The following is a 57671-nucleotide window of genomic DNA, read 5'->3' as shown; positions in this document are numbered from 1 at the left end:
CCGCGGCCGCCGCGAAGTCGAATGCCTGGAACCTGAGGTCGGCGATGTCGCGGTCGAGCACGGAGGTGTCCTCGACGTGCCGCTTCGCGTTGTGGCAGTAGGCGATCGCGGCGGAGGCGGTCATCGTGCGCAGCACGCGTTGCGCCTCACCCAGTGCCGTGGCCTTGTCCGCGCCGTCCGCCAGCCCCCGGTAGAACTCGTGCATGAGGATGCTCGTCGAGATCTCGTCGACGGGCCACAGGCTGACGAGGACCGCACGGGCGCCGGCGTGGATCAGTGCGCGGGTGAGTCCGATCAGCTCGTCTCCCGGCGCACGTTCGGCGACTCCGGTCTCGCAGGCGCTGAAGGTGACCAGGTCGCAGTCGAGCCGCAGTGCCATCAGGTCGGCGACGGTGCACCGCCCCTCCGCGAGCAGGATCCCGGAGCGTCGGGGGTCGCCCTGGTCGAACTCCCCGTGGCAGGCGACGTGCCACGTCCCGGCGGCGACCGACCGGACGGCGTCGAGGGTGACCTCCTCCCCCGTCAGCACCCGCACGGGCGGCGCTGCGAGCCGGGCGATCTCGCTGACCTGCACGCGGGCGTGGACCAGCGGGCCGTCGGCGCGGGAGTCGGCCATCAGCACCGTGCCGGGCACGGCCGGTCCGGTGCCGGCGGTGTAGCGCAGCAGACCGGCGGCGGGCACGTACGAGACCGGGTTGCGTTCGGCCAGCGGGCGTCCGTCGACCACCACCGCGTGCAGTGGTACGAGATGCAACGCGTCGTGCGGCACCAGGCACAACCGTTGCCCCTCCGCGCATCGGGTCAGCAGCGGCGCCACCAGCGGGTGGAACGCCTCCGTGCCGGCCCGTCGTGGATCCGTGCGCACCGCCGCCGCGGCCGTACGGATGTCCGCACGGGACATGTCGATCACCACGACCTCGGGCTCGTCGCAGTCGGCCCGCACCACGAAGAGAACCGTGTAGTCCTCGGACACGAAGTACTCGGCGAGCACGACGTCGTCGCGCAGGTGCTCACGGATCTCGTCGACCGAGGCGGGTACGCCACGACGCAGCCGCGCGTACCGCTCACCCGCCGGGCCGGACGCCGCGAGCTCGCCCCACACCTCGTCGAGTCGTGCCCGTGCCGTCCGCACCGCTTCCAGCACCGCGGGTCGTTCGACCTCCGACGCCCCGGCCTGCGCGTGCACCGCGGTCCTGAAGTCCTGCGCCGCCTCGTCCTCCGCCCGTGCGAGAGAGGCCAGCTCCGGCGGCACCGCCTGCGCGGCCGACTCGCCGAGCAGCTCCAGGAACACCCGCGACCGGGCCCGCTCGGCCAGGTCGAACGCCTCCGCGTTCGGGCGGTCCGGCCAGCCCTCCTCGTCCGACCGGCCGCCCGCGACGAGGGTCATCAGGGCGAGCTCGTAGACGTTGTGGGCCGCGACGGCACCGGCGCCGATGCGGAGGTCGGCGTCGAGCACCCGGCCCCTCATCTCCTCGACCGCGTCGATGGCCGCGCGGAGGTGGCGGTAGGACTCCTCAAGTCCGTCCGCCAGGCCCGCCAGCTGGATCTCGGCGTTGTGCACCCAGGTCAGGTGGCCGTCCCTGGCCGCGAGGCGCACCGACGCCTCCAGCAGCTCCCGGGCCCGCGCCAGGTCGCCCTTCCGTTCCACCGCCAGCGCGCGGCTGACCAGGATCATCGCGGGCGGCTGCAGGTCGGACGGCTCGCCGGTGACCTCGCCGCCGTCGAGGGCGGCCGTGATCATCATGTCCATGTACTCCAGCTCGCGGGAGAACCGGCCACGCGCGCCACCAAGTCCAGGAATGGTGGAACCGCGTTCCTCCGCGGTGGCCGCCCGCCAGTCCGATCGCTTCATCGGCAACGCCCGCGCCTGCGCCAGAAGCGTCCGGGCGGCGTCCTGCTCGTCCATCGCCACCTGCGAGACAGCGGCGGCCATCAGCAGCACCCGGCGTACTGGTGACGCAATCCTCTTGTCCTTCAAGGAGGACTCGATCTCCTGCAGTGCGTCGTGCGGCCGGGCCAGACGAGTCGCCAGCAGCATCGCGGCTGAACCGCGTGCCGCACCCGCGATGTTCGGCGCACCTGCCGCCTCCGCGTGGGCCGCCGCCGCCCGCCACGCGGTCAGCGCGTGATCGCGCCAGTTCAGGTACTGGTAGAGGGTCGCGCGCGCCACCTGGCAGTCCCACCGGGCTCGGTGCTGTTCCCTGCGCAGGTGCGCGCTGTGCCGTGGGGGAAACCGGGGAACGACCTCCGACTCGACCAGGTCGACCGCCTCCTCGGCGATCTCGATCCAGCGCAGCGCACCGGTTCCGGTGCGCGCCTCCGCCGACGACGAGAAGAGCGCCCCGAGCGGTGTCCTGCGCCCGTGACTCGACCGGAACGCGAGCCAGGTCAGGTTGACGACCAACCTGTAGTCCGGACGGCGAGGCCGCGCGAGGAACGAGTCGTACAGCCACCAGCCGAGCACCTGCCGGCGGCCATCGTCGTCGTAACCAATCAGCTGGGCCGCGTCGGTCATCAGCAACACGCGCATCTCGGCGCTGGTGGATCCCGCCAGGCACAGCACCAGTTCCAGCCCCACGAGCAGCACCACGCCGGCGAACACGTCTGCGGCAGGGTGGAACAGGCCGACGGCCGCGAACACCAGCAAACCCCGGCGCAGCACCAGGTCCCGCAGCAGGCCTGCCAGCGCGGGCACCTTGCGCGGCGCCATGTCACCGGTGTCCTGCACCCGCGTCGCCCGCGCCATCAGCCGCCACACAACGACGTTCACCACGACGAGCAGCGCACCTCCCACCAGGCCGTCGGCCCCCGGCAGCGCCCGCCACCCGGCCACGACCAAGCCGCCCACCGGCGTGGCGGCGACTCCCAGCGTCACTCCGAGGGTCAGCACCGAACCGATTCGCGAGCCACGCCCGAGGTACCGCGTCAGACTCCCCTGCAGGCGGTCGAACCACCACACCTGCACGGCGATCGCCAGGCCGGCGGCCACCCGCAGCCACCACTCCCCGGTGCTCGCGCCGGGGAACGGCAGCAGCACCGCGAGCAACGCCGGCACCAGCCCCGCCGCCACGTGCAGCACCCGCCACACCACGTCGAGGACCTCCGGCGGCCGCACGACCCCGCCGTAACTGATCAACCGGTCCAGCGCACCCTCGACCGACCGCGGCCCTTCCGGCCACGGCACCGTGCGGAACAGCACCCTGAGCAGAGCGGCACCGATGATCGGCGTGGCCCACCACAACAACAACGTCTCGTCGTGCTGCCACAACGAGTATGTGATCGCCGCGCCCGCCCCGATTTCCGGCATGCCGACCGCGCCCAGCACCACCCCGACGACCACGAGAAGAACCTGGCCGCCCCACCCCCACCCCGCCACCCAGCCGAGCGGCCACCACAACACCCAGGCGAGCAGCGTCCACAGCACGAGGCTGCCGATCATGGCGCCGACCATGAACCGAGGCGAGTTGGCGCTGCGCCTCCCCGCGAACTGGGCGGCGAGATCACGCAGCCGGAGGAAGACGACCCCGAACCCGGCCACGACGAGGGCGATCTCCGGCCAAGCGACCTCAGTCATGAGGAGCCACTCCTCTCGCGCACCGATCTACTCGGCTGTCGACACCGAAACGCACTTCGTTACGTGCCGAACGACAGGAGTGCAGACGTCTGTGGCGAGTGCCGGGCCAGGACCTGGTCGTACTGACGCCGCGCGGTCAGCGTGACGAGGAATTCTTGGTAGCCAGGCGCAGGACGACCTGCGGCTCGGCTCGGTTGCGCGCCGGCCAACCGCGTGCCGGATATGACTGCCGCCGTGCTCGCCGAGGCGTTCGCGATGGACTACCGCGAACGCCTCGGCACGGCCGGCGAACCACTACCGAACGGGCTGCTCGCCCAGGGAGGTCAGTCCTCGGTCGCGAGCAGGTCCTGCAGTTCGGTGATGGCTTCACCCAGGTAGGCCGCGAACTTGTGCATCTCGTCGGCCACCGGGCGGGGCGTGCTCAGGTACAGGTTGAAGCGGTCCGGCAGCAGCACGTACGCGACGCCGATGCACTTGGCGCTGGTCGAGCCGAAGCCGAAGTACTGGATGTGCTCCGACGGCGCCGAGCTGGTGCTCAGGTAGTCGTCTCGCATGATCGTCCAGCCTGGCGTGTCGTACAGCGGCAGCGGTTCTGTGCCGCCTCGCCGCTTGTGGATCAGCTGGAGTTCCCACAGGTGCTGCTCGGGGGCCGAGCCTACTTGGCACTCCTTTGCGCGGCGGACGTGTGCGTCCGCCGCTGCTCGGAACGCCGTGCGGCGGTCTGAGCGCGAGGACGACGGGTCCTCCACTGTGGACACGAACTTGACTGCTTCTGGGGTTACCACGCGCATGGCCTCGGTGCGGCCGTTTTGGAACTGGCGGGTGCCGATCGACTCGTAAGTGGCGCCCTGCAGGCCCTTTGACCGCTGGTGTGCCAGCTGGTACGCCATTTGCACGAAGGCGTCTGGCGAGATCTTGAGCTCTTTCGCGCGCTGCTTGCCGAAGTCCTCGAACGACAGGGTGACGGTCGCCGTGTCCGCGCCGTACTGGGCGAACGACGCCGCGGCCGCCTCCGTGTCCTCGCGCAGTTCGTCGCTCAACACGAACTCCACTGGTTCGACGCTCGGCACGCCCTGCGACGCGGCGCCGGACGCTCGGAGGTGTTCGTCGGTCGGCACGCTCAGCATCGCGTCGGTGAACGCGAGGATGGTGGTGCCGTCCAGTTCGCAGTGTTCGACGTTGATGCCCGCGCGGCCGTCCGCGAAGACGATGAACGTGACGGCCTTGTCGAACCAGCGGTTCGTGCTGTCGCCGTGCAGCAGTTGGTCGCACGCGGCCAGGGTGTCGGCGGGGGCGAAGTCCTCTAGCGCCACGCAGAACAACGCGGTCTCGATCGTCTCCAGGGCCCGGGCGTTGTCCACCAGCAGCGCCTCGCGGCTGTGCGCCCACGCTGCCCGGGCCTTGGTGGTCAGCGGGCCGGCCGAGTGCTCCGCCCGGTCCGCCTTCATGATCGCCTGCAGGCCGCCGGTCAGGTCGCCGAGGTCGTGCGGTACGCCGTCCGGGCCGAACACGTCCATCTTGAAGGCGTTGCCGCGGAAGAAGACCACTACGTGCCGTGCGTCCGACGGGAACGTCGTGCGGGCGGTGTCCTGCTGCTCGTGCGGGATGCGGGTGGCGGAGAACAGGAACTTGTTCTGCACCATGGACTGCGGTTCGCCGCGCAGCACGACCGGCGGGATCGCCTCGGCGTCGAGCTTCACCTTGTAGGCGACGGCGGCGGAGATCAGCGCCGCAGCCCGCTGCTCCTGGGTTTCGTCCACGTCGCGGAAGAGGAAGAAGAAGTTGGCGTTCAACGCGATCCGGTCGCGGCGGCCGAGGTAGCGGGTCGGCCAGAAGAGGTCGAGCCAGCTGCGGACGCCCTCGGTGCCGTCGAACTCCTCCAGCGCGGCGTGCAGCGAGCGGGCCGTGCTGTCCGGTGCGAGGAACTGCTCGACGGCGGCCTCGGTGGTCGCCAGTTCGGCGTCGGTCAGCAGCGGGGCGCACCACTCGAGGAACCGCGCGCAGGTCTCCTCCAGCGTCGGCAGGGGGACCCTCGGCAGCTGGTCCTCGTAGCTGAACGTCTTGCCGTCGCTCACAATCACCTCAGGTGCGCTCGATGGGTCGTTTGGACAGGTAGAGCTGAGCGTAGAACCAGCCGCCGTCCTCCAGGCCGGTCGGGTCCACGCCCACGCCGGACAGCGTGTCGAGCACCCGCGACTGCTCCTCCGCCGAGATGAACCGCCGCTGCCGGAACACCCCGTCGTGCCGCACGGTCTCGTAGCCGAGCTGAGCGAGACTCGCCTCGATCTCGTCGAACGGGAACATCCGCAGCACGAAGTGCGCCATCCAGGCAGCCCCGCTCGCCTCGACCACGCGGGACAACGTGGGCGCGCCGACGTACCCGAGGCTGCCGGTCGAGATCACCAGGTCGACGCCTGCGAGCGTGCGCGCCTGCTCCGGGGTGGGCTCGTCGCGTTCGAGATCGGCGAGCACGCCGTCGTCGAGGAACCCCGCCGCGGTCGCGTAGGTCAGCGCCTGCGAGGAGATGTCCAGGCCGACGAACCGCGCCGGAATCGCCTTTCCCCGCTCGCGCACCAGTTCCTGGTCGGCTTCCAGCACCTCGGCGGACGACCGCGCGTCCATCGCGTAGCGGTCGTACAGGTCGTCCATCGTCAGGTCGCAACGCAGCAGCGCCGCGTTGATGCCGTACGAGCTGCCGACGTCGAGCACCGTCGGCGTGTCGATCCCCGTCGTGGCCCGGTACTCCTCGACCAGCGCCGTGAAGTGCGGCTTGGCCAGCTGCGGGATCTGGTACTCGAGCCCCCGCAACGACGAGAAGTAGGAACGCGGGTCTGGCTGCGTGTAGATGTGGTCGAGCTCGACTTTGCCGGTCGCGTCGAATCGCACGTGTCTCCCTCAGGCCAGTCGCTGGTCGACCCGCACGCCGGCCTGTTCCGCCGCCACGTGCTCGGGCAGCACCCTGCCGAACAGCTGCCGCGTCCGCGCCACCGTGCCGACGACGCCGGGCCGCAGGCTGTAGGCGAAGATCGCCGTGTGCCGCTGCCGGTCGCCCTGGACCGTGCTGACCTGGTGCAGCGAGTAGCGGCCCTTGAACAGCTGGAGGTCGCCGACGCGCAACGTCAGGCGCCGGACGAGCCGGTCGTCGCCCGCGAGCACCGCGCGGACGTCGCCGAAGTTCTCCTCGTCCGCCGACCGGATGTTCGGGCAGTACTGGAACTCACCGCCGCCCTCGGGTGCCTGGGTCAGCATGCTCACGGTGAACTCGTTGGTGTCGAAGTGCCACGGGTGCGCGCGGCCGGGCGGGATCACGTTCAGCACCAGGCCGGACAGCGGGTCGGCCAGCTCGTGCAGCTCCGGCAGCTCGAAGCACGCGGCGACGAACCGCTGGAACACCTCGCTGGTGTAGAGCTGGTGGATGATCGCGCCGCGCGGGACGACGTCGCGGGCGACGAACGCGTTGCCGCGCTCCATCGTCGTGCGGCCGGGGTGGTCCGGCGGCAGCGGGGTGTCGACGTCGATGTTGTAGGCGTTGACGGTCTCGACGTCGTAGTAGGCGTGCGGGGCGATCTCGGCGCCCTCCCGCCGCAGGTCTTCGTGCAGCGCGGGCCTGATGAAGTCGGGCAGGACGCTGCACCCGACGGTGTGCAGGTCGCGGTGGGTGCGTTCGACGACGTCCCGCCACGCCGCGCCGTCCGGTTCGGCCAGCGGATAGTCCGCGGTGTTCACGACCTGTTCGAGCAGTCCCGCTTCCATCCGGTCAGTGTCACGGTGGCGATCACGGTCGCCAAGACCCTTGTGAGATTGTCCGTGCCAGGCATTCGGCGGTACCGGATCACCACCGCGGCGGCCGAACGGCGCCCTGTCGGCGGGCCCGGCCGCTAGTAGCGTCCCGGGTATGAGACGACTGGTCACCACCGCGTTGTCGTTCTTCCCCACCTGCTAGGGGATTCCCCGAGTTCCGCGTGGCACGAACCCGTGCCCGCCTGGGCGATGACAACGTTGTCTCGCCCGTGTCCGAGAGAGGAAGGTCCATGTTCGGCTCCCTGCACCGACGTGCCAGACGCTCACTCCCCCTGATGGTCGCCGGCCTGCTCACCGCGGGCGTCTTCACCGCCACCCCTGCCGTCGCCGCCCCGATCCCGCTGACCCAGCACGTCAACCCGTTCATCGGCACCGACAACTCCAATTCGCCCAACCCCGTCCCCGGCGGCGCGGGCGGCAGCACCTACCCCGGCGCCGTCGTGCCGTTCGGCATGACGCAGTTCAGCCCGGACACCCCGACGGCCTCGCCGTCCGGCTACCGCTACAGCGACACCAAGATCGAGGAGTTCAGCCTCACCCACTTCAACGGCGCGGGCTGCGCCAACAACGAGGACCTCGGCATCCTCCCGATCACGACGGGCTTCCCCACCTCTCCCGGCACGAACTGGACCTCCTACGCCGGCAACTACACGAAGGCGAACGAGTCGGCCGCGCCCGGCTACTACAAGAACCGCCTCGACAACTACGGCACCGGCGTCGAGCTGACCGCCACCAAGCGCACCGGGTTCATGAAGCTCACCTACCCGGCGACCACCACCGCGCGGGTGCTGGTCAACAGCAGCCGCAGCGCGACCGGCAACCGCGCGGGGTCGATCGCGATCAACGGCAGCCAGCTCACCGGCACGTTCACCGGCGGCGGCTTCTGCGGCTCGTCCAAGACCTACCAGCTCTTCTACGCCATCCAGTTCGACCGCGCGCCAACGGGTTTCGGCACGTGGCTGGGCGGCACGGTGAGCGCCGGGTCCGCGAGCACCAGCGGCGTGAACTCCGGCGGCTACGTCACGTTCGACACGTCCTCGAACCCCGTGGTGCAGCTGAAGATCGGCGTCTCGTTCGTCAGCGTGGCGGGCGCGCAGGCCAACCTGGCGGCCGAGAACTCCGGGTTCGACTTCGCCGGCGTCCGGACCGCGGCCGACAGCGCGTGGAACGACGTGCTGAACAAGGCGCAGGTGTCGGGAGGGTCGGCGGCGGACCTCCAGAAGTTCTACACGGCGCTGTACCACGTGTTCCAGAACCCGAACGTCGCCAGCGACGTCAACGGCCAGTACCGCGGCTTCGACCAGACCGTCCGCACGGCGTCGCACACCGTCTACCAGAACTACTCGGGCTGGGACATCTACCGCTCGTGGGCGTCGCTGATCGGGTTGCTCGCCCCCGCGGAAGCCAGTGACATCGCCAAGTCGATGGTGCTGGACGGGCAGCAGGGCGGGTTGCTGCCGAAGTGGTCGCACAACAGCAACGAGCACTTCGTGATGACCGGCGACCCCGGCCCGATCGTCGTGTCGAGCCTGTACGCGTTCGGCGTGCGCGGCTTCGACACCGCCGCCGCGCTGGCGTTGATGGACAAGAGCTCCAACGGCGGCACCACCCAGGGCCAGCCGACGCGCGGCCGTCAGGCGGGCTACCTCAGCCGGCACTACGTCACCGAGGACCCGTCGGACTCGCTGGAGTACTCGGCGTCCGACTTCGCCATCGCCCAGTTCGCGCGGGCCGTCGGCGACACGGCGAAGTACAACACCTACATGACGCGCGCCCAGTGGTGGCAGAACGTCTACAACCCCGAGTCGGGCTACGTGCAGAAGCGCAACGCCGACGGCTCGTGGGCCTGGCCGGTCACGCCGGCGAACCCGTCCGGCTACACCGAGGGCAACGCGTCGCAGTACACGTGGATGGTGCCCTACAACTTCGGCAGCCTGATCAACCTGATGGGCGGCCCGCGCACCGCGATCCAGCGGCTCGACCACCACTTCACCCAGCTCAACGGCGGCCTGAGCCTGCCGTACTTCTACATCGGCAACGAACCCGAGCACGGCGTGCCGTGGGCGTACCACTACGCGGCCTACCCGCAGGGCACGAGCGCGGCGGTGCGGCGCGTGATGACCGAGTCGTTCACGACGGCGGCCGGTGGCCTGCCCGGCAACGACGACCTGGGCGCCACCTCCGCGTGGTACGTCTGGGCGGCGCTCGGCATGTACCCGCCCACCCCGGGTTCGGACGTGCTCGCGCTGCACGGCCCGCTGTTCCCGTCCGTGACGATCACCAGGCCTTCCGGGGTGCTGCAGGTCAACGCCTCCGGGGCCGGCGCGCAGTACGTGCAGTCGTTCAACCGCAACGGGGTCGCGTCCACCCGGTCGTGGCTGCGCTACGGCGACATCGCGGGCAACGCGACGCTGAACTACGCGATGGGCTCGTCGCCCAGCTCGTGGGGCACCTCCGCCACGGACGTGCCGCCCTCGTACAACGACGGCTTCACTCCCCCGCCGGCGGCTCCCGCCCTCGGCGCCAACCTGGCCCTGGGCAAGCCCGCCACGGCGTCCGCGGCCTGCAACTCGGCGGAGGAGGCGGCGAAGGCGTTCGACGGCAGCCTGTCCGGCAAGTGGTGCTCGCTGGCGTCCGGCACGAAGTTCCTGCAGGTCGACCTGGGCTCGACGCAGAACGTCGGGTCGTTCGTGCTGAAGCACGCGGGGCTCGGCGGCGAGACCACCGGGTTCAACACGGGTGCGTACACGATCCAGACGTCCGTCGACGGGACCAGCTGGACGAACGCCGTGACCGTGTCGTCGGTGCGGGCGAGCCGGTCGTACCACCCGATCGCGCAACGGCAGGCGCGGTACGTGAAGCTCAACGTGACCACGCCGGCGAACAACGGCAACACGGCCGCGCGGATCTACGAGTTCGAGGTCTACGCCAGCTCGTAGCAGATCTCGGTCCACGGCTCGGGCTCGTGGGGACCGTAGATCTCCCAACGGGTTCCCGTGGTCACGAGGCCTCGGGCGGCGCACCAGGACAGCACGTCCCGGTGCGCCGCGCCGAGCTCGCCGTACGGTCCGATGTGGACCGTCGTGGCGATGCGCGCGGCGGGCAGCCCGGACGCGACGACCCGTCCGGTCAGCGGGCACGGCACGGTGAGTTCCACGCCCACCTCCACGTTCGGGACGTCGTCGCGGCGACGACCGCGGTGGGCCGGGCCGCGACTTCGGTGACGCGGATGGAGCGGGACACGGAGCGCAGCCTACGACCGCGACGCCGTGTGAACCGAGGAACGACCTCACGATGGCGAGAACCAGGCTGTCCCGGCGTGCGAGTCGGTCATGATGCACGTCGTGATCGATGAGTCGATGTCCCCCGGCGAAGTGCTGGCCCGCCTGTCCTCCTTGCGGCAGCACACTCGGGGAGGGAAGCGGTCACCGCACAAGCCGCTGCTGGTGTTGCTCGCGTTGGGGCGGTTGACGGCCACCGGCTCGAGCACGCTGTCCTGGGCGGCGGACTCCGGGAAGCTGGCGGACCTGATCCGGGACTTCGGCCCGGCTTCGGCCACGCAACCGGCGCAGTCCGCCGCGTACCCGTTCACCCGCCTGCGCTCGGACGGCATCTGGACCCTGGACCGAGACGTGCCCATGGACCGCGTGCAACCGCTCACCACCGAGGAGGTCCTCGGCCGGCTGGACCCGAGACTCGAGCGAGCTCTGCGCGATCCGGAACTCGCCGCCGCGGCGGCCCGGCGCCTGGTCGAGTCCGAGTTCCGGCAGTGCGCGTTCTGCGGCTTCGACGGACAACTCGGTGCCACCACCGTCGGAGTCGAGGCCGCGCACATCCGCTGGTTCGCCTTCGACGGCCCGGACACCGCTGACAACGGTCTGGCGCTGTGCTCCCTGCACCACAAGCTGTTCGACCACGGCGTCCTCGGTCTGAGCCACGACCTGCGCATCACCGTGTCCGCCAAGTTCACCAGCCGCACCACCACCGGCCGGGCCGTCTACCAGCTGCACGAACGTCCGCTCGACCCCAGACCCGGCACCACCCCACCCGCGCCGGCCCACATCACCTGGCACACCGGCCAGGTCTTCAAAAGTCCCGCATTGACCGCCTGACCAGGGCCAGACGGGCACCCACGCCGGGCGCCCGCTCGTCGCACCGGTCACCGGAACGACGAGCCGGACGCACGCGACGTCTCCTGCTCGGCTGGTCTAGCGCACCGGGATCGGCTGTCCGGTCACGGTCTCGGCGATCGCGAACAGCGGGATGACCATCCACTCAGGACGGAACCGGTGCTCGTGCCGCACCTCCAGCACGGCCCGGTCCAGCTCGACCGCGGTCAGCAGCGCGCCGCCGGGCGTGCGGTCCGGCGACACCTCCGCGTAGCCGGCGCGGAAGGCGGCCCGGTTGTGCGCCAGCCACCTCGCCGCCCTCGGGCCCAGCTCGGCGTCGTCCGCGCCCACCAGCAGTTGTGCCGCCGCGTAGTGCAACGACCTCAGGGCGGTGGCCACGTCGTGCTCGGCGGGGCGTGGGCGGGCTCGGTCGGCGGCGTCGCGGTCCGGCTCGCCCTCGAAGTCGACCAGTACCCACGTCAGCGGCGAGCGCAGCACCTGGCCCAGGTGCAGGTCGCCGTGGACCCGTTGCAGGCGGAGCGGTTCGCCGGTCGCGAGGACGGCGTCGTAGCGGGCTCGGACGCCCGTCTCGAACTCGGCGAGCGCGGGGACCTCGGCCAGTGCGGCGTCCAGGCGGCTGTGCAGGGCCGCGACGAACTCCTTCTCGTCGGCGGGACCGGCGATCTGCTCGCCCAGCGTTTCGCGCAGGTCCGCGTGCACGCGGGCCACGGCTCGGCCGAGCCGATGGGCCTCGGCGGCGAAGTCGCCGCCCGCGCTCTGCGGGTCGTCGCCGGGGCTCGCGAGGAAGTCCCGCACGCTGGCCGTCGCCATCGGCCAGCCCAGGGCGCCGAGCGGCACGAACTCGTGCAGCACGGCCAGCGTCGTGCGCTCACCGTCCAATTCGGACTCCAGCGCCCCCTGCGGCGGCGCGATGTGCGGGTCGCCTGCCGAGTGCAGTGCGTTGTGCAGCACCAGTTCCGGGTTGTCGCCCGGCGTGAGCTCGCGGAAGAACTTCAGCACGTGCTTGCGGCCGTAGACGATCGAGGAGTTGCGCTGCGGGCCGGGGAACGGGCGGCCGACCGGCGCGGCGGTGTACCGAGGCGGCAGCGCGCCCTGGAACCTCAGGCCCTCGACCTCGGCGGAGTCCTCGAAGTGGCCGAGCAGCACGGCGGTGAGCTCCGGGTCGTACACCGCCTCGTACGCCACGCGCTCTCCCGCGACGCCGATCCTCGCGTGCGCCAGGCGTTCCGGGAGCTCGTCCCGCACGCCCAGGAGCAGCTGGTACCGGCGGCCGTCGCACGCCAGCACCAGGTGGACCAGCGACGGGTCGCCGTGGTGCAGGACGGTAGCGCGCTCGCACGTCACCGGCCCGCGGCCGCGGAACCACGGCTGCGCCTCCAGCCAGCGGTCGAACTGCTCGGGCAGGACCTGGGCGGTCTCGCTCGTCGTCACTTCTTGTCGCCGCCTTCCACGTCGGAGTTCAGCTGGAACCAGTAGAAGCCGTGACCGGGCAGGGTCAGCTGGTACGGCAGCTCGCCGATCGCGGGGAACCGCACCCCTCCGGTGAGCTCCATCGGCACGGAGCCGGCGTGCTCGGCCAGGTCGAGCTCGACCGGCTGCGGGAAGCGGGACAGGTTGTTGACGCACAGCACGACGTCGGTGCCGAGCGTGCGCAGGTAGGCGAGCACGGTCGGGTTCGAGCCGCCGAGCTCGGTGTAGTCGCCGTGCCCGAACGCGCGGTGCTGCTTGCGCACCTCGATCATGTGCCGCGTCCAGTTGAGCAGCGACGACTGGCTGCGGACCTGTGCCTCGACGTTGAGACCCTGGTAGCCGTAGACCGGGTCCATGATCACCGGCAGGTAGATCCGGCCCGGGTCGCACGACGAGAACCCGGCGTTGCGGTCCGGGGTCCACTGCATCGGCGTGCGCACGGCGTCGCGGTCCTGCAGCCAGATGTTGTCGCCCATGCCGATCTCGTCGCCGTAGTACAGAACGGGCGAGCCGGGCAGCGACAGCAGCATCGCGGTGAACAGTTCGTGCTGGTTGCGGTCGTTCTCCAGCAGCGGGGCGAGCCGTCGGCGGATGCCGATGTTCGCCTTCATCCGCGGGTCTTTCGCGTACTCGGAGTACATGTAGTCACGTTCTTCGTCCGTGACCATTTCCAGCGTCAGCTCGTCGTGGTTGCGCAGGAAGATGCCCCACTGCGCGTTCTCCGGGATCGCCGGCGTCTGCGCCAGGATCTCCGAGATCGGGAACCGCGACTCCCGCCGCACCGCCATGAAGATGCGCGGCATCAACGGGAAGTGGAACGCCATGTGGCACTCGTCGCCACCCACCGCCGGATCACCGAAGTACTCGACCACGTCCGACGGCCACTGGTTCGCCTCCGCGAGCAGCACCCGCCCCGGGTACTCGTCGTCGACGACCTTGCGGCACTTGCGCAGGAAGTCGTGCGTCTCCGGCAGGTTCTCGCAGTTCGTGCCCTCGCGCTCGAACAGGTACGGCACGGCGTCGAGCCGGAAGCCGTCGATCCCGACGTCGAGCCAGAACCGCAGGGTGTCGAGCATCGCGTCCTGGACGGCGGGGTTGTCGTAGTTGAGGTCGGGCTGGTGGCTGAAGAAGCGGTGCCAGTAGAACTGCCCGCGCACCGGGTCGTAGGTCCAGTTCGACGTCTCCGTGTCGACGAAGATGATCCGCGCGTCGCTGTACGCCGAATCGTCGTCGCTCCACACGTAGAAGTCGCCGTACGGGCCCTCGGGGTCCTCTCGTGACTGCTGGAACCACGGGTGCGCGTCGCTCGTGTGGTTGAGCACCAGGTCGGTGATCACCCGGATGCCACGCCGGTGTGCCTCGTCCAGCAGGTGCTGGAAGTCCTCGACGGTGCCGAACTCCGGCAGCACCGCGCGGAAGTCGCTGATGTCGTACCCGCCGTCGCGCAACGGCGAGGCGTAGAACGGCGGCAGCCAGAGGCAGTCGACGCCCAGCCACTCGAGATAGTCCAGTTTGGACGCCAGACCGCGCAGATCGCCTGTGCCGTCACCGTTCGAGTCGCAGAAGGCGCGGACCAGCACCTCGTAGAAGACCGCGCCCTTGAACCAGTTCGCCTCGTGCTCCATGGCACCTCTCGCTCGCACCTCGTCGGTTTGCGGCAGAGTGGGGCACGGCGGGCGCCAAGATCAAATCGTTCACCGGATCAGGTGAGGCGCGCTCTCCCGCGGCGGAAGTCGTCAGCGGTCGCCGTCGGGCAACTGCGTCGCGAGGTCCCAGAGCTCCAGCTCCCGCAGGGCGGCGGGCAGGTCCGGCACGACCACCATCGCGTCGAGAAGTCCCAGCGCCGCCAGCGGTCGCAGCAGCACGCGCTTGTCGGTGACCAGCACGAACCGCGTCCCCTTCTTCACCGCACGGGTGTGAGCCGTGTAGAAGGCACCGAGGATCGTCGAACTGCCGAACCTCACCGCGCCGCAGTCGACGACCACCGGCAGACCGCGGTCGACCGCCGCGGTGAGCAGACCCGACACCCGGTCGGCGACCACCGGGTCCAGCTCGCCGGCCAGCTCGACGACGGTCACCTCGGGCAGTTCCCGGAGCGTGAAGGGCGACGGCTCCGCGCTGAACAGCGCGCGTGCTTCAGAGGTATCCACCGAGATCCACTCCAAAAGGAAGCAGGTGGTGCGGCACAGGACGCGCCGTGCTACCTCTTGAACACGATCGCCACCACCGATCCTACTCGCACACAGGTGCGAAACAGCTCACGTGCGCCCGGTGAAGTGCCGGCGGCTCAGCGCGAGGAGCTTCCGCTGAACGCCTGGGTCGTGGGACACCGGCGGGGTGGCCGACGCGGTGTCGCGGTGGAAGTACCGGCCGGTCACCCCGGCGAGGCCGGGATCGGTGGCCAGCCGGAGCGCGGTTCGAGCGCCCTCCTCCGGGGTGAGCAGGCCGCGGCGGATCAGCGTGCCGACGGGTCGCAGCAGCGCTGGCACCAGGTCGTCGATGATGCCGGTGGCGACGATGCCGGGGTGCAGCGCGTTGACGGTCACTCCGTCGTCGGCGAGGCCTCCGGCCAGGGCGTAGCCGGCGGTGACGGTCATGAGCTTGGCGCGGGCGTAGGCCTCGAACGGCACGAAACCGCCGGCGGGGTTCAGTTCCGCGAAGCTCTCGACACCGGCGAGGTCCAGGGTGGCAGGACGTGGTCTGCCGGCCAGCTTGACCTGGCGGGTGTCGTTGAGCGTGTCGCTGGCGACGTTCACCACGCGCGCCCGGCCGCGGCGCAGCGACGCGTCCAGCAGCGTGGTGAGGCCGTAGGCGGCCAGGTAGTCGAGGGCGATGTGCATCTCGACGCCGTCCGCCGTGACGCGGTGCTCCGGGAAGTGCGCGCCGGCGTTGTTGACCAGGACGTGGATCTCGTCGTAGCGGTCCCGGATGGTCCTCGCCGCGGACAGGACGTCCGCACGGCGGGACAGGTCTCCGGTGATGACGTCGAGCCGGGTCGTGCCGACGCGTGCGCGCAAGGCGTCGGCACGGGCGGGGTCGCGGGCGATGGTGACGACGTGCGCACCCGCACGGGCGAGTCCGGCGGCGATGACCTGGCCCATGCCACCGGTCGCTCCGGTGACGACGGCGACCTTGCCGGTCAGGTCCTGCGCGGCGGTCACCGGGTGATCCGCGGGCGGGCGTGGACGTAGCGGGGGTTCTCCGCCTCGTCGACGAGGAACGCGGCGAGGTCGGCGCGTCCGATCGAGCTCCACAGCCGGATCCGCAGGTCGGTGCCCGTCCGGTACTCGCCGCTCTGGTCGTGGTCCGACAGCTTCGGCGGCCGCACGATCGTCCACTCCAGACCGGAGCCCGTGATGAGCGGCTCCATCGTCTCCTTGTCGCGCATCCTCGCGGCCACGTTCGCCCAGACCGCCACCGAGTACAGCGACCTGTCGCGCGTCTCCAGCACTCCATGCGCGCTGACGGCGATCAGACGGCGCACGCCGGTCTCCTCCATGGCCGCGACCGCCGACCGGACGCCGTCGGTGCAGACCGTCGTCGGCCCCTTGTCCGCGCCACCCAGGGCACTGATCACGACGTCGACACCGGTGAGGGCGCCGGTGAGCGCCGGGACGTCCGCGACCTCGGGCCACACCACCTCGTGCAGGTCTGCGACCGGCGCGAACGACCCGGTCCGGCGGACCAGTGCGACCACGCGGTGCCCGCGCCGCAGCGAGGCCGCCACCACCTGCCGGCCGGTGGCTCCTGTCGCACCGAGCACCGCGACCTTTTGTGATACATCCTGTCTCATAGTTCGGATCATGCCCGGCCGCACTGCTACGAGTCAACTTGTCTCATAAGATCGGTGCGTGACCAGTGAGACGGACCCCAGGTTCCTGCGCAGCCGGGAAGCGATCCTCAACGCCGCCCGCGAGCTGCTGCTGGAGAGCGGCCCGACCGCCGTGACCCACGTGCAGGTCGCCGAACGCGCGGGCGTGGGGCGCGCGACGGTCTACCGCCACTGGCCACAGCCCGTACCGCTGCTGGTCGAGGCCATGGCGACCGTCCCCATGCCGTTCCTCGACCAGCCCACGACCCCCACCCGCGACTGGCTCCGCCGGGAACTCACCGCGATCGCGCGGCAACTCGAGCTCGACGACGTGCGCGCCGTGGCCACGACCCTCGCGAACACGGCGCTGTGGGACGACACCATGGACAGCCGCCGCGCCCAGTTCGCCGGCATCCTCACCGCACGACTGGCTGCCGCCCTCGACGACGCCCAGGCACGCGGCGAGCTCACCCCCTCCCTGCCCAGTGGCGACGCGGCCGCGCTGGCCATCGGCCCGCTGCACTACCGCGCCACCATCGAACGCGCCCCGATCGGCCCCGCCCTCATCGACGCCGCCATCGACGCCCTGGGCACCTGGTCGACCGGCTAGCGACTCGTGCCCGTGCTCGAAAGTTGTTGCCGTGCAACGGAATCCGGCCAATCTCCCCAACCTCGGGACGGTCTGCCTACGATGAGGACGTGAGCAGTCCGACGTCCTGGTGATCGGCGCCGGGACGCACGAGGTGGGCAGGAAGGATCTCCATGGGGATCTCACTCGACGCCGCCGACGTCCTTCCCCTGGACGCGGCGGAGGCCACACTCGTCGCGCGGGTCTTCGACCCGGCCGCGGGTGGACCGTCCGTCGTGGCGATCCGCGGCGAGGAGGTCGTCGACCTGTCGCCGCTGACGGCGACGGTGTCGTCGCTGCTCGAACGTCCGGACGCGGTGGACGTCGTCAGGAACCGGCCGGGCGGCGCGTCGTGGCCGCTCGCGGAGGTGCTGGCCGCCACGGCCGGCGCGGCGGGTCCGGTGCCGCGCTTCCTCGCGCCGGTGGACCTGCAGGTGCTCAAGGCCGCCGGGGTGACCTTCGTCCGCAGCATGATCGAGCGGGTCATCGAGGAGCGCGCCGGCGGGGATCCGGCGCGGGCCGAGGAGGTGCGGCGGAAGGTGGGCGCGGTCGTCCAGGGGCACCTCTCCGACCTGGTGCCGGGGTCCGCTCAGGCCGCCGAGGTGAAGAGGCTCCTGCAGGCAGAGGGCTTGTGGTCGCAGTACCTCGAGGTCGGCATCGGCCCTGACCCCGAGATCTTCACCAAGGCCCCGGTGCTCTCGGCGGTGGGGCTGGGAGCCGACGTCGGCGTGCTCGCCCGATCGGCCTGGAACAACCCCGAGCCCGAACTCGTCCTCGTGGTGGACTCGCGCGGAAACCCGATCGGCGCCACGCTCGGCAACGACGTCAACCTGCGCGACTTCGAGGGACGCAGCGCTCTGCTGCTCACGGAGGCCAAGGACAACAACGCCTCGTGCGCCATCGGCCCGTTCCTGCGGCTGTTCGACGCCGGGTTCACCCTGGCCGACGCCAAGGCCACCGAGATCGCCCTGGACGTCACCGGCCTGGACGGCTTCGAGCTGCACGGCGTGAACCCGGTCTCCGAGATCAGCAGGGACCTCGGGAACCTGGTCTCCCACGCGTTCGGCGCCCACCACCGCTATCCGGACGGCTTCGCGCTGTTCACCGGCACGATGTTCGCCCCGACCGAGGACCGCGACCAGCCCGGCGAGGGGTTCACCCACCACGTCGGGGACGTCGTGCGCATCTCCTCGCCCCGGCTGGGCGCGTTGACGAACGTCGTGAACACGGCCGAGGACGCACCCGACTGGACGTTCGGCATCACCGCGCTGATGGAGAACCTCGCCGCCCGCGGCCTGCTGGGCCGGGTCAGCCCGTAGGCGCCGGGATCGGGATCACCCTGGAGCGCAACAACTCCAGCGTCGCGCGGGTGATGTCGCCGACCGGGACGGTGCCGCCGCTCGCGGTCCAGGTCTGGACGACGACCTCGATGACGTTCATGGTGCTCGCGGCGGTCAGCGTCGCGAACAGCGAGTCGGTCTCGCCGCCGGACCTGCGCATGATCTCCTGCGCCAGCCGCCTGCGCCACGACCAGTCGAGGTCGGCCAGGCCGGAGCGCAGGCTCGTGGTGCGGTCGAAGATCTCGTACAGGGCGAGCAGGCGGGCCGGGTTGGTCGTGATCGTGTGCTCCACGCTCGCCACGACCGCGTGCAGCGCCTCGGACAGCGGCGTGCCCTCCGGCTGGGCCTCGAACGCCGCCATCGCCGCGTCCAGGCCGTTCTCCACGAAGCTGACGACGAGCGCTTCTTTGGTCGCGTAGTAGCGGTAGAGCGTGCGAGGGCCGACCTCGGCGGCGGCGGCGATCTGCTCGATCGTGGTGGCGTCGTACCCCTGGGCCACGAACAGGTCGAACGCCGTCTCGGCGATGAACTGCCGGGTGCGTTCCATCTTCGTCTCGCGCAAGCCCACGGCGCCCACCCCTCCCTCTGGCTTGGCCAGAGATCGTAGCACTGCCATGTGGCAGTGACTGCCACGTGACACTCAGTTGCGGCACGCGTTGCCGTCTGGCAGCCTGGGTCAAGTGACAGTGACTGCCATATTTTCTTCCGAAGGGCGGACCGGATCATGAGCGAGACCACCGTCGGCACCCGGTCCGAGCACGCCGGCTTCCCCACCACGCGCGACCCCCGCTGCCCGTTCGACCCGCCCGCCGAGTACGCCGAGCTGCGCGAACAGCAGGGCACGGCCGCTGTGTCCTGTCCGGTCGGCGTCGACGCACGCGTCGTCAGCCGGTACGCGGACGTGCGGGAGATGCTCGCCCACCCCCAGCTCAGCTCGCACGCGGCGCCGTCCACGCACGTGGTGGCGGACGGGCAGCTCGACCGGCCGGTGGCGCCCGGCAGCCTGCTGAACATGGACGGCCCCGGCCACGCGCGGTTGCGGCGCCTGCTGACGCCGGAGTTCACCGTCAAGCGGATCCAGGCCATGCGGCCCTACGTCCAGCGCCTGGTGGACGAGCACCTCGACGCGCTGCTCGCCAGGTCCGGCCCGGTGGACCTCGTGGCGGACTTCGCGCTGCCGATCCCGTCGCTGGTGATCTGCGAGCTGCTCGGCGTCGACTACGCCGACCGCGACCACTTCCAGGAGCAGACCGCCGTCCTCGTCGGCACGAACAGCGACCCGGAGGCGCTGCTCCAGGCGAACCAGCAGGTCGTGGGGTTCATGACGCAGCTGGTGCTCGCCAAGGTGCAGGCACCGACCGACGACCTGCTGGGCCGGTTGATCGTCCGGGCGAGGGAGAGCGGCCAGGAGCTGTCGGTCGAGGAGCTCGTGACGCTGGGCATCACGCTGCTGATCGCCGGGCACGAGACGACGGCCAACATGATCGGCCTCAGCACGCTCGCCCTGCTGCGCCAGCCCGACCAGCTGGCAGCGCTGCGGGCCGACCCAGGGCTCGCGGGCACCGCCGTCGACGAGATGCTGCGGTACCTGTCGATCGTGCAGTTCGGCGTGCTGCGGCAGGCCACCGGCGACCTGACCATCGGCGAGGAGACGATCAAGGCCGGCGAGTGGCTCGTCGCCGCGCTGTCCGCGGGCAACCGCGACGAGTCGGTGTTCCCCGACGCCGGCCGCATCGACCTGCGGCGGGAGGCGACGGCGCACCTGGCGTTCGGCTACGGCGCGCACCAGTGCCTCGGCCAGCAGCTGGCGCGGGTCGAGCTGCAGGAGGTGTTCGCCCGGCTGCACCAGCGGATTCCGACGTTGCGGCTCGCGGTTCCGTTCGAGGACGTCGAGTTCAAGAACGACGCGCTGGTCTACGGCGTCCGCGAGCTGCCGGTCACCTGGGACCGGGAGGACGCGCGATGAAGGTGCGGATCGACGTCGACGCCTGCGTGGGCGCGGGCCAGTGCGTGCTCGCCGCGCCGGACGTCTTCGACCAGCGCGACGAGGACGGCATGGTGGTCCTGCTGCTCGAGAACCCGCCGGAGCACCTGGAGGCGGCGACCGACCACGCGGCCCTGCTGTGCCCGGCGCTGGCGATCGTGGTGGACAGGTAGTGGCAGGCCTCGACAGGGTGGTGGTCGTCGGCGCTTCCGCCGCCGGCGTCACCACCGTCGAGACGCTGCGCCGGGAGGGCTACACCGGCGCGCTGACCCTGGTCGGCGACGAGAACGCGCTCCCCTACGACCGCCCGCCACTGTCCAAACAGGTTCTCGCGGGCACCTGGGAACCCGCGAGGACCTTGCTGCGCCCCGGTTCCGCGTACGCCGAGCAGGACATCACGCTCAAGCTCGGCCACGCCGCGACCGGACTGGACCTGGCCGGTCGCCGCGTCACGCTGTCGAACGGTGAGGAGATCGGGTACGACGGCCTGGTGATCGCCACCGGCACCAGGCCGCGCAGGCTCCCGTTCGGCCACCACCTCGCCGGTGTGCACGTGTTGCGCACCGTCGGCGACGCACTGGCGTTGCGGGACGGCCTGCTCCGCGCGACCTCGGTCGTGGTGGTGGGCGCGGGTTTCCTCGGCACCGAGGCGGCGGCCGCGGCCAGGACGCTCGGCCTGGACGTCACGCTCGTGGACCCGCTGCCGTTGCCGCTGGCCCACGTCTTCGGCGACGAGGTGGCGAAGACCATCGCGGACCTGCACACCGAACGGGGCGTGCGCCTGCTCACCGGCACCGGCGTCACCGGCCTGCACGGCGACGGCGCGGTGACCGCGGTCGAACTGACCGACGGCACCCTGCTCGCGGCCGACGTGGTGCTGGTGGCGATCGGCGCCGAACCTGTGACGGACTGGCTCGCCGGCTCCGGCCTGCCGCTCGACGACGGCGTGCTCTGCGACGCCACCTGCCAGGCCGCCGAGGGCGTGTACGCGGCGGGCGACGTGGCCCGCTGGTTCAACCCGCGCTTCGGCGCCCTGATGCGGGTGGAACACCGCATGAACGCCACCGAGCAGGGCATGGCCGCGGCCCGCACCCTGCTCGGCGCCCGCACACCGTTCGCGCCGGTGCCGTACTTCTGGACCGACCAGTTCGACGCGAAGATCCAGGCGTACGGCGTGTTCCCGGCCGGTGCCGACGTCGTGGTGGCCCACGGGTCGCCGGCCGACCGGAGGTTCGTCGCGCACTGCTCGGTGCGCGGCCGGGTCGTCGGGGTGCTGGGCTGGAACGCGGCGAAGCAGGTGCGGCAGGACCGGCTGCTGATCACCCCGGTCTGACGCCGCGTCAGAAGACGGCCAGCGGGTTCACCGGTAGCCCGGTGGTGCCGAGGATGCGCGGAACGGCGGCCACGAAGAGGAACGTGTGGCGGCCCTGCTCCGCGCACGCCGCGGCGAGCTCCTCGCACTGGGCGCCGTCGACGAGCACGAGGCCGAGCCGCAGGAGCCCCAGCCGGTGCAGCGCGCCAGGAACGTCGTCGCGCACCGGCGGGGACGCGTCCCCGATGTCGCCCGCGTAGAGCGAGATCTCCCGGTCGTGCATCCACCGGACGGCGCCCGAGGTCATGCCCGGCAACGGCCGGCCGTGGTCGGCGACCCGGTCCCAGCCGGCCCGCACCACGAGTGCGTCACCGGACTCCACCACGACGCCCGCGCGCGCCGCCGCGGCCTCCAGGTCGTCCGCCGTGACCGGGTACCCGCCGGGCAGCCTGCCGCCGGGTGCCAGGTCGAGCAGCACTCCCCTGGTCACGATCCCGCCGGCGAACACGTCGGCGGCGCCGTGGGTCACTCCCCCTGGTCCGGAGCTCTCCGCCTGCGCGATTCCCGGGTAGACCTGCCCGTCGACCACCATGTGCGCCAACGCGTCGAGGTGGGTGACCTCGGGGTGGTGCGTCGTGACGAGCATCAGCTCGGCCATCGCGAGTGGCGGCGCGCCGGTGAACGACATGATGGTCTGAACACCGGTGGTGTCCGCGCGCAGGGCCGCCATCGGACCGCCCATCAGCGGTGCGGTCGGCGTCCTGCGGGCGAGTGAGACCGACTGCCCCGTGCGCACCTGCGCGGCACCGCGGGCGCGCGCCTCGGCCGTGACCAGGTTGACCGTGCCCAGCTGGTCCGCGCCGCCCCAGCGTCCCCAGTTGCTGGGGAACTCGGCAGGACTCGTGTCCATCGTGGACTTCCTTCTTCCTCTGGTGAGAACCGGACTCGCGGCGCGAACGCCCCGCGCCGAGATCGTCTCCACCCCGCTGCCCCGGCACCAGCCCACCCACTGCCCGATCGGTGCCCAGGATCTTGGCTACTGTCGGGTGCGTGCCCTCATTCGGAGACACCTTGCGGGAGCTGCGGCGGCGGTCCTTCACCGGTCGTGCCGACGAGGTCGCCGTGTTCGGCGACGCGCTGGGCGGCCCCGGCGTGGTCTTCGTGCACGGGCCCGGTGGGGTCGGCAAGAGCGCGTTGCTCGACGCGTTCGCCGACGTGGCCGGGGAGAAGGGCTTCGACCTGATCCGGGCCGACGCCCGCCACCTGGCGCTCGGCCGGGGCGCGCTGCCCGTGCCCGCCGAGGGCGAGATCCTCTTCGTGGACACCTACGAGCTGCTGGAACCGATCGACGACTGGGTCCGCGAGCAGTACCTGCCGTCGCTCCCGGCGTCGTGCCTCGTGGTGATCGCGGGACGGCGGGGCCCTGGACCGGGCTGGCGCGCGGACCCGGCCTGGCGAGCGGTGACGAGGGTCGTCGCGCTCGGGAACCTGTCGGCGCGCGAAGGCCGGGCGTACCTGTGCGCCCAGGACGTTCCCGAGGAGTCGCACGAGCAACTGCTGAAGATCAGCAGCGGCCATCCGCTCACCCTGTCGATGCTGGTGGACGCCGTACGCCGGGGTGCCTCGCCGCGCACCCTGGCGGACCTGCCCGGCGGGGCGGGCGCGTTGCTGGCGCAGCTGGTCGGCGAGGTGCCGAGCACCCGCCACCGCACGGCGCTGGAGGTGTGCGCGCTGGTGGTGGTCACGACCGAGGACCTGCTGCGCACGATGGCCGGTGACGACACCGGTGAGCTGTTCGCGTGGCTGCGGGCGCAGGTGTTCGTCGACGAGTCGCCGTACGGGCTGTACCCGCACGACGTGGTGCGCGACGCCGTCGTGGCGGACCTGCGCTGGCGCGACCCCGGCCGGTACGCCGACCTCTACCGCCGGAAGCTGGCCGTGTTCCACCGCCAGGTCCGGGCGACGGCGAGCGAGCGGGAGCGGCTGGACCTGATGGTGATGACCGTCGTGCTCAACGGCGCGCGGTCCCGCTTCGCCGCGCTGGCCTCGCTGCCGCCGACGTTGCGGACTCACGCCGACGTGCTGCGCGACGGTGACCGGCCGGAGATCGTCGCCATGACGGCGCGGTGGCAGGGACCCGAGCAGGCCGAGCTGGTGGCGCACTGGCTGAAGCGCCGGCCGGAGGCGTTCCGCATCTTCCGCACCGAGACCGGCGAACCGCGCGGCTACGGCGCGTGCCTGGACCTGGCGGAGGCCGATCTCGGCGCGGACCCCGGCGCCGACGCGATGTGGCGCCACGCGGCGAAGTACGGGCCGCCGCGCGCGCGCGAACGGGTCCGCGCCTGGCGGTTCTTCCTCGACCGCGAGCACGGCCAGCGCCCGTCCCCGTCGCTCACGCTGTTCGTCGCGTGGCAGATGCTGGAGATCATCCAGATCGACGACGACACGGCGTGGAGCCTCGTCGGCGCGTTCGGCGACGGCGAGCTGTGGGCACCCGCGCTGGAGTCGCTCGGGTTCCGCGCCGAAACGGGTTTCACCGTCGGTGCCTCGACCTACCCGGTGTTCGCCCACGACTGGCGGCGTACCGACGTCGAGCAGTACACGGATCGCTTGCACGCCAACCAGTTGGGCCGGTCAGCGCCGCCCGCCGCGGTGCTGTCCCGCCCGGAGTTCACCGACGCCGTCCGCTCCGCGCTGCGCGACCTGCACGCGCCGGACCTGATCCTGGCCAACCCGCTGCTGCGGTCCAGGATGGTCCGGCGGCACGGACGCCCCGGGCAGACGCCGGCAGAGTCCCTGCGGGACCTGCTCGACGACGCCGTCGCCGTGCTGAAGCCCGACTTCGGCACGTTGCTCGACCGGACGTTCCTGCGGCCGGTCGGCGTGCAGGAACGCGTCGCGGAGTCGTTGCACCTGTCGTTCAACACCTACCGGAGGCACCGGGACAAGGCCGTCGCACAGCTGACCGAGCTGCTGTGGGACCGCGAGGTCACCACCTCAGGGCGCTGAGCCTGCTCGTCAGCACCGGCGAGAACGTGCCGTCCGCCGTGGTCATCGCGTGCCCGACGCCGGGCAGGACCACGCGGTGGCCCACCACGGACGCGAGCTGGTCGGTGGCCCGGCAGGGCACCTGCGGGTCCAGCTCGCCACAGGTCAGCAGCACCGGCATCGGCCGCAGCCCGCGTGCGACGTCGGGCGGGAACACGGCGTCCACGGACGTGACGAACCGGCGGCTCGGTCCTGCCAGGGACCCGAACAGCGCGGCGAGCGCCGGCGGCATGCCGGTGGTGTCGACCGGGCGCCCGGCACGCAGGTCGGCGACGGCGACGTCGATCGCCCCGTCCGCGGCGCGTCCGTCCTCTTCGGACATGGCATCCGCTTCGACCGCCTGCCTGATCTGGTCGTGCAGCTGGGTGGCCAGCACGTCCAGGAACCGCAACGCCAGCGGCTGCAACAGGATCAGCGCCGCGGCCCGCCGGTCGCGAGGGGCGTCCGCGGCGAGCACCAGCGCGGTCAACGCCCCCTCGCTGTGCCCGGCGAGCGCCACCCGGCGCGACGCCACCTCGGCCCGGTCGCGCAGGAGGTCGCGGGCCGCCGCGGCCTGCCGGACGAACGCCGGGTGGTCGATGTCCTGCGGGCGCCCCGTGAACGCCCCCAGCCCGGTGCGGCCGGTGCCGTACTTGTCGAACCGGAAGGTCACCACCCGGTCGCGGTCCAGCGCGAGAGCGAGATCGCGGATGGTGTTCGGCGTGAACGCGGGCGGCTGGTTGCCGTCGCGGTCGGTGGGTCCGCTGCCGGGCAGCAGCAGGGCCGCGGGCAGCCGTTCGCCGCGCCGCCGTGCGGGCACGTGCACTGTTCCGTAGGTGGTCGTGCCGTCGACGACGAAGGACACCTCCTCATCGCGTGCCGGCAACCAGAACCCCTTGTCGTGGGCCGATTCGGCGACCGCCGCGAGTGGTGAGACCATCGTCGTGACCGTCGCCAGGACCAGCGCCGTCCTGACGATCACCGGCGCGTCGCCTTCTCGACCATCTCCACCACGGCGCGCGGGTCGTCGACCTCGACCACCAGCCGCGTGTAGGTCTCGTCGGCGAGTTCGACGACCACGGCCTTCTGCGCGTCGCGCACCGCCCAGAAGACCTTCTCGCCGTCGTGGTGGAACGTGCCGGCGGTGATCACCTTGGGCACGTGCGTGCCCGGTGCCTTGATCCCCTTCGGTTCGTCCACGATCCCGGGATCGACCGTGGCTCCGCGGACGTTCGCCAGCGGGATCGTCAACCTGCTCTTCAGGGCCCAGAGCTTGTCCAGCCCCTCCATCTCCACCACCAGGTCCTGGCCCTGCACGCTGACCACTGCCATGTCAGATCCCCTCCCCTGCCGCCGTTCCCGGCGTGTCGTGTCCATTCAGGACGGCGCGGTCGCGCAGCCAGCGGCCCAGCAGCACGTCGGTGGCCGCCGGGTCGCCCGTCGTCTCGTCGAGCTCGGCGAGGACCGACGACACCAGCTCGGCCACCTCCGGGTCGTCCGGCGCCCGGTCCACCGCGGCGAGCAGCACCAGGTCCCAGGTCAGGACCTCCTCCGCCCGTGCCGCGTGAGCCAGACGCGGACGCACCTCCTGCTCGACGTGCCGGCGCAACGCCGCGAGGTACAACCCGCGCTTGCTGCCGAACACGCCGTACAGGCTGTTGCGGTGCACGCCGACCGCCTTCACCAGGTCGTCGATCGAGACGCCCTCGTAGCTGCGGCGGGCGAACAGCTCCGCCGCCGCCTGCACGACCTCGTCCTCGTCGAAGGACCTCCGTCGTCCCATGTGACGACCGTAGCGTTTTCAGGAACGGTCAGTCAAGAACGAACGTTCCTGAATTCTTCGGCTCCGGGTTTCGAAACTCTTCTTGGCCCTGCACAAGGGGTTTCCTGCACTAGGCTCGATCCGACGTCCCGACGAAGGAGTTGCCGACGTGGTCGAGACGCACGACATCGTTCGCCCGCCCGCGGAACTCAGCGCCGCCCTCGCGGCTCTCGGCAGCGCGACGGCCAGCGCCGAACTGAGCCGCATGGGCATCCGCAGCGCGTTCATCAGCGGCCCGGTCACGGCGACGCCGGGCGTTCGGGTGGCAGGACCCGCGCTGACCTTGCAGTTCCTGCCGAAGCGGGAGGACCTCTACCCCGACGAGGAGTACGCCGAGCCGGAGAAGCAGCTGCACCGGCACGTCATGTACCACGCGCAGGCCGGCGACATGATCGTCGTGGACGCGCGCGGTGACATGAACAGCGGTGTGTTCGGCGAGATGATGCTGACCTACTTCAAGGGCCGCGGTGGCGCCGGAGTCGTGATCGACGGCTGCCTGCGCGACGTCGGTGAGGCCAGGAAGCTCGGTCTCGGGCTGTGGATCCGTGGCGCCACGCCGAACTACCACGCCCAGACCGGCATCGTGCCCACCGCCGTGAACGTGCCGGTGGCGTGCGGCGGCACGCTCGTCGAGCCCGGCGACATCGTCGTGGCGGACGACGACGGCGCGGTCGTGGTGCCGGTCAAGCTCGCGCCCGCGCTGGTCGCCGTCGCTCAGGAGCACGCGGAGTGGGAGGAGTTCTCCCGGATCAAGCTCGCCGAGGGCGGCGACCTGCGGCGGTACTACCCGCTGTCGGAGGACGCCCGGCCCGAGTACGAGCGGTGGCGCGCCGAGCAGGGGCACTAGCTCCACAGGCGGTCGTGGCTCGACTCGCCGTCCCAGTGCGTCGTCTCGGCGAAGAAGACCGGATCACGCGGGTCGAGGTGGTGCCGCACCAGGTCCTCGTCGAGATCGCCGAACCCCAGGCCCGGCGTGTCCGGCACGGTGATGTGGCCGTCCTGGATCAGCGGACGGGGCAGCCCGGTGACGAGGTCGTCCCAGAACTCCACGTCGGCCGCGTGGTGTTCGAGCGCGAGGAAGTTCTCCGTGGCGGCGGCCAGGTGCACGCTCGCCATCGTGGCGATCGGCGACGCCGCGAGGTGCAGCGCCATCGGGATCCCGCGTTCCTGCGCGTGGTCGCCGATCCGCCTGGTCTCCGCGATCCCGCCCGCCGTCGCCGGATCGGGGTGCACGACCCGGATGGCACCGGTGTCGAGCAACGGCCGGAACCCGTCGAGCAGGTAGATGTCCTCCCCCGTGCACGTCGGAACGGCGACCGCCTCGGTCAGCCGGCGCCACTGCTCGGTCAGCTGCCACGGGATGAGGTCCTCGATCCACGCCAGGGTGAACGGCTCCAGCGCGCGGCCGATCCGGATGCACGAGTCGAGCGCGATGTGGCCGAAGTGGTCGGCGGCGAGCGCGACGTCGTACCCGACGACGGACCGCACCGTGTCCACATAGGACGCCAGGTGCTCGACTCCTCGGGCGGTGACCTGGATTCCGGTGAACGGGTGCATCGTCGTGACGTCGTCGCGGGCACCGGGCGGGGCGATCAGCGCCCCCGGGACGTCCCACAGGAGATCGATGCCGACGTCCATCTTCAGCATCGTGAACCCGCGCCGCCTGCGTTCCAGCAACCGGGCGCCCATGGCGTGCGGGTCCGGCAGCGACGGAGTGTCGGCGTAGCACCGGATCCGGTCTCGGAACCGGCCGCCGAGCAACGCGTGGGCGGGCACCCCGTACGCCTTGCCCGCGAGGTCCGTCAGCGCCATCTCGACACCGGAGACCCCGCCGCCCTGCCGTCCGTGGTGCCCGAACTGCCTGATCCCGCGGAAGATCTTGGCGACGTTGCACGGGTTCTCGCCGACGAGCCTGCTCTTGAGCATGAGCGCGTAGGTGGCGCTGGCCTGGTCGCGCACCTCGCCGTAGCCCACCAGGCCCTGGTTCGTGTCGATCCGGACGATCGTCGAGCGGAACGGCACGCCGGTCAGGGTCGCCACCCGCAGGTCGGTGATGCGCAGGTCGCTCGGGCGCGACCCGGTGGCGACGTGCTCCTCGGTGATCACCCCTTCACCGCGCCGGCGGTGAGGCCCTCGGTCAGGAACCGCTGGCCGAACGCGTACATCGTGACGACCGGGATGCTGATCAGCAGCGAGGCCGCGGCCAGCTGCCCCTGCGGCACGACGTCACCGAAGATCATCGACTGCATGCCGACGGGCAGTGTCTTGTAGTCGTCCTTGGTGATGAACACGAACGCGAACAGGAACTCGTTCCACGCGTTGGTGAGCGTGAAGAGGGCGACGGCGAGCAGACCCGGTTTCGCCAGCGGCAGCACGATCCGCACGAACGCGCCGAACCGCGTGCAGCCGTCGACCAGCGCGGCCTCCTCCAGGTCGGCCGGGATGGACCTGAAGTACCCGACGAGCAGCCACGTCGCGAACGGCAGCGTGAACGTCGGGTAGGCGAGCACGAGCGACCACAGCGAGTCGTTGAGCCCGACGCCGCTCATCAGCTGGTACAGCGGGATGAACAGCAGCGCGCCCGGCATCACGTAGGTGAGCAGGATCGTCACCGTGAAGCTCTCCGAGCCCCGGAACCTCAACCGCGCCAATGCGTAGCCCGCCAGCGCCGCGCAGATCAACGCGATCACGGTGGACGCCACCGACACCAGGACAGTGTTGAGGTACCAGGTGCCGAACGCCCTGTCCGCGAACAGGTTCGTGAACTGCTCGGTGGTCCACGGGGTCGGCCAGAGGTCGTCGGTGCGCGCCACGATCTGGTCGTCGGACTTGAAGGCGGTGACCGTCATCCAGTACAGCGGGGCGAGCACGAAGCCCAGCAGGCCCGCGAGCGCGATGCCCGAACCGGTGCCGCCGACCAGTCGTGCGGCCGTCCGGTTGCCCCGTGCGGCGAGCGTGGAGACGACCCGTCCGACCGCGGCCGCGAGCAGCACGAACACGCCGAGCACCAGCGCGGCCTTCCACACGATGTTCGGCGAGGCCCACGCCAGCACGAGAACCGACGCCGCGATGACGGCCCACGGCAACGCCCTGCGCTGCGCGGGGGTCAGCCGCCGACGGCCGAGGTCGGTCGCGCTCGGCAGGTCGTTGCGGCGCATCAGGCGGACGAGGACCACCACGAGCACGGCGACGATCGGCAGCACCACCAGCGTGACCGCGGCGCCCGCGCCCAGTTGCAGCTGCTGGATCGCCTTCGAGTAGGCGACCATCACGTACGGCGCGGTGGCGTCGCCCGGCCCGCCCTGGGTCATCAGCCAGATCAGGTCGAAGTTGTTGAACGTCCAGATCGACGACAGCAGCACCGTCACGACCATGACGTGCCGCAGCCCCGGCAGCGTGATGTGCCGGAAGCGCTGCCACGGCGAGGCCCCGTCCACCATCGCCGCCTCGTACAGGTGGCTGTCGATCGCCTTGAGCCCCGCCAGGAACGTCACCGCGAAGAACGGGATGCCCTTCCAGACGTTGACCAGGATGACCGACGGCAGCGCGAGCGCGGGATCGGACAGCCACTCCGCGGGCCACCGGTCGACCAGTCCGACCGCGGCGAGGCCCGGCCCGATGCCGGAGTCGGTGAGCAGGGTGTTGACGCTGCCGAAGATCGGGTCGAACAGCGACCGCCAGGTGAAGGCCGTGACGACGGTCGGCACGACCCACGGCAGCAGGATCACGCCGGCGACGATCGCCCGCCCGCGCCTCATGTGGTGCAGCATCAACGCCGCGATGAGACCGAGGGTCACCTTGAAGATCTCGGCGTACGCGGTGAAGACGAACGAGTTCAGGACTCCCTTGTGGAACAGGGAGTCGTCGACGAGAGCGGTGTAGTTGTCCAGGCCGACGAAGACCGTCTCGGCGCCGTGCCGTTCCGTGGTGCTGGTGACGACCGAGTCGGCGATCGGGACCAGGATGAGGCCGGCGACCAGCACCAGCGTCGGCCCGACGAACACCGCGGCGAGGCGCCAGTCGCGGCCGAGCAGCCGCTGCGACGGACTGAGCGACGACGACGTGCGCGGTGCCGCTGTGTTGGCCGGACGGGTGCGCAGGTCGGTCACTGCCGGTAGCCCTGCTGCTCGAAGACCTGGACGATCCGGGCGTGCGTCGCGGCGACGGCGTCGGCCGGCCTCGTGCCCTGGATGACCGACTGCATCATGTCGGTGAGCAGGTAGGCGGCGGTGGCGGCCTGCTCCCCCGGGCTCGGTGCCTGGGGGAACTTGAAGCCGGTCTTCGTGGTCACCGGGAGCGGTGTGCGGGTCTGCTCCCGCAGCGCGGCGAAGGCCGGGTCACCGCTGGTGTAGTACGGGTCGGAGTCCCACACCTTGTCCCACGAGGGGTTCACCAGGCAGGGCGCTCCCTTAGCGACACCCAGCAGTGCGGTGCCGCTGACCATGTACTTCGCCACGAGCTTGGCGAGGTCGGGGTTCTTCGCACCCTTGAACACGACGAACGAGTTCGACTCACCGAACGCCAGCGGCTTGTCGAGGGCCGGTCCGGTGGCGCCGTTGAACGGGTGGGTGTTGCCGTACACCGGGTTGTTCTTGGTCTTCGAGTCGGCGTAGACGCTGAACTGGTTGAGCGTGAGACCCAGGATCTGGGCGAGCCAGTTCTCGTTGTTGCTCGAGTCAGTCCAGCTGCCGATCCCCGGCGGCAGCATGGGCGTGTACTTCGGGTTGGTGTAGATGTCGCCGATGAACGTGACCGCGGCGACGGTCTCCGGCGAGTTGAACACCACCTTCGTGCCGGTGTTGTCCGCGATCGCCCCGCCGTAGGTGTTGACGACGTTCGCGATGAAGCCGTTGGCGTCGCCGGAGCGGTTCACCGTGAGGCCCCAGCCGAAGCGCCTCTTCGCCGGGTCGGAGACCTCCAAAGCGTTGTCCCGCAGCTCTTCCCACGTGTAGTACGGCTTGAGCGGGAGGCCCTTCTCCTGGTACCAGTCCTTGCGCAGGTACATCGCCGTAGCGATGAAGTGGTACGGGATCGCGAACCAGCGGCCGCCGAACACGCAGTAGTTGGTCGCCTCCGTCGCGGGCTCGCCGTAGAGCTCGCGCATCTCCTCGACGACGTCGGTCACGTCGGTGAGAGCGCCGAGGTTGTGGAGCTGGCCGACGAACCGCCGGTCGCTCACGAACGCGAAGTCGCGGCTGGTGCCCGCCTTCACCTCGGCGTCCATCTTCGCGACCATGTCCCCGGCGTCGCCGGACACCAGGTCGTTGCGGACCGTGGTGCCGGTGGCCTGAGCGAAGACCTGCAACGAGTTGTCCAGCGCCTTGTTGGCCGCCTCCGAGTACAGCTTCTGCGAGAGCATGCCGACCGACCCGCCGCGCAGCTTCGCGGCCTCGTCGAGCAGGGCCTGGGGAACCTGGACGTCCACCTGCGGTGCGGCCGGACCGCCACCCCCGCAGCCGGCGAGCCCGAGCACGCCCAGCGCGCTCGCCCCGAGGAAAGTCCGCCTGGACAAGTCCGTTTTCTCTTCCATGACAACAACTCCTCCCGCGTCCGGACGAGCGGACGCGTGCCGACGGGGCTTCGTTGCAACCGGCGGGACAGCGGGACGTGCGCCCGCTGCCGGGTCGTTCATGTGGTGAAGTGGACGAACTGCGCGCACGGCGCTAGCGCCGCTTGGACTGCTTCTTCCGCTCCGCGAGAAGAGTGGAGTTGTTGGCGAGGTGCTTGCGCATCGCCGCACGGGCCCGGTCCGGGTCACGCGCCACGAGCGCTTCGTAGATCTCCGTGTGGTCGGCGGTGGCCTTGCACAACGCGGCCGGCGCCTCGTTGGTGATGCGCCTGCTGGCCGTGCCGAGCCAGCGGGCCGAGTACATGATCCGGTCCAGGATGCGGTTGTCCGCCGCCCGGCAGATCTCCATGTGGAACTCGTGGTCGACCTCGAGGTAGGCGTTGGGATCGCCTTCGAGCGCCGCCATGCGGCCGATCTCGCCCCGCATCCGTTCCAGCGCCTCGTCGGTGACGATGGCCGCGGCCATCGCGGCGAGCTCGGGTTCGAGCAGCATGCGCATCTGGTCGAGCTCCTGCAGCAGCTCGCCGACGACCTCGGCGGGCAGCCACTCGACCAGCAACGGGCTCAGGTAGTCCCACTCCGCAGGGGGACGCACGGTGACCCGGCGACCCTGCGCCACGTCGACGATGTCCAGTGACGCCAACACCTTGAGCGTCTCGCGCGCCACCACGCGCGACACCCCGAACTCCCGCGAGATGTCGAGCTCCGACGGCCCCCGGCCGTCCTGCATCTCACCGCTGACGATGCGCCGGGTGAGGTGTGCGGCCACCTGCACCGGCAGAGTGCGGACCTTGACAACGTCCGGAGACTCTTGTCCCCTTTGCATGTCATCAGCTTATAGGACAAGTTGGTGCCAGCGACAGACCGTTCCCCTGCACCACCCGGAGACGGGAGAGCAATGCGGATCGTGAACGTCACCACGGCGGTGGTCGCCTACCACGGCGAGGCCACGCTCATCCGGATCGACACCGACGAAGGCCTCAGCGGGTTCGGCGAGGCCAATCCCGACGCCGGCGCGGGCGGCGTCGTCGGGATGATCAGGTTCCTGACTCCCCTGCTGATCGGCGAGGACCCGCGCAACGTCGAGCGGTGCTGGGAGAAACTGAGGCGCGGCAAGGTCTTCGCGGGACCGCAGGGCGGGGTGTTCGTGATCGCGCTGTCCGGGATCGAGCTCGCGCTGTGGGACCTCGCGGGCAAGGCCGCGGGCCAGCCGGTGCACCGGCTGCTCGGCGGCAAGTTCCGCGACCGGATCCGCCTCTACGCCGACTGCGGCGACGGCGACGACCCGGCGGGCTCGGTCGCGGGCTGCGTCGACCGGGCCCAGCGGATGGTCGCCGAGGGCTTCACCGCCATCAAGTTCGACATCGACGACCTGCGCCACCCGGCGAAGTTCGACGACTTCAACCACACGATCAACAACGCCGAGCTGCGGTCGATGGTCGCGCGCGTGGCCGCCGTCCGCGAGGCGATCGGGCCGGACGTCGACCTGGCCATCGACCTGCACGCGCGCTACGACGTGCCGAGCGCGTGCCGGATCGCCTGGGAGCTCGAACCGTTCGGCCTGATGTGGCTGGAGGAACCGCTGCCGGCGGAGAACGTCGACGCGCTCGTCCGGGTGCGGGAGCAGACCCGCACGCCGATCTGCGCGGGCGAGAACCTCTACCTGCGGTGGGGTTTCCGCGAACTGCTCGAACGCGGAGCCGTGGACGTGATCGAGCCGGACGTGCCGAAGTGCGGCGGCCTGGCGGAGGCCAAGAAGATCGCCAACCTCGCCGAGATGCACTACATCCCGTTCGCGCCCCACCTGGTGTCGACGCCGCTGGGCACGATGGCCACGTCGCACCAGTGCGGGGCGATCCCCAACTTCTACGTCCAGGAGTGGCACGCCCTGGAGGAGCGGGAGGTGTGGGACAGCTACGTCCACGCCCCGGACGGCAGCGGCTCGATCGTGAAGGACGGCTACATCACGCTGCCGGACACCCCCGGCATCGGCGTGGAGCTCGACATGGACGGCGTGCGCGCCCACGCGGTCGAGGGCTACGGGGTGTTCGAGTAGGCGGTGGAGGCCAGTCATCCGCGCACCGCGCGACCGTCGTGATCACGGTCATCCGACGGGCGCTGCCGGCGGCCTCCTCCCCCGACGATGGTCCCCATCACCTCCGAGGCCACGGGAGCCGGACATGTCCAACAAGGAACTCCTCCGCACCGCCATGCGCGAACTGTTCGAGGAGAAGGACGTCACCGCACTCGACCGCTACTGGGCGGAGCCCTACGTGCAGCACAGCCCCAACCTGCCCAACGGTCTCGACGGCCTGCGCGCGGCGGTGCCGTCGCTCACCGGCTTCAGCTGGAACCCGGAGCGGATCTTCGAGGACGGCGACTTCGTGATCGCGCACAGCAGGGTCAGCGGCTGGCTGCCGGAGGGCGACGCGGCGATCGTCGACATCTTCCGGTTCGAGAACGGCCGCATCGTCGAGCACTGGGACGTCGTGCAGCCCTACGTCCCCGCCGAGCGGACCGTCAGCGGCAACCCGATGGTCTGACCGGGGGCCGGCTCCCTCCGCCGCGGGAGCCGGCCTGTTCCGGGTGGTCAGCGTTGCAGGGTCAGCAGGCCCGGCCGGTACGGCAACAGGCCGTAGTCGCCGCCCGAGCTCGGGTTGCGGCCCTGGTAGAGCAGCTGCAGGTTGCACGGGTCGACGGTCTTGGTCTGGTCGGGGTTGGCGCGGACCAGGTCGCCGTGGCTGATGTCGTTGGTCCAGGTGGCGCCGCTGTTCGCCTTGCCGGCGAAGGGATTTCCCTCGGTGGCGGCCTGCGGTGTCCAGGAACCGCCGAGGCTGCTGGAGGTGAACGAGCGGAAGTAGCGGCCGTTGCTCCCCATCGCCTCGACGATCATGAGGTACTGGTTCTGGCCCTGCACCTTGTAGACCTCGACGGCCTCGAACAGGTTCGCCGTGGTGTCGCTCATGATCTGCGTCCACGACGAGCCGAAGCTGCCCGGGAAGTTCCCGATCGGCATGGTGGCCCGGTAGATCTTCCCGTTGTCACCGGCGAAGAACAGGTACATGGTCGTGTCGTCGCCGATGAGCGTCTGGTCGATCGGGCCCGTGCCGGAGTCGGGGATGCGCCCGGTGAAGAGGGTCTGCGGCTGGGACCAGCCGTTGGCGTTCGCCGGGTCGTTCGACGTGCGGTAGCTGAAGGTCGTGGGACCCCACTGGTAGGTCAGCACCCAGATGTTCTTGGGTGCGAAGTAGAACAGCGTGGGGGCGACCGCGCCGGTGGACATGGCGTTCTGGCTCGCCGAGCCCATGTCGGACCAGTTCGCGAACGTCCCGAAGTTCATCGAGCCCCACGTCGTCCCGGTGTCGTGCGTCGTCGCGTAGACGAGGTGCCTGCCGTTGTGCATGACGTGCGTGAAGTCCTTGAGCGACACCCATCCCTGCCTCGGCTGGGCCAGCGGGCCGGTCGACGACCAGCGGTAGCTGGACGGGAGCCGGCACGTGCCACCGCCACCGCTGCCGACGCGGACGAGCTGCCACTGCTGGTTGGCGCCGCCCCAGTCGCCGTACTGCACGACGTTGCCGCCGTCCGCGGTCGAGGCGCCCTGGACCTCGACGGCCTTGCCGCTGTTGCGGTTGAGCAGGCGCACGTACCCGCTGTCGGAGTCGGCGAGGCGGAACTGCTGGTTCGTGCCGTTGAGATCGCTCCACTGCACGACGGCGCCGCCGTCCGCGGTGGAGAAGTTGTGGACGTCGAGGACCTTGCCCGACAGCCGTGACCTCAGCCGGTAGTAGCCGCCGCCCGAGTCGACGAACTGCCACTGCTGCTGGTCGCCGTCGTTGCGCGCCCACTGGGTGATGCGCGCGCCGTCGTTCGTGGCGAGGTTGTAGACGTCCAGCGCCTTGCCGCTGTTGCGGTTGAGCAACACGTACCAGGCGCTCGTGTCGACGGTCGCCGCCGCCGCGGGTGTCGGGGTGGACGCCGCCACCACACCGCCGAGCAGGGCTGTCACGGCCACGATGACTCCGATCGCGCGCCGGCCTGTTCCAGGCATGAACATGCTCCTCTTCGTCGAGGCAGGAAGCCGCCGCGCGCACAGCGGTCACGTCGTGGAGAGGTCGAATGTGGCCGAGAATTCCCGTCCGGTCAAGGCGCGTCGAATGCGTTCGACGGGTGGACCGGGGGGAAGTTTCCAAACATATTTCCAAACTTTCCCGAACGGAGTACCGGCCCACTTCGCTTCCGATTTCCACAAAAGCGTCTCTCACCTCGGCGTTCGACAGTTGTTCGACATCTACCGAGATCAGGCACGGCTTGTTGGGCCCGTGCGGGTCGGCTAATACTGGCGCGGCGGACCCGGCGCAGTCCGCACGAGTTGATCGTCACCGATGTCGACCGATCCGTTTCCACCCGTGGTCACGCGGGTGCTTCTCAGAAAGCGCCGGACAATGAAGCTGACAGCGAAGTCAGCCGCACGGGTCTCCCTCGTGCCGGCTCTCGTCCTCGCCTCCGCGGCGGCCGCGGTCCTCTCCGCCGGCACGGCCAGCGGCGCCGCGTCCACCCTCGGTGCCGCCGCCCAGCAGAGCGGCCGGTACTTCGGCACGGCGGTGGCCGCGAACAAGCTCGGCGACTCGACCTACACCGGGATCCTCAACCGCGAGTTCGACATGGTCACGGCCGAGAACGAGATGAAGATGGACGCGACCGAGCCGAACCAGAACCAGTTCAGCTACGGCAACGCCGACCGGATCGTGAACCAGGCGCGGAATCAGGGCAAACGAGTCCGCGGGCACGCCCTGGCGTGGCACTCGCAGCAGCCCGGCTGGATGCAGAACATGTCCGGTTCCTCGCTGCGCAACGCGATGCTCAACCACATCACCCAGGTCGCCACCTACTACCGGGGCAAGATCTACGCCTGGGACGTCGTCAACGAGGCGTTCGCCGACGGCAGCGGCGGCGGGCGTCGCGACTCCAACCTCCAGCGCACCGGCAACGACTGGATCGAGGCGGCGTTCCGCGCGGCCCGTTCCGCCGACCCGAGCGCCAAGCTCTGCTACAACGACTACAACACCGACAACTGGTCGCACGCCAAGACCCAGGGCGTCTACCGGATGGTGCAGGACTTCAAGTCCCGCGGCGTCCCGATCGACTGCGTCGGCTTCCAGGCGCACTTCAACAGCGGCAACCCCGTGCCGTCCAACTACCACACCACCCTGCAGAACTTCGCCGCGCTCGGCGTCGACGTCCAGATCACCGAGCTCGACATCGAGGGCTCCGGCAGCTCCCAGGCCCAGCAGTACCAGGGAGTCACCCAGGCCTGCCTCGCCGTCTCCCGCTGCACCGGCATCACCGTCTGGGGCATCCGCGACAGCGACTCGTGGCGCGCCTCCGGCACCCCGCTGCTCTTCGACGGCAGCGGCAACAAGAAGGCCGCTTACACCTCGGTCCTCAACGTCCTGAACAACGGCACCGGCACCACCACGCCGACCACCACGACCACGTCCGGCAACCCCGGCGGCGGGGGCTGCACCGCGACGTACTCCGAGGGCGAGAAGTGGAGTGACCGCTTCAACGGCAACGTCACGGTGACCGGCACCGACAACTGGGTCGTCACCGTCACCGTCAGCTCGCCGCAGCGGATCATCGCCACCTGGAACACCAGCGCGACGTGGGGCTCGGCCGACGTGATGACCGCACGCCCCAACGGAAACGGCAACACGTTCGGCTTCACGATCATGCACGGCGGCAACTGGAACTGGCCCAGCCTCTCCTGCCGGGTCGGCTGACCGGCGCCGCGGACGCCGGCACCGGTCGGTGATCCGCCGCCGCGGGCGCCTGGTTGAATGCCGGCGTGCGCTACGACGAGGTCGAACAGTCCGTCCGCGATCTGGTCGCGGCCGCCGACGAGGAGCAACGGCACCGGTTCGGCGCGTCCACGGTGGTCAGGCTGACCGCGGACGGTGACCTCGCGGACGCGGCGGAATCCGAGTTCGACGACGACGCGCGGCGGGCGTTCGAGCAGGCTCGGACGGATCCGGCGGGCAGCACGCCGGAACGGTTGCGGGCGTGGCTGGGCGAGATCGACGCGGGAACGCTGTCGGACGGGGACATGGACCCCCAGCTGTTGTGGGCGCTGGAGGCGTTGGAGCACTGGGCGAGCTTCCTCGCCGGCCGCGACGCGGAGTCCGTGGTGCAGCTGGCGATCCGGTCGCTGGAGGCGGTGGACTACGAGGTGTCGGCGGCTCTGGACGACTTCCTCGCGTCGCCGGAGATGGCGGCCGAGTTCGACCGGATCCGCGGGCACCTGAGCGGGCCCTCGAACTGACCTGCCGGACGTGGCGGCTGCCACGTCCGGCACCCGCGTCACCTGGCGTTGACGAAGTCCTTGAACGCCTTGCCGGCGGAGAACTTGACGGCCTTCGACGCCGCGATCTCGATCGGCTCCCCGGTCTGCGGGTTGCGCCCGGTCCTCGCCGCGCGCTCGCCCATCGTGAAGGACCCGAATCCCGTCAGGTTCACCGTGTCGCCCTCGGCCACGGTGTTCTTGATCGTGTGCAGCATCGTGTCCAGCACCTTGGCCACGTCCGCCCTGCTCGCGTCCGCGTTCTCGGACACGAGGTCGATCAGCTCCTGCTTGTTCACGGTGACGGCCCTTCGCTCATGATCAGAACACGGAGCATTTACACATGGTGACCGCTTGAGCGCAAACGGTAGTCACCCGGTCGTGGTCAGGCCGGGAGTGCGGCCAGCTCCGCCTCGACGGCCGCGCGTTCGTCGCCGTAGAGCGGGCCCTCGAAGCGGGCCAGGGCGTAGTCGAGGCAGTGCCGCGCCTCGGCGTGCTCCCCCGCCTGGCGCCACGCCTTGCCCTCGCTCAGCGCCAGCCCGGCGGAGTCGCGGTAGCCGACGCGTTGCTCGTCGTCCAGCGCGAGGCGGGCGGCGCGGTAGCTCCCGGCGGCCTCGTGCCAGCGCGACTGGGCGGCGAAGCAGTCGCCGGCGATCGCGTACGCCATCGTCTTCGCCTTGGTCTCCATGTCGTGGTTGGTCTCGCCGCGCCGGCGGTCGATCTCGGCGAGCATCGCCTGGTGCAGCGCCAGCGCGTCGTCCAGGCGGCCCACGGTGAGCAGCGCGTAGCCGTACGGGATCGCCATCCAGATGCCGAGGTCGAAGAAGTCGAACTCCGGGGACATCTCGTACGCCGTGCGCAGGTGCGTCATGCCGTCCCCGACCTGGTGCCGCCGCAGCAGCGTCAGCCCGAGGTTGCAGTGCGCGATCATGGCGCCCCTGCGGTCGCCGATCTCGCCTGCGATGGCGATCGCGGTCTCGCTCGCGGCCTGCGCCTCGTCGTCGGCACCGGCGAGGCTGCGCAGCCAGGAGAACTGGTTGAGCATGTCCACCTCCTCCGGCCGCGCCCCGAGCACGCGGGCGGCGCGGAGCCCGGCGTCGCACACGGCACCCCAGTCGTGCTTGAGCTCGCGGCTCTGGGAGTACCTGGTCGTGCCCACGGCGAAGTCGAGCACCTCGCGGTGCCGGCCCAGGGCATCGGCCTGCTGCAGCACGGGCAGCCAGGTCGACTCCTCGCGCGTGATCCAGTCACTGGCCTCGGCCAGCGAGCAGAACGGGCTGTCCGCGGGGATCTCCCGCACCTCGGCGAAGAACAGCCTGCCCGCGGCGGCACCTCGCGTGAGCACGTGCTGGTGCAGGGCGTCGCGCAGCCCGGTGCGCACGCTCTCCGGTTCCTCCGCGAGCAGCCGCTCCTGGGCGAGCAGGCGGAGCAGGTCGTGGAACTGCAGGCGGTTCGTCCGCGGCGTGACGCTCAGCAGCGACGCCTCCAGCAGCTCGTCCAGCACGGGCCCGGCCTCGTCGAGCGACATGCCGGTGACGACGGACGCGAGCTCGTCGTCGAAGCCGGTGCCGGGGATCAGGGCCAGGCGCCGGAAAGCGGTCTGCGCGATCGGGGACAGCTGCCGCAGCGACACCTCGAAGACGGTCCTGATGCGCAGGTCGCCCGCGGCGAGCGAGTCGAGCCGCGCGCTCTCGTCGCGCAGCTCGGTCACCAGCCGCGACATCGGCCGGTCGCCCCCCGCGAGCCTGTTCCCGGCGATCCGCACGGCCAGCGGCAGGTTGCCGCACAGGGCGGCCAGCGCGCTGGCGGCCTCCGGCTCGTCGCGGACGCGGTCGTCGCCGACGATCGACGCGATCAGGTCGACCGCGCCCTCCTCCGACAACGCGTCGAGCACCAGCCACCGCGCCGCCTCGAGCCCCGCGAGCGTCCGGCGGCAGGTGACGATGGTCGCGCTGCCGGGACCGGCGCCGAGCAACGGCCGCACGTGCGCCTCGTTCGCGGCGTTGTCGAGCACCACGAGCATGCGCCGCTCGCGCACCAGGGTCCGGAAGAGCGCGCCGCGCATCTCGGTGTCCGCCGGGATGCGGGCCGCCGGCACGCCCAGCGTCGTCAGCAGGCGGTCCAGCGCGGCACCGACGCTCACCGGCCGGTCGTCGCCGCCGCGCAGGTCGATTCCCACGCAGCCGTCCGGGAACCGCTCGCCGAACCGCCGGATGGCGGCGACCGCGAGCGACGTCTTGCCCACGCCGGGCGGACCGGAGACGACCACGACGCCGCCGGCCGCGGTCTCGCGCGCCAGCACGTCCAGCTCGGTCTCCCTGCCCACCAGGTCGGGCAGGTCCGGCAGGTCGTGCAGCAGCGTCGTGTCCCCGGCGCGCCCCGACCGGCGCCTGCCCTGTTCGGCCTGGCGCAGGAAGGACGCCCGTTCGTCGCCGGTCAGCCCGAACGCGGTGGCGAGCAGTTCCGCCGACCGTTCCTGGGCCGAGGACGCCCGTCCCCGTTCGAGATCGCGCAGCGCCCGCACGCTCAGGCCCGACAACGCCGCCAGTTCCTCCTGGGTCAGGCGTGCTCTCGTGCGGTAGCCCAACACACTCGCGCCAAAAGAAGGCCGAGCCGACCCCAGCATCCGCGGTACCTCCACCAGCAGCCCAGTTCACCGTCGCGCGGCAAGGTTCTCACGGCGGTTCCCGGTCCGGCGCGCCGCGACGGGCGGGGCGCCGGAGCGACGCCCCGCCTGCGCTCACAGCGCCGGGGTGGCGGCCCAGCAGTTCTGCGGCGTGCCGAAGGTGATCACGCTGCCGCCCCTGCTCGGCCGCACGGAGGCGGCCGTCACCAGGAACACGGCGGGGTAGACGTGGCCGAACACGTGGATCTTCTCGACGCGCGTGCTGGTGCCCAGCGGCAGGTTGATGCACCGGCCACTCGGCACGATGACCGAGCGCGCGCCGCCGCGTTCCGGGAACTCGACGTCGGTCGAGTAGGTGCCCTTCGAGCAGATCTGCAGCACACCCGCGGCCGCCGAGGCGGGCGCGGCGGCGACGAGGCCACCGCCCACCGCGACGACGGAGGCGAGCGCGACCGCAGCGCCCGCGCGCTTCAGCGCCTTGATCGGAAGCTTCATGAACAGTGATCCGTTCCGTCTCGGTTTCGTCGGACACCGCGAACCGTAGCGACGCGATCACGCAAACCGCTGTGCCCCAAGGGCTTCCGACCCGAACGCACCGGGCGGACTTCCCGTTCTCCCGCACGGCAGGGCCGATCCTCCCGACGAACGGGCAACGAGGTTTGCCGCCGGGGTGACGCCGCCGAGATGCTCGCCGCGGACACCCCACGCACACCCCCCACGCGCACAAGGAGAAGGCATGTTCCGCACGTTCGCGACGGCGGCCGCGCTCGTCGCCGCCACGGTCACCCTCGCCACCCCGGCGGCGCTCGCGGCCGGTCCCGGCCAGGGCAGCGGGGCGCCGGGCACGACCCAGCCGGTGCAGGCCAACCCGCCGAAGAACACCACCCCGTACTACTACGCCTGGTACCCAACCGCCGCGTCCGCCGACTCGGTGGGCAAGGCGATGAGGAGCCAGGGCAAGTGGCGGCAGTACGCGATCCAGACCGTCCGAAGTGGACCGAACGTCTACTTCTACCTCTGGTTCGGCCTCTGAGCCGCGTTTCTTGGAACGACGGCGGCGCCGCCGGTCCGCGTGACCGGCGGCGCCGTCGTCGTTGCTGCGCAGGGGAAGGCCGGCATCGCGCTGGCTGGGGTCGTTGCCGCGCGAAGAGAAGGGCGACCACGCCGGGCCGCCCTCCCTCAGCCGCCTCCTCAGCCGACCGCCGCGAGCCCGCCGTCCCGCGACGGCATCCCCGCCAGCGCCACCGCGTGCAGGTCGGCCGCCGCGAGCGTGCGAGAGGCGGCCGTCGTCGCGAGCCGGTGCGCCATCCGGTGCGCGTCCCACGCGGTGCGGTCTCCGTTGCCGGACAACAGGTTCCGCAACGCCTCCCGCACGTCCGGCGGCACCTCGTGCCCGCACCGGGCCAGCCGCCGCACGGCCAGTGCGGTCAGGTCGTCCACGTCGTAGTCGGCGAAGTCCCAGCGCTGGGCGAAGCACTCGTTCAGCACCGGCGAGAGCGCGGCCAGGGCGGCGGGTTCGCCCGCCAGCAGCACCACGACTCCGGTGTTGCGCGACACGGCCTCCGCCAGCGCGTCCACGAGTTCGGCGCGCAGTTCGGGCGAGTCGCTCGCCCACGGGCCGTCGGCGTCGAGCAGCAGCACGCCGCCGTCCGCGTCCTCGAACGCCGTGGCGACGAGGCTCACGGCCTGGCCTGGCCAGCGCGGGCACAGGTCGCGGCCGACCGCCAGGCGGGTGACGTGGCCGCTGCCGACCAGCCCCAGCTCGGCGAGGCTCTGCGCGTACAGCGTCGCGACCGCGCGCCTGCCCGTGCCGCGGCGGCCGGACAGCACGACGTTCGCCTGCCGGCCCAGCCCCTTGTTGCGCGCCCGCAGGCCGCAGAGTCCCACCAGCGTGCGGCCGGCGGCCTCGCGCACGTCGTCGAGGCCGTGCAGGCCGGAGAACCGGCGCCAGCCCGCCGTGGCACCGACCGCGGCGACCGGGTCGGTGTTCGCGTCGGGTGCCGCCGCGCGCGGAGCGGCCTCGCCGAGGGAGGCCAGCTCGCCGACGAGGTCCTCCGCCGTGAGCCGGTTCAGCTCGGTGTCCTTCTCCGGCGGGCGCAGGGCGAGCCGGGAGGCCTGCGTGCTCACCATCGCCTCGAACAGCTTGCGCGCGACGCGGCCGTTGCCGAACGTGTCGTTCTTCGGCACGCGGTCGAAGTAGCCGGTCAGCGCGTCGACCGCGTCGTCGGTCAGCTCGTAGTAGTGCTTGCGGCACAGGTTGGTCGTGATGGTGACGAGCTCGTCGACGGTGTAGTTCGGGAACTCCACGGACTTCGAGAACCGCGACGCCATGCCGGGGTTCGAGGCGAGGAACCGCTCCATCAGCTCGGAGTAGCCCGCGACGATCACCACGATCTCGTCGCGGTGGTCCTCCATCATCTTCATCAGCGTGTCGATGGCCTCCTGGCCGAAGTCGGGGCCGCTGCCGCCGGACTGGCTGGAGAGCGTGTACGCCTCGTCGATGAACAGCACGCCGCCCATCGCCTTGGTGACGACCTCGGCGGTCTTGATGGCCGTGGACCCGATGTACTGGCCCACCAGGTCCGCGCGCGCCACCTCGACCATGTGGCCGCGGGCGAGGATGCCGAGCTCGGCGAGCACCGAGCCGTAGAGCCGGGCGACGGTGGTCTTGCCGGTGCCGGGAGGTCCGGCGAACACGAGGTGGCGCGACATGGGCGGCATCGGCAGGCCCATCGCCTGGCGCCGCTGGGTCATCTTGATCAGGTTGATCAGGCCGAGGACCTCGCGCTTCACGCCGTCGAGGCCGATCAGCGCGTCGAGATCGGCGAGCGGTCCCTCCAGGCGCGTGCCCATCGCGCCGCCGAGCGACTGCGGCTCGTCGTGCTCCCGCGGCTCGGCCGGGGCCTGCTGCTCCCCCGTCACGATGCCGGTGACGGACAGCCGTTCGTGCTCGACGGCCGTGCGCACCGAGCTGCCGCCGTTGCCCGTGACCGTGCACTCCGCGACGACGGCGTCCTCCTCGGTGTCGAGCAGCACGCCGTCGCCCGCGCTGCCGGTCACCTCGCAGCCGCGCACCTCGCCGCGCGACCCGCTGAGCAGGTGCACGCCGTGCCGGCGGGCCGACCGCACCCGGCAGCGCGTCACCCGCACGACCGCGCCGGGGCCCGCGCTGACGCCGTCCGCGGCCGGTTCGGAGATCTCGCTGTCCTGAATGGACAGTTCAGCCGCCTCGACCCGCACGCCACCACCGTTGAGCGACACCGAGGTGAACTCACCGCGCGCACCACCCTCCACAGTGGCCAGATGGGCCGCGGAACCGCTGAGGCGCGTGTCGGTCACCTCGCCGTGCGCCCCGTCCGAGAGCCGCAGCGCGACCCCGTCCGGCACCTCGACCACGGCGTCGGCGAGCACCAGCCGCGACCTGCCCCGCACCAGCACGGCAGGCCCGGACGCCGCCTCGGCGCGCAGCCCGCGCAGCAGCACGTCCGCCTCGCCGTCGACGAGCAGCACGCCCTCGGACGTGCCGGTCACCCCGAGCGAGGCGAACTCGGGCCGCGCGCCGCCGTCGACGAACGCGCCCAGCGGGCTGCCGTCGATCCGGCAGTCCTCGAACACGGGCGCGGACCCGCTGGTGACGTAGACGGCGTTGCGGCCGGCCGAGCTGAACCGGCAGCCGCGCAGCCGTGGCGCCGACCCGCCGGCGACGTGCACGGACTGCACGCCGGCGCCGGTGAACGTGGAGCCGGAGACGGTCACCTCGCCTGTGCTGCGCACGTACAGGTCCAGGCTCGCGCTCTGCCGCACGGTGGCCTCGCGGATCTCGGCGCCCGCGTCCTGCTCCACCACCAGCGCGGGTTTCGCGGTGTCCACGAACTCGCAGTTCTCGACCACGGCGTGCGCGCGGCCGTTGACGCAGACGCCGTTGCCGCCCGCGTTGCGGACCACGACGCGGCGGAGCACGAGCGACCCGTTCTCGGTGACGACGACGGCGGTCGAGGCCACGTCGTCGATCTCGCAGTTCTCCGCGGTGCTCGGCAACGGCGACGTCACCACCACGCCCACGCCACCGGTGTTGGTGATCCGGCAGCCGCGCAGCACCACGCATCCCTCGCCGCGCGCGAGGACCGCCGCCCACGCGGCCCCGGACACGCGGCAGTCGTCGAGCGCGACCTCGCCCTGCCGGACGTCCAGCGCGGCGAGGGTCGTGTCGTGCCCGGTCAGCACGAGGCCGGAGAACTGGGCGGCGGCCGCGGCGACCACGACGACGCTGCCGGTGCGCGCGACCACCTCGACCGTGCCGGGCCCGTCCTCCGCGGTGATCGTGACCATCCGCCCCACCACGAGGTTCTCCTCGTAGCGGCCGGGCAGCACGCTGATCGTGGCGCCGTCGGCCGCGTCCCGCAGTGCCGCGCCGATCGTGGGGTACGCCCCCTGCCGGTCGGCCGCGACCACCAGCAGCTGACGACTCATCGTTCCTCCTCCGGTGTGCGGACCAGCCCGGGCAGCGTGCCGAACCGGGACGCGGCGGCCGCCGGCACCCGGACCTCGCCAGAGGCCCAGGTCTCGAGGCTCCGCCGCAACGTGTTGACGGCGAGCTCGTCGAGCGACGCCCGGTTGCCGTCGACCCGCCCGCTCTCGTCGATCTCGCCCGCCGCGAGCTCGCGCACCAGCACGAGCCCGCGCCTGCCCTGCCCCGGCGGGGACAGGTCGAGCACCTTGAAGCTCGTGCCGGGCACGAACAACACGCGGTCGGCGACCCCGTGCTCCTCAGGTTCGAGCAGCCGCGTGCGGCGCGCCGTCATCGACCACAGCAACACGTCGGTCTCGTTCTCCTTCCGCTGCGCCGCACAAGGTGTCGTCAGCGCGTGCACGAACCCCCACTCCGTGAAGTAGCGGCGGGCCCGGTACAGCTCCCACTCGCGGTCCGTCGGCGAGGCCGAGAACACCGCCGCGCCGCGATGCGACGGCAGGCGGCTGAGGCCGGACACGACGCAGCGCGCGAACGGCACGTGCGGGCCGACCCGGCCGGAGCGCAGCGAGAGGTCGAGGCCGTCGCCCTGGCCGGAGAGGTAGAGGCGGATGGCGGCCGCGTCGGTCAGCACGCCGCCGGAGGAGCGGTCCAGCGCGCCCTGGAAGCTCGGCGACTCCGAGAGGACGCGGGAGACCGAGTTGGCGACGGAGGTGTACTCGCGGCTGAGGGCGCGGCGCAGCCAGGAGCGTTCCTCGTCGATGCCGCGGGTGGGGAGGAGGGCCGCGGCGGCGCTTTCGGGGGTGGGCTGGACCGAGGTGCTGGGTGGGGCGGGGGTTGGTGGGGCGGCGGCGGGTGGAGCGGAGGTGGGTGGAGCGGAGGTGGGTCGCGCCGGGGTGGGTGGGGTGGGAGTGGGTGAGACAGAGGTGGGCAGCGCCGAGGTGGGTGGGGCCGAGGTGGGCGGGGCGGGAGTGGGTGAGACGGAGGTGAGCGGCGCCGAGGCGGGCGGCGCCGGAGTGGGCGGCGCCGGAGTGGGCGGCGCCGGAGTGGGCGGCGCCGGAGTGGGCGGCGCCGGAGTGGGCGGCGCCGGAGTGGGCGGCGCCGGAGTGGGCGGCGCCGGAGTGGGCGGCGGCGGGGTGGGTGGGGCCGCGGCCTCAGACGTGGAAGGGGTGGCGGACAGGGACGTGGTGGGTGGCGCCGGGGTGGGTCCGGCTGAGGTGAGTGAGGCCCAGCCGGATGGGGCCGAACCGGGTCCGGCGGAGGTGAGCGGGGCCGGAGTGGGCGGGGCGGAGGTGGCGGTGTGCGAGGCGGGTGGAGTCGGGGCCTCGGTTGTGGACGAGGTGGCGGACCGTTGGCGCGTCACGGGTTCAGCGGCCGGCGTCGCGAACGGGTCGCTTGGCACGACCGGCGCCTCTGCGGCGAACGGGTCCGCCGGGGCCACCGTCGCGATCAGGCTCGGCGGCGCGACAGGCACCTCGTGCGGCGCTGTCCCGCCGATCACCCCGTCGAACTCCAGCGGGTCGAACCCCAGCGGGTCGGACTCCAGCGGGTCGGACTCCAGCGGTGCGAGCGCGGCGCTCTCCCCCGCACCCGCCACCGAAGCCGGCCCGGCAACCGTGCCCAGCCCGGCAACCGCCATCGGCCCCGCAACCGTCGCCACCGGCCTCATCACCACCGTGTCCGCCAGCGCGTCAGCGGAAGGCCTGCCCGGCGCGGCCTCCGCGGTGCCCCGCGCGGTCTCCACGCTGCCCAGCGCGCGTCCCGCCTGCACTCGGTGGCGCACCAGCGAGTCCGCCCGCACCACCTCGCTCAGCGCCCGCGTCATCGGGTCGAGGCGGCCGAACACGTCGTCGGCCAGGTCGCGCAGGTGTTCGTCGTCGTCGAACAGCACCAGGTGCCTGCTCGCGTCCGGTTCGGTGGCGCGGACGGCGGCGGCGTGGCCCACCTCGTGCGGCGGGCGCAGCCAGAGGCCCGACTGCACGACCTCCAGCACGGCGTGCGCCGAGTAGCGGTAGACGGCGGGTTCGACCTCGTCCACGCCGTAGAACGGTTCGCGGTAGGCGACCAGGGCCGGTGGTGGCGCGGGTTCTCCAGGCCGCGCCGGGACGTAGCTCACCTCCTCGGCGAACGCGCGCCAGCCCAGCGCCCCGTCGGTGCGCAGCGCGTAGACGTCCGGGTCGTGGCGGGCGCCGACCGGCAGGCCGGTGTAGCAGGTGACCTCGGTGCCCAGGGCGTCGGCGACGCTTTGGCCGTACGGGCCGGGCGTGGCGATCGGGCCGTACGCGACCATGCGGACCTTCTCCCGCAACGGGTCGGGCAGCCAGCTCCAGAACCGCGCCACGTCGTGCATCGTCACAGCCGTCGCGCCGGGGCAGCCCAGCACGACCACGCACACGTCGGGCTGGCACGGCAGGGTTTCGACCAGACGGCCGCGATGCGGTCCGAGCACGCTCTCCGGGCCGCGCGGCCGCAGCCACGCGCCGCCCGGCACCGGTTCGGCGACGGCACCGGCGCTCGTCGGCATGACCTCCACGAGCGAGGAGACCTCGTCCCACGACGGCCTGGGGAACCGCTTCCCGTCGAGCTCCGGGGTGCGGCCGGGCTGGAAGCGCCGCCAGCCCGTGCCCCAGCCGGAGTCGACGAACAGGGTGCCGTCCGCGCCGGGCAGCACCGCGCCGTCGGGGGCGATCACGGTGCGGCCCAGGCGTTCGGAGAGCCACTGGCCCGCGAGCGCGGTGGTCTCGCGCGGCCGGCCGCTGATCACCAGGCGCAGCCCGCGGCGCTTGCGGGGCAACAGCTTCGCCGCCGCCTCCCACACCGCCATCGAGCTGTCCGGCGGCAGGTCGACCACGACCAGCTCGTGTTCCGGGTCCGCGGCGAGGCCCAGCGCCAGGTCGCGGATCTCGTTGCGCAGCGCGTGCCTCGGGTGGACGACGAGAGCGTTGCCGATCGTGTGGCCGATCATCTCCCGGTCCTCGCCGCGGCGGTGCTCCCGGCGCCTCGTCAGCAGGGTCATCTCAGCCACGTCCTCTCTCGAACACCGCGGACCGGCTCAGCACCGGGCCGCTCGGGATCTCGGCCAGCACGTCCGCCGCCATCGGCCGGGGCGTGACGCCGCCCAGCCCGAGCGCCTTCACCGCCTCGTCGTCGGCGAGCCGGAACTTGAAGCCGCGATCGGTGATCAGGTACCTGTCCGGTTTCACGCCCGCGGGCGCGGGCACCGACGCGGCGAGCAACCCCGTGCCCGGCTTGAGGTACGCGCCGAGCTGCGCGTTCATGCCGATCCACGCGAAGTCGCGCTCTGCCGTCACCGGCACGCTGAGGACGGTGCCGCCGTTCGTCTCCTGCCGCAGGCAGAACGCCCGTTGCCCGACCGGCAGCGACCGCGCGCCGAGCAGGTCGGGGATGCGGGTGGTCAGCGACGTGTCGGCGGACCGGGGCGCGGCGGCCATCGCCGTCGCGTCGATGTCGACGGCCGGTGTGCCCTGGCCGGCCGTCAGCAACGCCGCCTCCGTGCGGGACATCGGCGCGAGCCCGTCCGCGCGCAGCACCGCGAAGTTCTCCTGGCCGTTCGCCACGGCCTGGCGGAACACCGTCCCGACCGGCCGCGCGGTGCCGCCGACCGGGACCGGGGCGCCACCGGTCACCGGTGCCGGGCCGATCTCGGGCCCGTCCGGCAGCGCGGCGAGCCACGCCGCGGGGGCGGTCGGCGGCGTGCCGTTGCCCAGCCCGAGCGCCACCGCCGCCACGGGTCCGGCGAGGCGGAGCTTCCCGCCCTGCCACACCACGTACTGCTCCCCCGACGCCGTGCCGACCCACAGGTACTCGGCCTCGGTCAACGGCGTGGACGGCGCGTCGGGGTTGGCGTTCAGACTCATCAGACCGGCGCCCCGCACCGCGGTGCCGCCGGTGTGCGGCAGGCAGACCAGCCACGGCGTGCCGACGAGCGCGGACGCGGCGGGCACCGGGTCGGGCGCGCCGGGGATGCCGGCGGGCGCCCCGCGTTCCAGACCCTCCAGCGACGCGCGGGAGATCATCTCGATCTTGCCGCCCTGACCCTGCGCCAGCATCGCCGACGCGTGGTTCGCCATCGGGACGAGCAGCCCGTCGCGGTAGACGAACCGCGCGCCGCTCTCCTTCTCCACCAGGATCGCGCCCTGCTTGCGCCACGCCGTGTTGCCGCCGGGGTGGATGAGGCCGTAGACCCAGAACCCGATGCCGATCAGCAGCGCCAGCACCACCCCGAACACCAGGCCCATCAACGCCCTGCGCGCGGGTGCCTCGCTGTAGTTGGTGTCCCCCAGCAACAACGCGGCGCTCATCCGGCCGACGAGGGTCTGGTAGGCGTGGACGTGGTCCTTCTTGGTCTGCACGGCTCACCCCGCCAGTCCGCGGGCCCAGGCGAAGATCCCGAGCACCTGCAGCACGAACGGCACGAGCGCCACGCACGTCAGGTTCTCCACGACGTCGCCCATGTGCGGCCAGATCGGCAGCATCCGCCGGTCCGGCGGCCGTTTCGCCGCCGCGACCAGCAGCAGCACCGCGACGAGCATGCCGAGCACGCCCGCGACCCGCCACACGTCGCTCATCCCGGCGAGCATGCTCAGCGCGGGCAGCACCGCGCCCCACGTGCCCGCGACGGCGAACGCCGTGCGCTGGCCGATGTTGAGGAACTCCCGCGACCGCAACAGGACCAGCGCCGCGAACAGGCCGCCGAGGGTGTGCTCCAGCCACGTCGGCTCGACCATCAGGTAGACGAACCCGGCCGCGAACACCGAGGAGGCGCCGATCGCGAGCACGCTGAGGTAGCGGTCGGCGATCCCGGTCTGCTCGGCGAGCCGCGCCGCGGGCATCGGCTCCACGTCGATCTTCATCTCCTCGGCGGTGCGCGGCAGCTGCGGGCCGCGCAGCCGGGCCGTGCGGGTCGCGAGCTTCGGGGAGAACAGGAGCAGCAGGTAGCACACCGACAGCACGACGGTGGTGGTCTGCGGGCGGGTCAGCTCGACGCCGAGGTGCAGCCACACCGCGACGACGGCCGCGAGCCCGGCGACGGTCAGCGCGCCGAACGGCACGATCGGCAGGTCCCGCGCCAGGATCCGTTGCACCACCAGGAGTCCCGCGGACGTGCCGGCCAGCAGCGCGCCGCCGATCAGCACGCCGACCGGGTCGAGGTCCATCGCACCGGTCACGCCCGCGGTGGCGATCGCGCCGGCCAGGGCCGCGTAGACGGACCCGGCGACGCCGATGACGGCGGCGAGCCCCCGGTCCTGGGTCGTGCGGGCGACCAGGACGGCGCCGACGAGGAACACCAGCGCGAGCAGCCCGCCGGTCGACGCCGCGGCGACCGTGCTCTCGTTCTCGAACAACGACACCGCGATCGCCCCGAGCGCGCACCCGGCGAGGCTCAGGAAGAGCCGGCGGTTGACCGTCTCGTTCCACCGGTTGCCCTGGCGGTTGACGGCGGTCGCCATGCCCTCGGCGACGTCGTCGAAGTCCAGCTCCGGCAACGGGTCCTCGGCGCGCACGACGTACAGGTGCTCGCCGTCGAGCCAGTCGAGCGTCTCCGGTGTGCCGTCCGGGTCGAACGGCGCCTCGCCCAGGCGCTGGAGCACCCACGAGCCGTACTCCTCGCCGGTGTGCGGGCGGTCGTCGTCGTCCCGCACCACGTGCCGCACGAGTGCGGGCAGCAGCGTGGTCACCGTCGTGCCCGCCGGGACGGCGAGGTCGGCGCGGCCGTCCGGGCCGATCACGGTGACGCGGCAGAGTTCCGGGGCGGTGGTCACGGAACGTCGCTCCTTCCTGGCACGCCGGTCTCCTCGGCGCGGCGGGGTTTCGAGGTGGTGCTCACCCGGCATCGCCCCTTCCGGGCGCGCCGGCACCGACCGCGTCGGCGTCCGGCCGCGGTCCCACCGGCACCAGGCCGGTCTGGACGAGCTTCACGCCGCGGCGCGTCACGAGCTGGGCGCGGCCGGGCGGCAGGGTGCGCGGCGCTGCCTCGCCGAGGAACTTGCCCTCCTCCTTGGGGTAGGAGAAGAGCAGGGCGGGCGTGCCGAGCTCCCACAGCCGCCGCATGACCGGGTCCATCATGGCGCGCATCGCGTTCGCGCTGCTGCGCGCGAGAACCAGGTGGAATCCGATGTGGACGCCCTGTGCCATCAGGGGAAGCAGGGCGTCGAGCGGCGTGCCCATCGCCATGCCGGACGAGAACAGCTCGTAGTCGTCGACGACCACGAAGAGCTGCGGGCCCTCCCACCAGTCGCGGCGGCGCAGGCGTTCCGACGAGATGTCCGGCCCCGGCACCCGCTTGTGCAGCGAGACGGCGGCCTTGGTCGCGAGGTCCTTCAACGCGTCCGCGCCGACGACGTGCCCGATGCGGTACTCCTCGGGCACCATGTCGTCGAGGTCGCGGCGCGAGTCGGCGACGAGGATCTTGGCCTGGCCCGGCCGGTAGCCCGCGACGATCGACCGCAGCACGAGCCGCAGCGCGTTGGTCTTGCCCGTCTCCGCGTCGCCCATCGCGAACAGGTGCGGGACGGCGTTGAAGTCGTGCCACACGGCGGTGAGCCGCTGTTCGTCCTGGCCGAGGCAGATCCGCAGGTCGCCGTCGGGCGGCGGCAGGTCCACCACGGGCAGCCGGGACGGCAGCAGCCGCACACCGGGCGCGCTGCGACCGGGCCAGAACGCCCTGATCTCCTCCACCGCCGACTTCGTGGCCGCGGCGAGGTCCTCGGTCTCCGAGCAGGAGTCGAGCCGGGGCAGAGCGGCGAGGAAGTGGAAGCCGGAGCTGGTGAGACCGCGGCCGGGCTGGTGCGGAACGGTCGCGGCCTTGCGGCTCTGCACCTCCGACTCCATCGAGTCGCCGAGGCGCAGCTCGAACCGCGTGCCCAGCACGTCGCGCAGCCACGGCCGGATCTCCGACCAGCGGCTGGACGACACGACCAGGTGCACGCCGAACGACAGCCCGCGCGCGGCGATCTCGGTGAGCTTCGACTCCAGGTCGCCGTAGTCCTGGCGCAGCGTGAACCAGCCGTCGACGACCAGGAAGACCTCGCCGTGCTGGTCGGTGATCCGGCCGTCCCGGCGCGCGGTGCGGTACTCGGCCATCGACTCGAAGCCGTGTTCGGCGAACGCCGCCTCGCGCGTCTCCATCACCTGCACGACCTCGGCGAGCGTGCGCACGACCCGGTCGCGTTCCATCCTGGTCGCGATCGAGCCGACGTGCGGCAGGCCGCTGAGCGACATGATGCCGCCACCGCCGAAGTCGAGCCCGTAGAACTGGACCTCCTCCGGCGTGTGGGTGAGCGCCAGGCCGAGGATCAGGGTGCGCAGCAACGTCGACTTGCCGGTCATCGGCGCGCCGACGACGCCGACGTGACCGTCCGAACCGGACAGGTCGGCGACGAGCAGCTCGCGCATCTGCTCGTACGGCAGGTCCACGAGACCGACCGGGACGCGGAACCTGCCGCGCACCGACGCGTCGTCGACCACCATGCCCAGCCGCGGGTGCGGCAGCACGCTCGGCAGCAGGGCGTCGAGGGTGGGCGACGCGGCGAGCGGCGGCAGCCACACCTGGCGGGCGGCGGGACCGGCCGCGGTCAGGCGGCCGAGCAGCACCTCGGCGAGGCTCGGCGCGTCGTCCGGGGAGGTCGTCTCCTCCTGGGGCGCGGGGGTGTCGTCCGGCTCCTCCGCGCGGATCTCGTGCAGCCGCGGGCTGGGCTGGGTGTAGAACGGCACGACCTCGCCCTCCGTCGTGCCGGCCGCCTGGCCACCGCCCTGGGGCGCGGTCGTGAGGCAGGGACCGGAGACGTAGGCGCCCTTGAAGCGCACCAGCGTGGAGGTGTCGATCTTGAGGTAACCGTTGCCCGGCCCGGAAGGCAGCTCGTAGGCGTCCGCGACGCCGATGACGCTGCGGGACTCCATCGAGGAGAACGTCCGCAGGGCGATCCGGTACGACAGGTGGCCTTCGACGCGGTGGATGCGGCCCTCGTCGAGCCGTTGCGAGGCGAGCAGGAGGTGCACGCCGAGGCTGCGGCCGAGCCGGCCGATCGAGACGAAGAGGTCCATGAACTCCGGCTTCGCGCTGAGCAGCTCGCTGAACTCGTCCACCACGACGAGCAACGTCGGCAGCGGCGGCAGCTGACCTCCCGCCGACCGCGCCTTCTCGTACTCGAAGAGCGACGAGTACCCGCTGGCGCGCAACATCTCCTGCCGCCGCGTCATCTCGCCGTTGAGGGAGTCCTGCATGCGGTCGACCAGCGGCAGCTCGTCGGCGAGGTTCGTGATCACCGCGGAGGTGTGCGGGAGCTTCTCCATGCCGAGGAACGTCGCGCCGCCCTTGAAGTCGACCAGGACGAGGTTGAGGATCTCGGACGAGTGCGTGGTGACGAGGCTGCACACGAGCGTGCGCAGCAGCTCGCTCTTGCCGGAACCGGTGGCGCCGATGAGCATGCCGTGCGGACCCATGCCACCCTGCGCGGACTCCTTGAGGTCGATCTCGACGACCTCGCCCTCCTCCGTGACGCCGATCGGCACCTGGAGCCGGGCGCGCTGCGGCAGCTTCTGCCGCCACTGCGCGGCGACGTCGAAGGTGTGCACGTCGCGGATGCCGAGCAGCGCGGTCAGCTCGAAGTCCGTCTCGAAAGGACGGTCGACGACCTCGACCGTGCCGCTGGTGCGCTTCGGCGCGAGCAGCCGGGCGAGGGTGTCGGCCTGCGCGACGGTCACGGCGTCGCCCGTCGCGGTGCCGGTCTCGTCGCCGACGGGGTAGGTCACCTGGCCGTCGCGGCAGGTGAGCCGCAGGACCTTCGTGCCACCGGGCAACGCGCCCGTGGCGTCGAGCAGCACGGTGTTGCGCAGGCCGGAGCCGAGCAGCGGCGAGTTCTCGGGGATCGTGGCGAGGTGGGCCACGACCACGACGAACGGTTCGGCGGCGCCGGGTGACACGCCCTTGTCGTGGTCGCCGCGGTCGGTGACCTCATGGCCGAGCAGATCGACGAGCTCGTCGTGGTCGCACGCCAGCATCCGCAACGGACCGGCGGCGTCGTGCGCGTCCGGGTGTGCGTTGTGGGGCAACCACTTCACCCAGTCCCACTCGGCCTGGTTCTCCGGTGCGACGAGCACCGCGACGCGCAGCTCGTCCGGCGCGTGGAAGGTCACGAGCTGGCAGAGCATCGCGCGCACCAGGCCCGCCGCGGCGTCCTGGTCGCCCGCGAACTCGACGCTCGTGAAGCTGCGCAGCCCGACCGAGACGGGGATGCCGGTGACGGTGCGGTAGGTCTCGCTGAAGCGGCGCAACGAGATCGCCGACAGCGGTTCCAGGTCCTCGATCGGCTTGGTCGAGGGCGGCGTGAACTCCATCGCCGCCGCCTGCGTGCCGAGGCCGATGCGGGCGCGGCCGAAGTCGTCGTGGCCGCCGCGCCGCTCCCACACCCGCTGGCCGGAGGCGATGGACCACAGCCACGACGGGTCGGGGTTGTTCCACGCCACCGCGAGCCGCTGCTCACCGCCCGCGTCCCTGGCCCGCCGGCGCAGCTGCCCGACGTAGCGCAGGTAGTCGCGGCGTTCGGCGTTCAGCTTGCTCTTGCGGTCGCCGCCGTTGCGCAGCAGCTGGCTGATCGCCATCGCGACCATGCCGAGCGCCATCGCGCCGGACATGATGATGATCAGCGGCGATCCGCCGCCGGAGCCGATCGACGAGAACACCAGGATCATCGCGATCGGCGCGATGGCCATCGGCAGGAACATCAGCACGGAGCTGAAGTCGCGGGTCGCCGGTTCCGGCATCACCGGTGGCTCCTGCAGCTCCTCGACGCCCTCCGGCATCGCGGGACCGGACAGGCGCGGCCCGCGCTTCACCGTGACGCTCATTCGATCACCCCGGACGCGTTCAGCCTGGGCGCGGACGACCACGCCTCGTCCGCCTGCCGCAACAGGTCCACCGCCCGGCGCTCCTCTTCTTCCTGCTCCTCCTCAGTCTCCGGCTCCTCCTCCGGCCGCGTCTCGCCGGTGCAGCCGCCGCCCAGAGGCGGCCAGTAGGCCCGCCGCCCGGCGCCGTCCCGCACGGGCTCGGCCGCGACCGGCGCGGACGCGTGCCGGGACGTGTGCTCCCACGGCGTCGTCTCGCGCAGCGCGTAGTCCGGCGTGTGCGGCGCAGGTTCGTCCTCGCGCTCGTCCTCGGCGCGCTTGGCGGCGCCCGCGAACCACAGCACCCCGCCGGCCGCACCGACGTCCCAGGCGCTGAAGTCCTCGTCACCGCCCGCCCGCACGACGGCGACCGCGTCCTCGGCGGGTGCGACGACGGTGCCGTCGGCGCCGGGGGCGGCGGGCTCGTACCCGGCCATCCCACCGGCGGCGACGGCATCGTCGTCCTCGCGCCGGGCAGGGCGCTCGGTCATCGGCACCGGCGGCGGCACGACCACGGGCACGCCCGGATCACCCAGCCCCGGCGAGCTCACGCTGCCCCACGGCTGCGGCCCGCCGTCCAGCAGCCCGGCCGACTCCGGCCTCTCCGCACCGCTCTGGGGAGGAGCCGTGGGCGAGCCACCGAGCCCCGGTGTCAGCACGCCACCGATCGGTGCCCAGCGCTCGCGATCACCCGGCAGCTCGGCGATCCCGTCCGGGTCGCCCAGCCCCGGCGCGTCGACGCCCTCCCACGGCTGCGCACCACCGTCGAGCAGACCCGCAGCGTCCGGACGCTCCGCACCACCCTGGTTGTTCTGCGCGGGCGGAGCCATCGGCGGCATCATCGGCGACCCACCGAACCCTTGCGGCACAGCACTCACCGGCGCCCAGCTCTCCCGGTCGCCGGGCAGCTCCGCGATCCCGTCAGGGTCGCCCAGACCGGGCGCGTCGACGCCCTCCCACGGCTGCGCACCACCGTCGAGCAGACCCGCAGCGTCCGGACGCTCCGCACCACCCTGGTTGTTCTGCGCGGGCGGAGCCATCGGCGGCATCATCGGCGACCCACCGAACCCTTGCGGCACACCACCCACGGGCGCCCAGCTCTCCCGATCACCCGGCATCTCCGAAAAGCCGTCCGGATCACCCAGCCCCGGCGCGTCCACGCCCTCCCACGGCTGCGCACCACCATCGAGCAGACCCGCAGCGTCCGGACGCTCCGCACCACCCTGGTTGTTCTGCGCCGGCGGAGCCATCGGCGGCATCATCGGCGACCCGCCAAGCCCCTGCGGCACACCACCCACCGGCGCCCAGCTCTCCCGATCACCCGGCGACTCCGAGAAGCCGTCCGGGTCTCCCAGGCCGGGCGGTTTCGTGCCCTCCCAGGGCTTCGGGCCGCCGTCGAGCAGGCCGGACGAGTCCGGGCGCTCCGGGCCGCCCTGGCCGTTGTGCGCGGGCGGCGAGAACGGCGGCATCATCGGCGAGCCGCCGGTGAGGTCGCGCCGGTCGGGCGGCGCGAGCTGGTCGGGGCCGCCCGCCTGCCAGTCACGCGGGTCGGGGACCTTGACGTCGGGCTTGCCGACCGGGTCGAGGCCCGGCGGCTTCGGTGCGGCGCCGCCGAGGTTCGGCGGTGTCTTCGGGTCGAACGGCTTCACCGGGTCCTTCACGCCGGGCGGGGTGAGGCCGTTCGGCCCGCCGAGCTTCGGCGGCGGCGTGACGGCGTTGAGGCTGCCGGGCTTCTTCACCGGTGGCGCGATCGGGTTCGACAGGATCGGCGGACCGGTGATCGGGTCGCCCGGCTTCGGCCCGCCGGGCCCGCCGGTGAGGTCCGGCGACAGCGGGTCGAACGAGGGCGGCTTGAACTGGCCTGGC

Annotated in this window: 43 protein-coding genes (2 of these 43 only partly in view); 14 read left to right on the top strand and 29 right to left on the bottom strand. The window is 71.7% G+C overall.

The genetic code is table 11. The features are described 5' to 3' along the window. The 4 genes from ACQEU1_RS03360 to ACQEU1_RS03345 all read right to left on the bottom strand — a co-directional run. Positions 1 to 3574: the 5' portion of a CHAT domain-containing protein gene (locus tag ACQEU1_RS03360; protein ID WP_433196080.1), read on the bottom strand. 182 nt of this gene lie to the left of the window's left edge; 3574 of the gene's 3756 nt are visible here — the first part of the coding sequence; the start codon lies at positions 3572 to 3574; its stop codon lies off the left edge, out of view. A gap of 323 nt (positions 3575 to 3897) precedes the next feature. Beyond that, entirely contained in the window at positions 3898 to 5655 is a 1758-nt protein-coding gene (locus tag ACQEU1_RS03355) for a choline/carnitine O-acyltransferase (protein WP_433196078.1), read from the bottom strand. 1 nt (position 5656) lies between these two features. Continuing rightward, a complete protein-coding gene (locus tag ACQEU1_RS03350) occupies positions 5657 to 6460 on the bottom strand; it encodes a class I SAM-dependent methyltransferase (RefSeq protein WP_433196076.1) in 804 nt (267 codons plus the stop codon). Between the two features lie 9 nt (positions 6461 to 6469). Next, on the bottom strand, positions 6470 to 7327 hold the full coding sequence (locus ACQEU1_RS03345; RefSeq protein ID WP_433196074.1) for a HalD/BesD family halogenase: 858 nt from the start codon (positions 7325 to 7327) through the stop codon (positions 6470 to 6472). Between the two features lie 278 nt (positions 7328 to 7605). Between ACQEU1_RS03345 and ACQEU1_RS03340 the strand changes: the two genes are divergently transcribed. Then, a complete protein-coding gene (locus ACQEU1_RS03340; RefSeq protein ID WP_433196072.1) occupies positions 7606 to 10314 on the top strand; it encodes a GH92 family glycosyl hydrolase in 2709 nt (902 codons plus the stop codon). Here ACQEU1_RS03340 and ACQEU1_RS03335 read toward each other — a convergent pair. Beyond that, a complete protein-coding gene (locus ACQEU1_RS03335; protein ID WP_433196070.1) occupies positions 10299 to 10532 on the bottom strand; it encodes a hypothetical protein in 234 nt (77 codons plus the stop codon). The genes ACQEU1_RS03340 and ACQEU1_RS03335 overlap by 16 nt on opposite strands. A 175-nt stretch (positions 10533 to 10707) precedes the next feature. On the opposite strand from ACQEU1_RS03335, the gene ACQEU1_RS03330 reads away from it, so the two are divergent. After that, entirely contained in the window at positions 10708 to 11487 is a 780-nt protein-coding gene (locus tag ACQEU1_RS03330) for an HNH endonuclease (RefSeq protein ID WP_433196068.1), read from the top strand. Positions 11488 to 11583: 96 nt separating this feature from the next. On the opposite strand, the gene ACQEU1_RS03325 is transcribed toward ACQEU1_RS03330, so the two are convergent. The 5 genes from ACQEU1_RS03325 to ACQEU1_RS03305 form a co-directional block, all read right to left on the bottom strand. Next, on the bottom strand, positions 11584 to 12936 hold the full coding sequence (locus tag ACQEU1_RS03325; protein WP_433196066.1) for a maltokinase N-terminal cap-like domain-containing protein: 1353 nt from the start codon (positions 12934 to 12936) through the stop codon (positions 11584 to 11586). Next, positions 12933 to 14600: a maltose alpha-D-glucosyltransferase gene (treS, locus tag ACQEU1_RS03320; protein ID WP_433196064.1), complete on the bottom strand. Its 1668-nt coding sequence runs from the start codon at positions 14598 to 14600 to the stop codon at positions 12933 to 12935. The genes ACQEU1_RS03325 and treS overlap by 4 nt, the downstream gene beginning before the upstream one ends. Before the next feature lie 111 nt (positions 14601 to 14711). Then, positions 14712 to 15125 (bottom strand): STAS domain-containing protein, encoded by a 414-nt coding sequence (locus tag ACQEU1_RS03315; RefSeq protein WP_433196062.1) that lies wholly within the window; start codon positions 15123 to 15125, stop codon positions 14712 to 14714. 108 nt (positions 15126 to 15233) lie between these two features. Beyond that, positions 15234 to 16136 carry an SDR family NAD(P)-dependent oxidoreductase gene (locus tag ACQEU1_RS03310; protein WP_433196060.1) on the bottom strand — a complete coding sequence of 301 codons (903 nt, stop codon included), beginning with the start codon at positions 16134 to 16136 and terminating at the stop codon, positions 15234 to 15236. Beyond that, complete coding sequence (locus ACQEU1_RS03305; protein WP_433196058.1) at positions 16133 to 16768, bottom strand: NAD(P)-dependent oxidoreductase; 636 nt, start codon at positions 16766 to 16768, stop codon at positions 16133 to 16135. Before ACQEU1_RS03305 ends, ACQEU1_RS03310 begins: the two co-directional genes overlap by 4 nt. Before the next feature lie 58 nt (positions 16769 to 16826). Here ACQEU1_RS03305 and ACQEU1_RS03300 point away from each other — a divergent pair, with 58 nt between their 5' ends. Together ACQEU1_RS03300 and ACQEU1_RS03295 are read left to right on the top strand one after the other, a co-directional pair. Beyond that, on the top strand, positions 16827 to 17396 hold the full coding sequence (locus ACQEU1_RS03300; RefSeq protein WP_433196056.1) for a TetR/AcrR family transcriptional regulator: 570 nt from the start codon (positions 16827 to 16829) through the stop codon (positions 17394 to 17396). Positions 17397 to 17548: 152 nt separating this feature from the next. Then, the gene (locus tag ACQEU1_RS03295) at positions 17549 to 18733 is read left to right on the top strand and encodes a fumarylacetoacetate hydrolase family protein (RefSeq protein ID WP_433196054.1); all 1185 of its coding nucleotides are present in this window, start codon (positions 17549 to 17551) and stop codon (positions 18731 to 18733) included. Here ACQEU1_RS03295 and ACQEU1_RS03290 read toward each other — a convergent pair. Next, positions 18723 to 19322 carry a TetR/AcrR family transcriptional regulator gene (locus ACQEU1_RS03290; protein WP_433196052.1) on the bottom strand — a complete coding sequence of 200 codons (600 nt, stop codon included), beginning with the start codon at positions 19320 to 19322 and terminating at the stop codon, positions 18723 to 18725. The genes ACQEU1_RS03295 and ACQEU1_RS03290 overlap by 11 nt on opposite strands. A gap of 156 nt (positions 19323 to 19478) precedes the next feature. Here ACQEU1_RS03290 and ACQEU1_RS03285 point away from each other — a divergent pair, with 156 nt between their 5' ends. From ACQEU1_RS03285 to ACQEU1_RS03275, 3 genes are read left to right on the top strand one after another with little or no spacing between them, the layout of a single operon-like run. Next, positions 19479 to 20720: a cytochrome P450 gene (locus ACQEU1_RS03285; protein ID WP_433196050.1), complete on the top strand. Its 1242-nt coding sequence runs from the start codon at positions 19479 to 19481 to the stop codon at positions 20718 to 20720. After that, on the top strand, positions 20717 to 20911 hold the full coding sequence (locus ACQEU1_RS03280; RefSeq protein ID WP_433196048.1) for a ferredoxin: 195 nt from the start codon (positions 20717 to 20719) through the stop codon (positions 20909 to 20911). Before ACQEU1_RS03285 ends, ACQEU1_RS03280 begins: the two co-directional genes overlap by 4 nt. Beyond that, positions 20911 to 22071 (top strand): NAD(P)/FAD-dependent oxidoreductase, encoded by a 1161-nt coding sequence (locus tag ACQEU1_RS03275; protein WP_433196046.1) that lies wholly within the window; start codon positions 20911 to 20913, stop codon positions 22069 to 22071. The genes ACQEU1_RS03280 and ACQEU1_RS03275 overlap by 1 nt, the downstream gene beginning before the upstream one ends. A 7-nt stretch (positions 22072 to 22078) precedes the next feature. Here ACQEU1_RS03275 and ACQEU1_RS03270 read toward each other — a convergent pair whose 3' ends face one another. Then, the gene (locus ACQEU1_RS03270) at positions 22079 to 22960 is read right to left on the bottom strand and encodes a cyclase family protein (protein WP_433196044.1); all 882 of its coding nucleotides are present in this window, start codon (positions 22958 to 22960) and stop codon (positions 22079 to 22081) included. Between the two features lie 140 nt (positions 22961 to 23100). Here ACQEU1_RS03270 and ACQEU1_RS03265 point away from each other — a divergent pair, with 140 nt between their 5' ends. Next, the gene (locus tag ACQEU1_RS03265; RefSeq protein WP_433196042.1) at positions 23101 to 25059 is read left to right on the top strand and encodes an ATP-binding protein; all 1959 of its coding nucleotides are present in this window, start codon (positions 23101 to 23103) and stop codon (positions 25057 to 25059) included. Here the strand turns inward: ACQEU1_RS03265 and ACQEU1_RS03260 are convergent. The 3 genes from ACQEU1_RS03260 to ACQEU1_RS03250 are packed head-to-tail and all read right to left on the bottom strand — an operon-like array spanning position 25040 to position 26860. Further along, a complete protein-coding gene (locus ACQEU1_RS03260) occupies positions 25040 to 26059 on the bottom strand; it encodes an alpha/beta fold hydrolase (RefSeq protein ID WP_433196040.1) in 1020 nt (339 codons plus the stop codon). The two genes, ACQEU1_RS03265 and ACQEU1_RS03260, sit on opposite strands and share 20 nt — an antisense overlap. Continuing rightward, positions 26056 to 26409, bottom strand: coding sequence for a hypothetical protein (locus ACQEU1_RS03255; RefSeq protein ID WP_433196038.1), 354 nt, complete (start codon positions 26407 to 26409; stop codon positions 26056 to 26058). The genes ACQEU1_RS03260 and ACQEU1_RS03255 overlap by 4 nt, the downstream gene beginning before the upstream one ends. A gap of 1 nt (position 26410) precedes the next feature. Beyond that, positions 26411 to 26860, bottom strand: a complete 450-nt coding sequence (locus ACQEU1_RS03250) for a TetR/AcrR family transcriptional regulator (RefSeq protein WP_433196036.1) — start codon at positions 26858 to 26860, stop codon at positions 26411 to 26413. Between the two features lie 148 nt (positions 26861 to 27008). Here ACQEU1_RS03250 and ACQEU1_RS03245 point away from each other — a divergent pair, with 148 nt between their 5' ends. Beyond that, positions 27009 to 27746, top strand: coding sequence for a ribonuclease activity regulator RraA (locus ACQEU1_RS03245; RefSeq protein WP_433196034.1), 738 nt, complete (start codon positions 27009 to 27011; stop codon positions 27744 to 27746). On the opposite strand, the gene ACQEU1_RS03240 is transcribed toward ACQEU1_RS03245, so the two are convergent. From ACQEU1_RS03240 to ACQEU1_RS03225, 4 genes are all read right to left on the bottom strand, one after another. Further along, on the bottom strand, positions 27743 to 29005 hold the full coding sequence (locus tag ACQEU1_RS03240) for a mandelate racemase/muconate lactonizing enzyme family protein (protein ID WP_433196032.1): 1263 nt from the start codon (positions 29003 to 29005) through the stop codon (positions 27743 to 27745). The two genes, ACQEU1_RS03245 and ACQEU1_RS03240, sit on opposite strands and share 4 nt — an antisense overlap. Then, entirely contained in the window at positions 29002 to 31008 is a 2007-nt protein-coding gene (locus tag ACQEU1_RS03235; RefSeq protein ID WP_433196030.1) for an ABC transporter permease subunit, read from the bottom strand. The genes ACQEU1_RS03240 and ACQEU1_RS03235 overlap by 4 nt, the downstream gene beginning before the upstream one ends. Continuing rightward, positions 31005 to 32411, bottom strand: a complete 1407-nt coding sequence (locus ACQEU1_RS03230) for an extracellular solute-binding protein (RefSeq protein WP_433196028.1) — start codon at positions 32409 to 32411, stop codon at positions 31005 to 31007. The genes ACQEU1_RS03235 and ACQEU1_RS03230 overlap by 4 nt, the downstream gene beginning before the upstream one ends. A 151-nt stretch (positions 32412 to 32562) precedes the next feature. After that, a complete protein-coding gene (locus ACQEU1_RS03225; protein WP_433196026.1) occupies positions 32563 to 33294 on the bottom strand; it encodes a FadR/GntR family transcriptional regulator in 732 nt (243 codons plus the stop codon). 72 nt (positions 33295 to 33366) lie between these two features. Between ACQEU1_RS03225 and ACQEU1_RS03220 the strand changes: the two genes are divergently transcribed. Beyond that, positions 33367 to 34524, top strand: a complete 1158-nt coding sequence (locus ACQEU1_RS03220) for a mandelate racemase/muconate lactonizing enzyme family protein (protein ID WP_433196024.1) — start codon at positions 33367 to 33369, stop codon at positions 34522 to 34524. A gap of 124 nt (positions 34525 to 34648) precedes the next feature. Then, a complete protein-coding gene (locus ACQEU1_RS03215; RefSeq protein WP_433196022.1) occupies positions 34649 to 35011 on the top strand; it encodes a nuclear transport factor 2 family protein in 363 nt (120 codons plus the stop codon). Between the two features lie 47 nt (positions 35012 to 35058). Here ACQEU1_RS03215 and ACQEU1_RS03210 read toward each other — a convergent pair whose 3' ends face one another. After that, positions 35059 to 36519 (bottom strand): non-reducing end alpha-L-arabinofuranosidase family hydrolase, encoded by a 1461-nt coding sequence (locus ACQEU1_RS03210; protein WP_433196020.1) that lies wholly within the window; start codon positions 36517 to 36519, stop codon positions 35059 to 35061. A 394-nt stretch (positions 36520 to 36913) separates the two neighbouring features. Here ACQEU1_RS03210 and ACQEU1_RS03205 point away from each other — a divergent pair, with 394 nt between their 5' ends. Both ACQEU1_RS03205 and ACQEU1_RS03200 read left to right on the top strand, forming a co-directional pair. Further along, the gene (locus tag ACQEU1_RS03205; protein WP_433196018.1) at positions 36914 to 38251 is read left to right on the top strand and encodes an endo-1,4-beta-xylanase; all 1338 of its coding nucleotides are present in this window, start codon (positions 36914 to 36916) and stop codon (positions 38249 to 38251) included. 65 nt (positions 38252 to 38316) lie between these two features. Next, on the top strand, positions 38317 to 38790 hold the full coding sequence (locus ACQEU1_RS03200; protein ID WP_433196016.1) for a hypothetical protein: 474 nt from the start codon (positions 38317 to 38319) through the stop codon (positions 38788 to 38790). 38 nt (positions 38791 to 38828) lie between these two features. Here the strand turns inward: ACQEU1_RS03200 and ACQEU1_RS03195 are convergent, their stop codons facing one another. The 3 genes from ACQEU1_RS03195 to ACQEU1_RS03185 all read right to left on the bottom strand — a co-directional run bounded on the left by ACQEU1_RS03195 (position 38829) and on the right by ACQEU1_RS03185 (position 41929). Continuing rightward, positions 38829 to 39107, bottom strand: a complete 279-nt coding sequence (locus ACQEU1_RS03195; protein ID WP_433196014.1) for an HU family DNA-binding protein — start codon at positions 39105 to 39107, stop codon at positions 38829 to 38831. A gap of 86 nt (positions 39108 to 39193) precedes the next feature. Beyond that, complete coding sequence (locus ACQEU1_RS03190; RefSeq protein WP_433196012.1) at positions 39194 to 41434, bottom strand: NB-ARC domain-containing protein; 2241 nt, start codon at positions 41432 to 41434, stop codon at positions 39194 to 39196. Between the two features lie 114 nt (positions 41435 to 41548). Further along, entirely contained in the window at positions 41549 to 41929 is a 381-nt protein-coding gene (locus ACQEU1_RS03185) for a hypothetical protein (RefSeq protein WP_433196010.1), read from the bottom strand. 241 nt (positions 41930 to 42170) lie between these two features. Between ACQEU1_RS03185 and ACQEU1_RS03180 the strand changes: the two genes are divergently transcribed. Beyond that, positions 42171 to 42467 (top strand): hypothetical protein, encoded by a 297-nt coding sequence (locus ACQEU1_RS03180; RefSeq protein WP_433196008.1) that lies wholly within the window; start codon positions 42171 to 42173, stop codon positions 42465 to 42467. A 158-nt stretch (positions 42468 to 42625) separates the two neighbouring features. Here the strand turns inward: ACQEU1_RS03180 and ACQEU1_RS03175 are convergent, their stop codons facing one another. The 6 genes from ACQEU1_RS03175 to ACQEU1_RS03150 form a co-directional block, all read right to left on the bottom strand. After that, positions 42626 to 45904, bottom strand: a complete 3279-nt coding sequence (locus tag ACQEU1_RS03175) for a right-handed parallel beta-helix repeat-containing protein (RefSeq protein ID WP_433196006.1) — start codon at positions 45902 to 45904, stop codon at positions 42626 to 42628. Beyond that, complete coding sequence (locus ACQEU1_RS03170) at positions 45901 to 48918, bottom strand: hypothetical protein (protein ID WP_433196004.1); 3018 nt, start codon at positions 48916 to 48918, stop codon at positions 45901 to 45903. Before ACQEU1_RS03170 ends, ACQEU1_RS03175 begins: the two co-directional genes overlap by 4 nt. Before the next feature lies 1 nt (position 48919). Next, a complete protein-coding gene (gene eccB / locus ACQEU1_RS03165) occupies positions 48920 to 50275 on the bottom strand; it encodes a type VII secretion protein EccB (RefSeq protein ID WP_433196002.1) in 1356 nt (451 codons plus the stop codon). A gap of 3 nt (positions 50276 to 50278) precedes the next feature. Next, positions 50279 to 51685 (bottom strand): type VII secretion integral membrane protein EccD, encoded by a 1407-nt coding sequence (gene eccD / locus ACQEU1_RS03160; protein ID WP_433196000.1) that lies wholly within the window; start codon positions 51683 to 51685, stop codon positions 50279 to 50281. A 61-nt stretch (positions 51686 to 51746) separates the two neighbouring features. Further along, positions 51747 to 55769 carry a type VII secretion protein EccCa gene (gene eccCa, locus ACQEU1_RS03155; protein WP_433195998.1) on the bottom strand — a complete coding sequence of 1341 codons (4023 nt, stop codon included), beginning with the start codon at positions 55767 to 55769 and terminating at the stop codon, positions 51747 to 51749. After that, positions 55766 to 57671 carry the 3' portion of a hypothetical protein gene (locus ACQEU1_RS03150; RefSeq protein WP_433195996.1) on the bottom strand. It continues 1103 nt past the right edge of the window, so only the last 1906 of its 3009 coding nucleotides appear in the window; its start codon lies off the right edge, out of view; the stop codon is at positions 55766 to 55768. Before ACQEU1_RS03150 ends, eccCa begins: the two co-directional genes overlap by 4 nt.

Origin of the sequence: Lentzea sp. CA-135723, assembly GCF_050936595.1 — a bacterium.
In the GTDB taxonomy this organism is placed as follows: Bacteria; Actinomycetota; Actinomycetes; order Mycobacteriales; family Pseudonocardiaceae; genus Lentzea.
The sequence above is the reverse complement of the archived record's forward strand: the minus strand, read 5'-3'. Positions and strand labels throughout refer to the sequence as shown.

Bases quoted from the DNA above. Each gene is read 5' to 3' on its own strand.
- ACQEU1_RS03340 (WP_433196072.1), top strand. From the start codon at position 7,606: ATGTTCGGCTCCCTGCACCGACGTGCCAGACGCTCACTCCCCCTGATG.
- ACQEU1_RS03330 (WP_433196068.1), top strand. From the start codon at position 10,708: ATGATGCACGTCGTGATCGATGAGTCGATGTCCCCCGGCGAAGTGCTG.
- ACQEU1_RS03210 (WP_433196020.1), bottom strand. From the start codon at position 36,519: ATGCCTGGAACAGGCCGGCGCGCGATCGGAGTCATCGTGGCCGTGACA.
- ACQEU1_RS03345 (WP_433196074.1), bottom strand. From the start codon at position 7,327: ATGGAAGCGGGACTGCTCGAACAGGTCGTGAACACCGCGGACTATCCG.
- ACQEU1_RS03190 (WP_433196012.1), bottom strand. From the start codon at position 41,434: ATGCTGGGGTCGGCTCGGCCTTCTTTTGGCGCGAGTGTGTTGGGCTAC.
- ACQEU1_RS03295 (WP_433196054.1), top strand. From the start codon at position 17,549: ATGGGGATCTCACTCGACGCCGCCGACGTCCTTCCCCTGGACGCGGCG.
- ACQEU1_RS03170 (WP_433196004.1), bottom strand. From the start codon at position 48,918: ATGACCCTGCTGACGAGGCGCCGGGAGCACCGCCGCGGCGAGGACCGG.
- ACQEU1_RS03280 (WP_433196048.1), top strand. From the start codon at position 20,717: ATGAAGGTGCGGATCGACGTCGACGCCTGCGTGGGCGCGGGCCAGTGC.
- ACQEU1_RS03225 (WP_433196026.1), bottom strand. From the start codon at position 33,294: ATGCAAAGGGGACAAGAGTCTCCGGACGTTGTCAAGGTCCGCACTCTG.
- ACQEU1_RS03215 (WP_433196022.1), top strand. From the start codon at position 34,649: ATGTCCAACAAGGAACTCCTCCGCACCGCCATGCGCGAACTGTTCGAG.
- ACQEU1_RS03270 (WP_433196044.1), bottom strand. From the start codon at position 22,960: ATGGACACGAGTCCTGCCGAGTTCCCCAGCAACTGGGGACGCTGGGGC.
- ACQEU1_RS03185 (WP_433196010.1), bottom strand. From the start codon at position 41,929: ATGAAGCTTCCGATCAAGGCGCTGAAGCGCGCGGGCGCTGCGGTCGCG.
- ACQEU1_RS03255 (WP_433196038.1), bottom strand. From the start codon at position 26,409: ATGGCAGTGGTCAGCGTGCAGGGCCAGGACCTGGTGGTGGAGATGGAG.
- ACQEU1_RS03175 (WP_433196006.1), bottom strand. From the start codon at position 45,904: ATGAGTCGTCAGCTGCTGGTGGTCGCGGCCGACCGGCAGGGGGCGTAC.
- ACQEU1_RS03305 (WP_433196058.1), bottom strand. From the start codon at position 16,768: ATGAGACAGGATGTATCACAAAAGGTCGCGGTGCTCGGTGCGACAGGA.
- eccCa (WP_433195998.1), bottom strand. From the start codon at position 55,769: ATGAGCGTCACGGTGAAGCGCGGGCCGCGCCTGTCCGGTCCCGCGATG.
- treS (WP_433196064.1), bottom strand. From the start codon at position 14,600: ATGGAGCACGAGGCGAACTGGTTCAAGGGCGCGGTCTTCTACGAGGTG.
- ACQEU1_RS03250 (WP_433196036.1), bottom strand. From the start codon at position 26,860: ATGGGACGACGGAGGTCCTTCGACGAGGACGAGGTCGTGCAGGCGGCG.
- ACQEU1_RS03220 (WP_433196024.1), top strand. From the start codon at position 33,367: ATGCGGATCGTGAACGTCACCACGGCGGTGGTCGCCTACCACGGCGAG.
- ACQEU1_RS03205 (WP_433196018.1), top strand. From the start codon at position 36,914: ATGAAGCTGACAGCGAAGTCAGCCGCACGGGTCTCCCTCGTGCCGGCT.
- ACQEU1_RS03285 (WP_433196050.1), top strand. From the start codon at position 19,479: ATGAGCGAGACCACCGTCGGCACCCGGTCCGAGCACGCCGGCTTCCCC.
- ACQEU1_RS03180 (WP_433196008.1), top strand. From the start codon at position 42,171: ATGTTCCGCACGTTCGCGACGGCGGCCGCGCTCGTCGCCGCCACGGTC.